We start from the raw sequence: 44654 nt of genomic DNA, 5'->3' as shown, positions 1-44654 counted from the left end.
GGCGGTGGGTTAGGCGCCACTATTGGCACCGGCACAGCAACGGTAGAGTTAGAAGATTTATCACTGTGCGATTGCATTTTTGTTATAGGCGCAAACCCATCCTCGAACCACCCGCGGTTTATTCATAAACTAAAAGCGTTAAGAGATCGTGGCGGCGAGGTAATAATAATTAACCCCGCCAAAGAACCCGGACTGGTTAAGTTTGCGGTACCTAAAAGCCCAAAATCGATGATTGCAGGCGGAACCGAAATCGCTTCGCTTTATATTCAACCCAAAATAGGCGGCGACTTGGCGCTTTTTAAAGGGATATATAAAGCTTTATTAGAAAGTGATAATCCAACAGCGGTGAATCGCACATTTATTTCTGAGTTTTGCTATGGCTTTAACGAACTAGAAGCCAATAGTCAAAACTGTAACTGGGCTGATATAGAAGCTGATAGCGGTGTAAGCACTGCCGACATTAAAAAGTTGGCCGCTGTTTATATTCAATCAAAAAATACCGTCTTTGCCTGGGGGATGGGCATGACGCATCACGCTTTTGGTGTGCAAAATGTGGAGGCCATTTCTAATTTAGCCCTATTGCGCGGCATGCTGGGGCGACCTGGCGCAGGCTTACTCCCATTACGGGGCCATAGTAATGTACAGGGCTTAGGAACCATCGGTGTAAAACCGGTATTGACTGAAGATGTTATTGCAAAAATTGAAACTGCATTTGGCATTTGCCTACCCAAACAAAAAGGACTAGATACTTTCCATGCACTAAAAGCCGCTGAATCCGGCGATATTGACTGTGCATGTATTGTCGGCGGCAACTTATACAGCGCCTCACCGGATACCCAGTGGGTAAAAACAGCACTCGAAAAAATACCCTTTAAGCTCTATTTAACCACCACACTTAATCAAGGGCATATTAACGGTATCGACCATAGCGAAGCTCTTATTTTACCGGTATTAGCCCGCGATGAAGAACCCCAGTCGACCACACAAGAATCAATGTTCAATTTTGTACGTCTTAGCGATGGCGGCATAGAGCGAATAATTAATGCGCGCTCTGAAGTGGATATTATTGCCAGCTTGGCTCAACATTTATTACCTAAATGCCCCATTCCTTTTGCTGGTTTCAAAAACCATCAACACTTGCGTGAAGCTATTGCAGAGTTAATCCCTGGCTTAGAAAAACTGGCCGACATTGGCATTGCTAAAAAAGAATTTCACGTTAACAATCGGTTAATGCACAAACCACTGTTTAATACCCCATCTGGGAAGGCTAATTTTAAAATACACGAAACACCAAAAAATGGCACAAGTAGCGATTATCCTTTCCTGTTAGCCAGTATTCGTAGCGAGGGGCAGTTTAATAGCATTATTTACGAAGAGTTAGACAGCTACAGATACAATGCCAAGCGCAATGCCATACTTATGTGCCCCGATGATATGACAAGACTGAACCTAAAAAATGGTGACGACATAACGGTAAAGTCTGCCGTTGGCGAAATGAAAAATGCCATTGTTCAAGCATTTGATATACCGCCAGGTAATGTAATGGCCTACTACCCAGAAGCCAATATGCTCATTGGCCAAACAATCGACCCACAAAGCCTAACCCCGGCCTTTAAATCTATGCCGGTTGCGCTGCTGCAGCAATAATTTAATAACGCAAAAAAATTAGTTTTAAGTACGTAAACCTACCCCAAAGCCGCCCCCACCAAGCCCTGCACCTTATCCGCTGCTTGCGCCAAAATTGCATGAATATCCTCAAGGGTAATCGCTTGTTCACTCAAGCCTGCCCCCCAATTAGCAACAATGCACACCGAACCATAGGCAACGCCAAGCTCGCGCGCTAACGCGGCTTCTGGCATGGCCGTCATACCCACCAGCGTATTACCGTCACGCTTTAAACGCGCAATTTCAGCCGTAGTTTCTAAGCGCGGGCCTTGCGTACAGGCATAACAGCCGCTGCTAACCACCGGCAGTGCAACAGACTTTGCGGCCTGCAGTAACTGCTGAATAATCGCAGGGCTATAAGGGTCGGCAAATTCGACATGATTGATCTCGTCGGTCAGCACATCCGCAAAGGTATGCTCACGACCATAACTGTAATCGATAATTTGATCGGGAATAACAATCGCGCCTGGACCACAATCGTCACCTATGCCACCGACCGCATTAATGGCAATAATGCGCTCAACGCCTAGCGACTTTAGCGCCCAGATATTCGCGCGATAATTGATTTTATGAGGTGGCACTTTATGGCCATCGCCGTGGCGCATCATAAAAACAACTGGCTTACCGGCAACATTACCACGCTGTATTCCCGCTACGTCACCATAGGGCGTCGTGATGGTTAACGCTTCAATACACTCCAAATTTTTCAGGTGGTAAAAACCAGAGCCACCAATAATGGCGGTGATGTTTTCAGGCGTGTTGCTTTCTAAGGGTTGAGCGTCTATTGCTACTTGGCTTTTAGAATTGGTCACAGGCATCTTTATGGCTAGGAAGTTAGACAAGCATTATAATCAAGCTCCAAAAAAATGCGATGCTACACTTCGCCATGCTCGGCCTATTCCTCCGCAGAGCCATCGTCGCCGATAATCATATCGCCGCCAGCATCTTTGGCGCGATGAAGGCATTTGTAGGCATTGCTAACCAGCTCGTCAAAGCCCTCTTCACCGCTAGCTTCAACGTGACTAGCGACGCCAGCACTAAAGCGCACTGCGATTTTATGACCATCCCAAACCGCAGGTTCGCTAGAGATTAATTCCCCCATACGCTTGATCAGGGCACAAGCTTTTTCGTTACTCAAACCCAGCAGTAATACATAAAACTCCTGCCCATCGGCTCGGGCCACAAGAAAGCGATCTAGCGTATTATCTAACCGCTGCGCGACCTGCTGCATTACGCTATCACCGGCTTCATTACCAAAGGTTTCGTTCACGAACCTAAAGTTGTCCAAGTCAATAACGGCCAGTGCAACTGGTGTACTTTTTTCCTGCGCGGTCAGCCAATCTTGCAGGCCTTTTTCAAAGAAATAATAACGGTTGTAGACGCCGGTATAATAATCGCGCCGGGCAGCATCACGGATCTGCTCGATCATTTCCACCTGCTCAACATTGTGAGTAATGCGACAGAAAAATTCTTCGTGATTAAAGGGTTTTTTAATAAAGTCATTAGCGCCCGCTTTAATAAAACGCGCCGTTAAATGGCCATCACCTTCTGATGATATGCCCACAATCACCAGTTCTGACTTGACGTATTTAATGCGTAAGTTTTGCACCAATTCAAAGCCGTCCATGCGCGGCATATTGTAATCGGTGATTAGCATTTTAATACTCGGGTTATCCAGCAATACTTGAATCGCCTCGACGCCATCTTTAGCTTCCAAAACTTGATAGCGGTGTAACTTCATCATACCCGTGATAATTCTTCGGCTGGTGAGTGAATCGTCCACCACCAGCACCTTCACATTCTCGTTTTTAATTAAGCGATGCACCAGGTTGCACGCATATAGATAGGAAAAGCGCCCCTCCTTGGTGACATAGTCAACAATACCCTTAGACAGCAGCGTCTCGCGGCGCTCGGTATCGAAGGAGCCGGTAAGGACAATTGTTGGGATTTTGAGGGAGAGGGTGTAATCGACGATTTCGCCATTGGGCGCATCAGGCAGGGATAGGTCCACCATGGCCGCAAAAATATCACCCTCGTGCTCCGCCATTATCGCCTTAGCTTCGGCCAGCGTTTCGGCATAAAGTGGTTGAAAAAGTGATGTTTGCTTGACCACATGCTTGATAACACGCATCACCATGGTGCTATCTTCAACGATCAATACTTTCTTCATTATCTACACCCAAAAACATTCATCTTTTGAGTGTAGACCAGCGCCAATCAGAGTACCGCATTAGCGCAAATGAAATGTCGTACTAGCGACGACCGCGGGGTTGGCTGCGACCACGGCTGTTACCGCCACGCCCGTTACCGCTGGGTGAGCGGCGCTTCTGCTGCACAGGCAGCGGGCTTTGCGGCTCGGGTAAAGAGGCTAATAAATTCTCAGGTGGGACTTCACTGGTAATCTTTTTACCTAGCAACTCTTCAATCGCCGGCAAGCGGAAGGAATCATCCTCACACGCAAAACTCACTGAGCTTCCGCTACTGCCCGCACGGCCCGTACGGCCAATGCGATGCACGTAATCTTCTGGTTCTTCTGGCAGGGTGTAGTTAACCACGTGAGTGACATCATTAATATGAATACCGCGGCCCGCTACATCGGTCGCCACCATCACATTCAATTTGCCACTTTTGAACGCATCCAGCGTTTTTACACGCTTGTTTTGGTCAATTTCACCACTGAGTAAACCTACCTTCACACCATAAGCATTCAGGTAATCGTAAAGCTTGCGGCATTCGTCCCGGCGATTAGCAAAGACCATCGTAGAGTTGAAACCCGTAGAGTTAAGCAGGTTATACAACAAGGTGAACTTTTCGTCGCCAGCGACCATGTAGACGTGTTGCTCTACGTTATCGGTTGCCACTGACTCAGGCGCAATATCGATACGCTTGGTTTCGTGCATCCACTGCTCAGACAGTCGCATAACCTCATCGGTAAAGGTAGCCGAGAACATTAAGGTCTGACGGTGTGTTTTACGCGGGGTATAGCGCACGATTTGGCGCATTTGCGGGATAAAGCCCATATCGAGCATACGATCGGCTTCGTCAATAACGAGTAATTCTACGGTATCGAGGTGAACATCTTGGCGCTCACGAAAATCGAGCATGCGCCCTGGCGTTGCCACCAAAATATCAACAAATTCACTTTGCAGGCGATCGCGCTGCTTTTGGTAATCCATACCACCGACCAAAGTGTGAATTTTTAGATCGGTGTATTTCGTTAATAATTTAGCATCGTCAGCAATTTGAATAACCAGTTCGCGGGTAGGCGCCACGATTAAGGCCCTCGCCTCGCCGGCATAGCGATCTGCTGGCGGTGGTGTTTTTAAAAGATCGTCAATAACGCGAATTAAAAAAGCCGCCGTTTTACCGGTACCGGTTTGGGCTTTACCCAACACATCGTGGCCGGCAAGGCTTAACGGCAGTGATTGCGCTTGAATCGGGGAGCAAAACTCAAAACCCAAATCATCAATAGCACGCAAAAGCTCGGGCTCTAGACCAAACTCTTGAAAGCGCCGCTTCACAGCGGGCACGGCTTCAACCTCGCCCTGCTCTGGCGTTGCAACAGGCTCAGTTATTGCGGTTTCGACCGATGTCGTTTGTGCAACAGCATCATCTTCAGTTGCCGTTTGCGTATCGTTTTGAGAAGGAGTTGAATCTGTGCTCAAAGAAAGACCTACTGGTGACGTTATAAAGCCGCTGAGTGTATCACGATTGATTTAAAAGTCCGCCACCCTTCAGCGCAAAGGCCATACACTGGCTATACCGCTAGGGGCGAGCATGCGTGTTTTACAAGCCACAAAAAAACCGTTTAGCCGCCCTGCCACTCATGAGGCTTGGCCATTAACGCCAGACTTAAAGAGCCCGGGCTAGCATAAATTCCGCCAGCCAAGCTCATTATCCCCAAGATCAACTGCACCTTACAGTCGCGTGCCGAGGCTTCTAAATCAGAGAAACCGCTCATTGCTTTTAGCTCCTCAAGAGGTCCGGCATAGTTAATGACAACGATGGGTGATAACAAACCCCGCGCCAATTGCGAACGTGCATGGGCAAACAATTGTGCCGCCGACTTCTCAAACCCTTTAACTTTCGCCGCCCGATAACTGCTGTCGTTCACAATGCATAAGATCGGATGAACGCCAATGGCGGTTGCAATAGCGGCTTGCGTCCAACCAACAGCTTTCTCACCACGCTTTTGGGCTCGCTCCAATGCCGTTAATGGCGATTTTGGCAGCATATAGGTGTGTATTTTGCTGGACAGGCTATCCATTTGACGGCGAACAATATTCGCCTCTGGCGTCTTCATTAAGCGCCGAAGAGTTTCAGCTACCATTAATGCCTGTCCCGAAAAAATAGTACGACTATCCATTACCCTTACCGTCACCTTACTCCCGGCCGGTAACTGCGCCTTTACTTTCGAAACAGCCTCGTTGGCTTTATTGTAAGTTTCACCTTGCATGCGGTTTACCGTTTGCACAAAAACCTGCTCAGCACCTTCGGCAATGGCGGCATTAATCACAGCGACAAAGGTTTCTGCGCTGGGGGGCAATGTGGTCACTTTATTTTTTCGATTGAGCTGACCAGAGCGGAAAAACTCAAGCGACAACGCTTGATCACACGGATCTGGAAACTCATCACCATTGATAAAAACCGAAATGGGAACACGTTTAATATTGTACTTTTCAAGTAACTTAGGCGGTAAGGTACACGCCGAATCAACCACAATGGCTGTTTTATTCATGTTTATTAGCCCTACGACCCAACCATTATATGTAAACCCGTTAACGATATAACAACAACCCAACTACACAGCCTTTTCCCATATCACAACACTTTGAGCTTATTGACAACTCATCGTAAACTGCCTTCTTAATCATAGACAATAAAAAGGAATCACGATGAACTGTACTAGCTGCAACCAAGGCACCCTTCAAGCCGGTTACCTCGACGCGCTCTTCCCCTGTAAAACCTGCAGCGCTTGTGGTGGCAACCTCGTTTTCCTTGCGGACTATTTACGCTGGATTAATAGCGAGCCTACAGCCCCTGTTGCGAGCGATATCGATGTTGCAGCAACGGAAACAGAAAAGGCCATGCTCTGCCCACAATCAAAAACATTGATGCTCAAATACCGCATTAGCCATAAGCTTGAGCACAAACTGGACCTGAGTCCAGCGATCAATGCTATTTGGCTCGATAAAGGCGAGTGGGAGCTACTGAAACAAGAAGGGCTAGCCTTTGAATTAAACGCAATTTTCACCGATAGCTGGCAAAAAAAGATTCGAACCGCTAAAACACAAGAAGTGCTAGAAGGGCTATACGATAAGACGTTTGGCGAACACTACCCTGCAATCAAAGCATTTAAAACGCAATTAGACTCTATCGAAAACAAAGCCGAAGTTATCGCGTATTTGTTATCTGACAACCCTTACAGCGCTTAATCGGTTAACCAAATAACACTCGCAAAGCGGCCCGTAATGGGCTGCCGGCGATAGGAATAAAAACGGGCATCGGTATAGGTGCAATCATTGCCGCCGCTCACAGAAGCAACGCCTAAGCCGGCTAACTGCAAGCGTGCAAGCGCGTACAAATCAGCAAAGTAGTGCGTTGGCCGCAAAGGGTTGGCAACAAAACACTGCCCTGCTATGCGGCCCATTGCCGACTCAAAAGCAACCTTCACTTCTGGCCCAACCTCAAAGGCGCTGGCACCAATAGCAGGCCCAAGGTAAGCCATTAGCGTGTCAGCCGCCGCAAAACGCTTGCAAGCCTTCTCTAACAACCCTGCCGCCAAACCACGCCAGCCAGCGTGCACGGCCGCCACCTGAGTGCCCTGCTGATTGCACAGCAGCACTGGCAAGCAATCGGCCGTTAACACGGCACAGGCAAGCTTAGCGTACTGTGTCGTGCACGCATCCGCTTGCGGTACCGGTTGTAGGCTTGTACCGACATCAGCTCGCAAGACCTCAACCCCGTGCACTTGCTCTAACCATTGCCAATGAGGCACATCGAGCTGGCGCGCCAACTGTGCGCGATTCGCACTCACACGCACAGGATCATCACCCACATGCTGCGCCAGATTGTAAGCGCCAAATTCCGTAGCATCTGGAGCCACCAAGGTAATCGCCGCTTGCACATTGCTAGGCGCCGGCCACTGAGGTTCAAATACGGGAACAATACGTTCCGCTGATTCGACCCTGTCGTTAGACATTGCTTTTCTTTAACACCTCAAGCAATTCGGCAAAGTCATCGGGTAAGGGAATTTCCCAATGGCATTCCTCACCGGTTGTCGGGTGAATCAGCCCGAGTGCTTTGGCATGCAATGCCTGCCGCCCAAAGCCTCTAACGCACTCAAGTACCGCATCATCGATCTCAGAGGTCTTTAACCCTCGGCCACGATAGGTAGCGTCGCCAACCAATCCCAAACCTATATGCGTCATGTGTACGCGAATTTGGTGAGTTCGACCGGTTTCTAGCTTCAACTCTACCCACGTGAAATGCTTAAAGCGTTTTACCACTTGGTAGTGGGTGATCGCCTCTTTACCCGCATCATTTTCAGAATCAACCACCTTCATACGGGTGCGGTGTTTAGAATCGCGCCCTATGTGCGCTTCTACCGTGCCACCACTCAGCAAGGTACCCGAAAGCACCGCCGCATAGCGACGCGCGACAGTGCGCGCCTGTAGCTGCTGCACAAGATGGTTTTGCGCCTGCAGCGTTTTTGCGATAACCATTAAGCCGGTTGTATCTTTATCCAAACGGTGGACAATACCGGCACGGGGAATATGCTTGGCATTGGGGTAGTGAAATAACAAACCGTTTAACAGCGTACCCGTATAGTTACCCGCTGCCGGGTGTACCACCAAACCGGCCGGTTTATTGACGACAAGAATATCGTCATCCTCAAAGACCACATCAATAGCGATGTCTTCGGGTTGCCAGTCGTTAACATCGGCTAAAGTGGCCGTTAATGACAATTGCTCGCCACCGGCTAATTTAGCATTCGGTTTTCTTACACTGGCATTCACGGTCAGTTCGCCCGACTTAATCCACGCTTGTAATTGCCCCCGTGAATAATCAGGGAACAACTGCGCCGCAATCGCGTCCAACCGCTGACCTTTGGACTCCATCGGGACTTTGGTTTGCTGGGAAATTTCTTGCATCATTGAGTTATTACCTGCTACTGGCTAAACTGCGCCCTCGCCGCCCGAGGCTGGGCGCAAAAAAACGCACATAATGATACAGAGCACGACTGAATGCGAGCACACCTTATATTTGTACTGATTGGCGCCCTAGCGCTTGGGGCAACATTAACCGGTTGCGCCTCTAACGAGGAAAAAGAGAAAAGCACCGAACAGCAGCTGTACGAGCGCGCTCAGCGTGCATTGGACGGCAAGAATTGGCAATCTGCAGTCTCTTCGCTAGAGCTTCTCGAAGAAAACTTTCCTTTTGGCACCTTTGGCGAGCAAGCGCAGCTAGAGCTGATCTATGCCCATTACCAATCGGGTGATTTTGACTTATCTATTGCCAATGCAGACCGCTTTATTCGTCTGCATCCGCAACATCGCCATGCCGATTACGCCTATTACATGCGCGGCTTAGCCAGTTTTAACAAAGAAAGCTCTCTCGTGGGCTCTATTTTTGGCATGGACAACACCAGCCGCGACCCCGGCGCCGCGGTTAACGCCTTCAATATGCTATCTGAATTTGTAACTCGATACCCTAGCTCAGATTATGCTGTGGACGCCCAGCTGCGCATGGTCTACCTGCGTAACTTACTTGCCCGCGGCGAAATACACATCGCCAACTATTACTTTAGCCGCAAAGCTTACCTCGCTGCGGCGGCACGCGGTCGTGCTGTGGTCGAGAACTACCAAGGCTCGCCTGCCGTCCCCGATGGTTTAGCCTCCTTAATTCAGGCATACCATATGCTGGGCCAAGACGAATTGGGCGTAAATGCGATAAAAGTACTCAAGGAAAACTACCCTAACTATCCAGCCCTTAAAAAGGACGGCACTTTCAACTACAACTATGCCGGCCAACTGGATCAAAAAAACTGGATCAGTTATTTAACACTCGGGTTGTTTAATAAGCATCTAGAAATTGGTTTTGATACACGTGAAATTTACAACACAATGCATCACGACAAAAGCGTGCTAGAAAAAACGGATGCGCCACGCCATAAGTCTTAAAGCGCGCAAAAAAATCCGATAGTCGGTGATATGCGTAATTTATACTGAATCTTTAAAGCCCGCTGACGCGGGTTTTTTTTGCTCCATTTTTACTCAAAAAAATATCAGCAGGAATAATTTTATGCCCAATCAATTTTATGATTTTGACGTTACCCTACTGGATGGCCAAACACTGAGCTTGGCCGATTTGAAAGGCAAAGCAGTACTTATTGTCAATACCGCCAGCAAATGCGGCTTCACGCCCCAATACGAAGGCCTAGAAAATCTTCACAAGCATTATGCCGAACAAGGCTTAGTGATTATTGGCTTCCCCTGTAATCAATTTGGCCATCAAGAGCCCGGTAACGCAGATGAAATTGGGCAATTTTGCATGGCTAATTATGGCGTTAGCTTTTCAATGAGTAAAAAAATAGACGTCAACGGCCCAGACGCAGCACCATTGTTTACATACCTAAAAGAAAAGGAGCGAGGAATTTTAGGCAGCAAAGCCATCAAGTGGAATTTCACAAAATTTTTAGTTAATACAGAAGGCGATGTTTTGAAGCGCTATGCTTCTGCAACCAAACCCGAGGCCTTAACACAAGATATAGAAAAAGCGCTAAGGGGCGTGCACTGAATAAGTTGATGGGATTTGGGTTTGTGTGTGCACGCTTGACGAGGCGAAAATATGGCGTAATAGCCGGCTATTGCAAATATTTTTAACGAAGGCAAGCGTGCACCCAGGAATTCAAAAACGGGAAGTTATTTAATGCACACCCCTAAGGGGCTAGGCAATAAAAAAGCGCTCAATGAGCGCTTTTTATTTATGTAATATGCCAAATACCGCTGGCATTACGCCACGCCCCTTTGTAATCCATCCCCATACCAAAAACATACTCATCCGGTACCGTCATGGCAGCAGAATCGACCTTGTAATTAATAGGTTTACGATCGTGTTGCTTATCCACCATCACGGCAGAATACACGCGCGCTGCACCTTGCTCTATCGCCCATACCGCTAAATACTCTAACGTTTTGCCTTCATCAAAAATATCGTCCATTAAAAGCACGGTTTTATTTTTGAGCGACAATTCCGGCCGCGAAATCCAATGTAATTCATCGCCACCTTGGGTGGTATTGCGGTAACGCGTCACACGGATGGCATCTAATGATACTGGCATCGTCAATTTAGGTAACAGCAAACCCGAGTACACCATGCCACCATGCAAGACGCATAATGCAATGAGAGGGGTATCTGTCAGTGCGCTATTAATCTGCTCGGCCTGTGCGGCCACCGCGTCCGAAACTTGTTGCTCTGTATATACCTGTTTAGACGCTGGCCACGCAATATTATGTGCCATGGTTTGAATCCTGCTTTGCGCTGCCACCAGACGTTTGTGAGTTTACCATTACACCGTTGGGAATATGCAGGGTTGATGTGGGGAATGCGCACTCTGCACCATGCCCTTCGATAATATTAATAATCTTTAGCATGACATCTTGCTTGATTTCATGAAATTCAATCCAAGCGGTAGTTTTAGTAAAGGTGTAGATAAAAAAGTCGAGGGAGCAGGCATTAAACGCATTAAAATTTACAATTAATGTTTGGTCCTGTGCAATATCTTGATGTGTGCGCAACATTTGTTTTACATCTTCTACAATCACAGCCATTTTATCGGCGTCATCATAACGAATACCAATAGTCTCTTTTATCCGCCGATGTAGCATTCGTGAAGGGTTTTCAACGGATATCTGAGTAAATGTTGCGTTAGGTACATACAGCGGACGCTTATCAAAAGTACGAATACGCGTTAAACGCCAGCCAATATCTTCGACGGTACCTTCTATATTTTGATCGGGTGAACGCACCCAATCACCAACGGCAAACGGGCGATCCAAGTAAATCATTAGGCCACCAAAAAAGTTGGCCAGTAAATCTTTCGCCGCAAAACCGACAGCAATGCCACCAATACCACCAAAGGCTAATACTCCAGAAATGCTATAGCCTAAAGACTGCAGCATAACCAATGCCGACGTAATAATTGTAGAAACACGCAACAACTTACCAATGGCCATCGCGGTTGTGGCATCCATAGGTTTACGTGAATATTCAGGATCAACTAAATTGCGTTCGGCGCGCTTAATAAAGCCCACCACAAACCATACAAGAATCAGAATAGAACCCACGGTGCGAGCAGGCCCAATCATAGATAACAAGCTCACTTCCGTTTGTGCGGCCGCAATACCTGCGGCATAGGACAAACCTAAAACCCAAACCATCCACTTTGCGGGCCTGAATAAAGAGTCAAAAAGCGCATCATCCCACAGGCTCTTTGTAGCAGCGCTTCGCCTAACTAACTGCGAGAGCGTACGGGACACAATAAAAGCAGCAATAAGCGTCACCGTCACCACAAAAAAAACTTCAACAATCCATAAATAATCATGCGACACAAATTGCTCAAGCCATGATTTCATTGCTTCGACATCCATTAATTCACTCCCCAATATAAACCTAATAACTTTTTAAATTTGATTAGGGGCGAGGCAATAATAGTTTATCCAATCAGGCGAAGAGATCGGCTTTCTTATCGAGGCGCTTAAAGGGGCGCATGCCGGGGCATGTAACCCTTTAAGCAGCGAAGGTAAGCATGTCGATATCAAGCATTAGTGGATGAAATATTGTTTCCTCGTCCCTTATTTGTAACTATGTTAGTGTCTGCAGCGCTCGGTGTGTCGCTTGCCACTCTGAGGAAGCTTGGAGAGCCTTCCAGTTAAAACCGTGTTGTGTTCTCGCCTTAACCGCACTTAAATTACTGATTAAAGACTCTTGCGAACGAATATTTTCGCGTTCAAAACCTTCTATCAATTGGATGGCATCATTTGGCTGATTACACATTAATACCATAGAACAACCCGCGGCCATGGCGGCCATGCCCCGCTCTACAGGGCCACCCGCGACCTTTGCCGCTGCCATGGATAAATCATCACTAAAAATAGCACCACTAAACTGTAAACTTTCCCGCAATACACCCTGTAGCCATTCCACCGAAAAACCAACAGGCAAGTCACTTAAACAAGGGAAAACCACATGTGCCGGCATCACACCCTGTAATTTTGATGCCAGTTGAGCAAAAGGGTATAAATCAGTTTCTTCTATATCGGCAAAATCACGTTCATCTATCGCCGTTTCTAAATGCGTATCGCCCACTACACCACCATGACCAGGAAAATGCTTTCCCACGGCGGCCATACCGGCTAAAGCAAGCCCAGATACAAACGCTTCTGCGTACTGCACAACCTCTTTAGGGCACTCAGAGAAAGCGCGATCACCAATCACTTGGCTTTCTGGGTTAAAACGATCCAGCACTGGCGCGAAGGTAAAATCGACGCCTAACGCCATTAACTCCCGCGCCATTAACGCCGCCGTTGCCGGGATTAAATCCGGTGCCATTTGCGCAAGATAATGCATTGCCGGTATGCGCGTTAAACCTTCACGAAAACGCTGAACGCGACCACCCTCATGGTCGACCGCGATCAACAACTTTTTATTACACTCACGAATTTGTCGGTTTAGATCTATAAGCTGTTGAGGGTTATCGTAATTTCGTGAAAAAAGAATCAGTCCTCCAACTTGCGGATGCGCTAAGACTTCCCTCTCCTCTGCCGTTAACGTCATGCCAGAAACATCTAACATGACGGAACCTAGAGCCTTCATAGAGCAACCTTTATAGTCAGAATATTAATCAATTAAGCGGGCGCATTATCAGCAGGCGCTTCATCAACTACCTGATCACTTTGCAGCATACCGGTCATGGCTGGCACCAAATATTTAAGCATTTCATCGATAGGAACCTCTTCAGGGTTTTTCCCCAGCATCGCCACAATCGATTCAAAGCTAGACAAAGTAAATAGTGACGCTCCCAACATAAAGTTCATGCGCCAATAAAATTGCATGAAATCCGTATTGGGCGCTGCGACTTGCAACAACTTAGTAAGGCGAGCCAAGGTACAACCGAAACGTTCAGAGCAATGTTGGCGTAAATGCTCTTGCGACTGGGTATAAGCCAGCGTCATTAATCGAGCAAAGCGCTCTGGACGCTCATTTACTTCACGTTGCGTAACAATAAAAGCATCACCCGCCGCCAACAAAACATCTCGAACGCTAGGCGATTCACGGTCCAGTTTATCCAAATTACTTTCAAGCGCTTTACAAAAAGGTTCGAGGAAACGCGTAAAAACAGCTTGGATAAGCGCCTTTTTAGAACCGAAGTGATAATTGACGGCTGCTAAATTAACATCAGCCATACTGGTTATCGTTCGCAACGAAGTTTCGGCAAAGCCGCGCTCGGCAAATAATACCGTTGCGGCATGTAAAATTTTATCGACTGTTTCGCTATTGGCCATACTTTTTCCTATACACCCGAGTACGAGGGATTGCCCTCAGCGGTGTGTGATAAACAATGAATAAATGAATTATTTCTAACTTTGAGTTAAGACTTCTAACTCTTCACTTTTCAGCATCCATTCTTCTTCACACACCTCCAGTTTTTCACTGATCTCTGCCTGACGTTTTAAGGTTTTTGCCAATACATCGCCACCCACAGCATAAAGCTCCGGATCTGACAGTTCTTGCTCTACGCTACTTAAGTTTTGCTGCAATTTATCAATTTCTTTTTCAAGCTTTTTAACCGCATTGGTCAAGGGCTTTAACTGTGCCCGTATTGCCGCGTTATTTTGCCGTTCTATTTTTTTCGTATTTTTATCTTGCGCAAGTACTGTCTCGCTAGTGGTTTGACCACCCGAGGCCGTTGCATTTCGAGAGGTTAGCCAGACTTCGTAATCGTGAAGATCGCCATCAAAGATGGTGACTTTGCCATCATCCACCAATAAGAATTCTTCCACCGAATTACGCAGCAAGTGCCTATCGTGCGATACGAGTACAACCGCACCATCAAACCCTTGCAGCGCCAAAGTTAAAGCGTGTCGAACTTCAAGATCTAAATGGTTAGTGGGCTCATCGAGTAACAAAAGGTTCGGTTTTTGCCACGCAACAATCGCCATCGCCAAGCGTGCTTTTTCACCACCCGAAAAATGTTTGATTGTTTCAAACGCTCTATCGCCCTGAAAATCAAAACTACCGAGAAAATTGCGAATTTCCTGATCAGAGGCCTTAGGGCTTAAACGTTGTAAGTGCAGCGCGCAGGATGCATTCATATCCAACGCTTCGAGTTGATGCTGATTAAAATAGCCGATACGCAAATGCGCACCCTCAACACGATCCCCCGATAACAAGGTAGAGTCTGCCCCATTGCCGCCCACCAAGGTTTTCATTAGGGTAGATTTACCCGCACCATTGGCACCTAACAAACCCAAACGGGAATTACCGTGAATACTGAGTTGCACTTTTTTAAGTAAGGCTTTATCGCCATAACCTAAATCCGCATCACTTAATGTAATCAGTTGCTGGGGAATACGCTCTGGCGTAGGGAAGCGAAAGTTAAATGGGGAATCAATATGCGCCGGCGAAAGTTGCTCCATACGCTCCAATTCTTTTAATCGACTTTGCGCCTGCTTCGCTTTGGTGGCCTTCGCTCTAAAGCGGCGAACAAAGCTTTCGATTTCGGTAATGCGTTCTTGTTGTTTATCAAAAGCCGCCTGTTGCTGCGCTAAACGCTCGGCTTTTTGGCGTTCGTAAGCACTATAATTACCGCTGTAAGTAATTAATTGATTATTTTCAAAATTAGCGATACCTGTGACTACGTTATCAAGGAAATCGCGATCGTGCGAAATAATCAGCAATGTCCCTTGGTATTGTTTTAAACGTTGCTCTAGCCAAAGCGTTGCATCTAAATCTAAGTGGTTAGTGGGCTCATCCAGCAATAATAAGTCGGAACGACACATGAGTGCTTGCGCGAGATTTAAACGGATACGCCAACCGCCCGAAAAATCGGACACGGGACGCTCACCATCAGCGGCGCAAAAGCCTAAACCGGCAATTAACTGCATAGCTCTAGCGGCAGCAGTGTAACCATCGATATGCTCGTATTGCGCATAAAGATTCGCTAACTTTTCACCGTCTTCACCGGCATTGGCAATGTCTTTCTCTACGGTTCGCAGCTCGGTGTCGCCATCTTGGACATAATCCAAAGCGGTGCGATCACCCGCACCCACCTCTTGCGCCATGTGCGCTATTTTCCAAGCACTGGGAACATGTAGATCGCCCGCATCTACAGCTAACTCGCCAATTAATAATTTAAATAAACTGGATTTACCGCTGCCGTTAGCACCAATAACACCGAGCTTTTCACCGATGTGTACCGTAAGGGATGCTTGCTCTAATAGGATTTTATGGCCGCGCTGTAGGCTCGCTTGCGTTAATTTAATCATGAGCTGTGGTGATCAATAGGTAATAATTCAACTTTGTAACCGTCGGGATCTTCAGCGAAGGCTAATACGGTAGTGCCGTGCATCATAGGCCCGGCTTCGCGCACAATTTTACCACCTGCGGCTTTAATTGCAGCGGCAGCGGCATAGACATCTTCAACGCCTAACGCGATATGCCCATAGCCATCACCTAATGCATAGCTTTGGGTGTCCCAATTGTGAGTCAATTCCAATACGGTATTGCTATCTTCATCACCGTAACCGATAAAAGCTAAGGTAAAGCGCCCGTCAGGGAAATCTTGTTTGCGCAATAAACGCATGCCCAATACATCCACGTAAAACGCGAGTGATCTATCGAGATCGCCTACTCGCAGCATGGTATGTAATAAACGCATAATAAATCCTTAATAACACTAATGATTAGAGTGATCTTGCATTGAATGATCTTGATCAGCCGCGCCGGCAGGCATGGCATCGTGGTTTTGATGCTCTGGGTTATGATTGTGATGATGCTCAGCATGATGAGAATGGTGATACCAAGCCACGACCAAGGTCCATACCCCAAAAACAATAAAGCACGACGCCAGCCCAACTTTAAACCATCGCCGTGCTAGCCACTGACGAACCCACGATGCAGCCAAACCGCCGGCAAAAACAGCGGGTAATGTGCCAGCACCAAAAGCGGCCATGGTTAAAGCGCCTTCGGCTATGCCACTTTGTGTTGCGGCCAACGCAAGCACCGAATACACCAAGCCACACGGTAACCAACCCCAAAGCGCACCCAGCAGCAGTGCCTTGGGCACGGTATAAACCGGTAATAAACGCTGACTAACCGGTTGAATATAGCGCCATACTTTTTGCCCACCGCGCTCGAGTATCGTGATGCCGGTCCATATTTCTGCCTGATAAAGACCCGTTGCAATGAGGAGTAAGCCTGCAATTGTTCGCGCTAGCGGATAACCGCTATCAAAACTCGCATTTTGCCCCGCCGCGACTAACCCGCCCAATAAAGCATAACTACTGATGCGCCCGAGATTATAGGCCAGTAATAAAGCAAAGCGCCGAGCAACCTTCTCGGCGGGTATAGCATAAGCCAACGCGGCAGCAAACCCGCCGCACATGCCTAAACAATGACCAGCACCAAGAATGCCCAGCAACAAGGCCGATAGCACCACTTCAATCACTGGCGTCACTCTTAGGCTCAATACTGGGATTAACCGCTTGGCGTGCTCGCTTAGCGGCGATGTCATCGTCATCGAATAAAATGCGATGGGCTTCCGTATCGAGATCGTCGTATTGACCGGATTTTACGGCCCAAAAAAATACCGCAACCGCGACGACGACAATCAACATAGCTATGGGAATCAACAGATAAAGACTTTCCACGCGCGCCTCGGAGAATAAAAGCGCGCATTATACGCAAACTGACCACGCGCGAGGCGCGAATAATTTTATTCTTTACGGCACCAATCGAAATAACGGCAAAACTGCTAGCGCCGCCTCAATACATGCGCCACCTTTTCTGCGTAAATTGATTCCAGTGCACGCATGCAGGAAGTTTATAGTGAATATAGTAAAGTAGGTCATCAAGATGGCGCATCGGGGCAGGAAGCCCCTTATGAGCATTGCAGGGACATAATATCTAGGAGCAGTTACCGAGACGCTTAGCAGCATTAGGGGATTAAATATTACGCCCTCTAGCTCACCCTTGCTGCATCAAACCCCTCAAACAACACTTCAGCCACCGAGGCAACCTCATAGAAGGTGTCAACGCTAGGATCGGTTTCGGCTTTAGCCAGTAAGTAGGTTAAATAACGAAACAAATTACCGCTAGTATGTACGCCCTTAGCGGCCTTTGAATAGCTACACAGCCGCTCGCATACGCGCTGCGTTTCCAGCAAAATAACCATCAGCTGCTTATCGGCACATTGGGTCACGGCTGCATTTTTGGCCAGCAACAACATTTGCACACTTTGATTAAACAACAAAGATAATGCCTTACTGTATTCAACCAGTGCCGCTTCAGCTTGTACCTTAGGGGAGATGAAACGCACATTGGGCGCACCATCGGGTGACTTAAATTCAATATTTTTTGGGTTCATGGCGAGCATCCATTGCTGGAAGTTTGGCTATACCGCTAGCGCAAGCTTCCACTCACTAAGCACATCACGTTAAATAAGCAGTGGTGGTTTTTCGTACTTCGCACATTAACGCATCCACTATCGACACCAATCACTGTAGGAGCAGAAACCCCATTACGCCAATACTGAAGGCGTATTAGTGGCGCACAACCAACGTTGCGCTGTTGCTTCGGGCAAATAAGTGACCACGCGAGCGTACATTGCTAACACTTTTTCCAGCTCACCGACCAACGCGGTATTATCACGATTATCATCAGAAAACGCCGTATCCAGCATGCGACCTAAACGCTCATCACACGCTTTGACGCCGTCCCAATCACCGGATTCAAAGGCGGTCTGCATGGCTTTACGGGTACGAATAACATCAACTAAAGACGAACAGACTAATGGCATGGTGACTCTCTCAAGTTTGTATGGCTATACCCTATTTGTCGGCCTGAACGGCGAAAACTTGAAGATTATTTAGAAGGATTTTATCGCTGCGGCATTAACCACGAGGAAAGGCCCACGACACGGCAATGTGCGTATTTTCTGGCAAACCGCAAGCCGCAGCGGCGCCGTGCTGCAACCACAAATCGCCAACCGCGACTAATGTTTCACCGCAATATATAAGAGGCACGCGGCTTCTAAGCCAAGGCTCTAGCCGGTATTCCTGCAATAATTTCTTTAGGGTTTGGGAATGCGCACGTCCAGCGGGCTGCGCACGCTCACCGCCTTGACGGTAGCGTACAACTAAGTCACCACCAAAGCCCTCTACCCGCAATGTGCTGCCATCAGCTAACAAACAATAACCCGCGAACACGACAGGCTTTAACTCAACAGGATTAATGTCTATCGAACGCAAAAGATACAAACGCTGCTGAAAACGACTAAATCCGTAACGCCCTAACACTAGCGAAGGCTGTGCATCGCTCTTAGCATGTAACAGTTTATTGAGCTCTTCTAGATGACGACTTTCTGGGGGTAGCTCACCTTGCTGTTTTAACCAGTAGCGAACCAACTGCTTTTGCCGCGCCCACGAGAGCCCTTGCAGCGCGGTGATATTAATAGACGACCCACACCGTTCGGTACGAAGCTCAACCGCTGCAAAATCTATCGCAGCATACTCATCTAATAAACTTTGGGCTTCGGCGGCGTGATCGGCTGCTGAGGCTATTTGGTTGATCGCTTGCGGCCAATGCGCTGTAAGCGTTGGAACAACTTGATGGCGCAAATAATTGCGGCTAAAGCGCGTATCCGCATTACTTTCATCTTCAACCCACTGCAAGGCATGCTTTTTAGCGTACGCAAGAATACCCGCCTTTGAGCATTGCAATAGCGGTCGCCATAAACGCCCTGCCCCTAAAGGTCGTTCGGCAAGCATCGCCGATAACCCTTGCACGCCAGTACCGCGCATTAAACGCAACAGTAAAGTCTCAGCTTGATCATTTTGATGGTGCGCAACGGCAAGAACATCGCCTAATTTAAGCTCACCCTCAAAGGCTTGGTAGCGTGCTTGCCGCGCCGCTTGCTCTACACCCTGCCCGGCAAGATGAATTTCGACTGTTTTTACAATGAGAGGAACACCCATGTTTCGGCACAAGCTTTCAACCTGTTGCTGCCATTGCTGGGCATTTGGGGATAACTGATGGTTAATATGAATAGCGTTGAGCGCAATCGAGCCATCGTGTATTTGAGCAACCAATTGCTGCTTGGTCCAATGCAACAACACCACTGAATCCACACCGCCACTTAAACCAACAACTAAGCGTTGGCAATTAGCCGGTAGATTCAGTGGCGCTAACATAACGAATGGCGTCGTTAACTTTAACGGCGCTTTTTAGGACCTGCTTTTTTAGCGTTGGCTTTGTTGGGGCCATTTTTAGGCCGGCCTCCAGGCCCTTTATTGAGCGGGCGCCCCGCCGTCGCTAATTTCCCAGCAACATTATTACGTGGCCGACTACGCTGTAAAGCCTCCGGCGGCACCAAGGAATTTTCGCCGGTGCCGATTAAATCTTCGCGCCCCATTTCTTTAAAAGAGCTACGCAACATTGGCCACGTTTTTTCATCGTGAAAACGCAGTAAAGCTTTTTGAAAACGGCGTTGTTTCAAATTGCGCGGGGTATGAACCTTGCCACTTTTATAATTAACTTTACCCAGTGGATCTTTTTCGGAATAGTACATGGCCGTAGCCAACGACATAGGCGACGGGTAAAACGTTTGCACTTGATCTAAACGGTACTTGTTTTTCTTCACCCAAAAAGCCAGATTAATCATATCCTCGTCTTCACAACCTGGGTGTGCGGCAATGAAATACGGAATTAAATACTGCTTTTTACCTGCTTCTTTCGAATACTTATCAAAAAGCTTTTTAAAGGCATGGAAAGTACCGATGCCCGGCTTCATCATTTTATTCAGCGGACCTTCTTCGGTGTGCTCTGGGGCAATTTTTAAATATCCGCCCACGTGATGCGTTACCAGCTCTTTCACGTACTCTGGATCTTCAAGGGCTAAGTCATAACGTAAACCCGAAGCAATGGCGACCTTCTTCACCCCCGGTATTGCACGCGCTTTGCGGTACAACTGGGTAGTAGACGAATGATCCGTAACCAGATTTTTACAGATAGTCGGAAATACACAACTTAAACGACGGCAATTTGCATGGATTTGAGGGTCCTTGCAATTCAACATATACATGTTGGCCGTGGGGCCACCAAGATCTGAAATTGTGCCGGTAAAACCTGGGGTTTTATCGCGAATTTCTTCAATTTCGCGCAGGATAGATTCCTCTGAACGCGATTGAATAACCCGACCTTCGTGCTCCGTAATTGAGCAAAACGAACACCCGCCAAAACAACCGCGCATAATATTCACGGATGTTTTAATCATCTCGTAGGCAGGAATAGTCGCATTGCCATAAGCCGGATGTGGAATGCGTGCAAAAGGCAACGCAAACACAGAATCCATCTCGTCGGTTTCGAGTGGAATGGGCGGCGGGTTAATCCACACCTCGCGGTTGCCGTGCTTTTGTACCAACGTACGTGCGTTTTGCGGGTTAGATTCTAAATGCAGTACTCGCGAAGCGTGTGAATACAACACCCGATCGCTACGTACCTTTTCAAAAGAAGGCAGCCGAATGGCCGTGGTAGCATCATCAAAATCATGTTTGCGATGTACCGGCATAGGAATAATGCGTACTACTTCTTCTTGTACGCTTTGCTCTGGGGCCTCGGGTTCTTGTTGCGCGGCATCGCCGTAAAGCTCGCCATCAATGCCCGGCATGGAAGGCGCACCGCCGCCGCTATTAGCATTGGTTTTACATTCGCTGGTGCCGGTATCTTCCGTTACATAAGGGTTGGGAATAACATCAATATTTTTGGCCCAATCCACCCGAGAGGAATCAATAACCGTCCAGCCCTCGGGGATGGTTTTACGCACTACGGTAGTACCAAGAATATTGGTAAGTTCGTCAATCTTTTTGCCGCCGGCAAGCTCGGTAGCCACCTCAATAATGGCGCGCTCTGCATTGCCGTAGAGTAAAATATCCGCACCAGAATCAACCAATACCGAACGCCGAACTTCATCGCTCCAATAGTCGTATTGCGCTATACGGCGCAAGCTAGCCTCGATACCGCCAATAATAATGGGCACATCTTTGTAGGCTTCGCGACAACGCTGAGCATAAACAGTCACTGCGCGATCGGGGCGCTTACCGCCTTCGTTGGCAGGCGTGTAAGCATCATCGTTACGCATTTTCAAATCGGCGGTATAGCGGTTAATCATGGAATCCATGTTGCCGGCACTAATACCAAAAAACAGATTCGGCTTACCCAGAACTTTAAAAGGGTCGCAGCTTTGCCAATCGGGCTGGGCAATCATGCCTACACGAAAGCCTTGAAACTCCAGTAAACGGCCAATAACAGCCCCGCCAAAGCTGGGGTGATCCACGTAAGCATCGCCATTCACAATAATAATATCGCAGCTATCCCAGCCTAAATCGTCCATCTCCTTACGAGACATCGGTAAGAAAGGCGCTGCACCAAAGCACTCAGCCCAATACTTGGGGAACGAGCACAAATGCGGCGCGACTTTAATGGAGGAAGGCGATATAAGCTTAGCGTTAGACATAAAATAAGACTGTGTGGGTAAATCAGGCCGCCATTCTACCAGAGTCGGTAGCATCTACGCTTAACAGCTTGACCCCAAAAAAATCAAGGTTATTACGGCTAAAAACGACCTTATCGACACCTCAAAAACGCATAAGGAGCGAGGCGATAATAGTTTGTCCAATTAGACGAGGGAGCCTACAGGGAAGTAGGTTATTAGAATAACGCATCGGGGCAGGAACATAATGTCGTGGAGCAGTTACCCTACTGACCTATGCCCTATAGGTCCCGGCATGCGCCCCTTCGAGCGCCTTATTGATAAAACAGGCGCCTTCGCCTAATTGGACAAGCTCTTATTGCCTCGCGCCTAAGCCCAGCTCAACATATTGAGCTGGGTAAACTACAAAAACAGACTAGGGCGTGGGTTGCTCGTCTGGGTACTTACTAACATCCGCAACAGCCGCAAAAAGATCCTGAATTTCGCTCAAATCGGAATCAGACAATATAGGCCCCATAATACTCCCCAAATGACCAAACTTAACCTTATGCTGGTCTTCGTAAGGCTTAGAGCGCATATGTCGCCCAACAGTATAAGATTCACCGTCGACCAATATTTGGGTGCCATCCGCACCGTGACATATGGCACAATTATCGGCATAAACCTCGTCACCAGCCATCGCACTGCCATCAACACCTAAATTTTGAAAGCTACGAGCACGATCAGGATATTGACCACTTGCCAATACGATGTCGTATAAACCCGACGTATCGAGAGCCTCTTCTTTTAAATATTTAACAATATCCCAAATCTGAGCATCAGTCAGAATACTGCCATAATTAGGCATTTGATCCCCCATTGATGCATTATTGTTAGGATCATAACTATTCAAATCCTCGTCAACTGAACGATAATCACTACCGCCTTTTATGCCATCAAATAAAGCTTGTGGGGTCGCGGTATCACTGAGTAAAGCTAAATCAATATCGGCAACATTTGGCCTAGACACCGAAGGGGCTCGATTACTATAACCACCTTCGCGCCCCAGCCGATCCCAGCCATGGCACTGTTTACAACGAAAAAAATTGGATTTATCTGTAATATTATCTAACTGATCTTGATTATCAAGATTCGAATTATTTAGACTAAATCCTGTTTCAGCCGCCCAAAATTTAGAATATAGCTGTCCACCAACAATACCATCAGCTGATTGATAAGCCTGACCGCCCGACATATCAACGGCCGCTTCACTACTAACACCAGCAGTGCTATCTATTGCCTTCTCCCCGCTACCGCATGCTGCTAAAAACATAACACCAGCCAACAAAAAAACATTTGATGCAGGCATGCGAATATTATTATTTTTTAAATTATAGATTGTTCTAACTTTTTGAATGATTTTCATATTTCCCCCATTAACCCCAATGAATTTTGACGATGAAAATGCCACCACCAAACCAAGCGCGAAAATACCAGCATTAATCAAAAATGGGGGAAATTCACTCTCACAATGAGCATTACATTCAATTAAAGAGTGTCAATAGTACATATGTACGACGAGCTTTATAAACGCTTAACTTTTCGAAAATTAATGACCCATGAAAATAAAAAAAGTAGAGTCCTGCCAAATTAATTTTCGAGAAACAGCGCACACTAAGCGAATTATTAAACTCACCTTTATCGGCAAGATTAATGATTAGGATATCGCGAAAAACAATGAAAATAGAAATAAGGCTAATAAATTAGGAATAACAGGAGACCAGCTAATAGCAAGGGAATAATAAAGGGCGTCGATCAGGTAGAGGGGGAATCAATAGCTATCGCGGATAAGCATTGGGCTGGCGCTATAGAATGCCAACCCAATCAATTTTGTAAATCCCCCCTAAGGCTACACGCCCAAATGCTGTTTAAACCAAGCGATTTGAGCTGCCGCAACTTGCTCCAAATACTCGCCCTCATAAACATCGTAATGAGTAGCATTTGCAATACTCAACAACTGTTTAGGCTCTTTAGCCGCATCGAACAAAGCGTACGACTCTGCCGGTGGATTTACACCATCTTGCTCTGCAACCGTAATATGCAATGGCGCATTGAGGTCGGCAAGGTAGCTTTCGGGCTTATGGTTCAATGTTTCAGCAGTCGTTAAAAACGGAATTTTCGTTTTTAACGCTGGAAAGTCTTCGGCATAGCGGCTGTAAAAAGCCTTAGATTGCTCATCACTTAAAACCTTAGCTATAGGTACCCACATTTCTTTACCACTATCGGCTTTACGCGCCTGCATTTTTTGAAGCGAGCCGAGTAATTTTGCTTTTTCTTCTTCACCAAGCTCACCCGTAATAACACGCTCACCATCGCCAAAGGTTACTTGCACGGCCACGCACTTTACGCGTGCATCTTCTGTAGCAGCAACAATCGCATTAGCGCCACCAAAAGATGTTCCCCATAGTGCTATTTTGCTGGCATCCACAATGGACATCAGTACTGCAAAATCGAGGGTCGCTTTGATATCTTCAATTTGCAACGCTGGCTGCAACCGCCCCTCTTCACCTTCACTTTCACCAAAACCGCGATAATCAAAAGCGATCACAGCAAAACCCGCCTTTTGGAATTGTTCGGCAAAACCGGGCAGCAATAAACCTTTAACGCCACAGAAACCGTGGCACATCACTATAAGGGGGAGTGGTTTTTCAAGGTTTGCCGGCAAATATAAATCTGCAGCAATATTACTGCCTTGAGAAAGATAATTAATCGTTGTTTTCATGAAGCCTCATCGTTTCACATGCGAATGATTGATAAAATTTCTCGAATCCTACCATGCGATGCCAACTGCTTATAGCTTCAACACTCGATGCACCCACTGTTTCAAACAAATGGGTGGCTACATCAGCCTAACGACTCATGTGAATACTGCTCCCAACAAATTAATACCACGGATATAGCCCTGACCTTCGAGAAAGCCTAGGCTTTATGAGGCATTCGCCGTAAGCAAAGACACCGAAATGACCCAAACAAAAAAACCGCTCCAGTTTCCTAGAGCGGTTTTGAGTCACGTTGTTTTGTACCGCCCCGCAAACACAATATGTGGGCGGGGCAAGCTATCGCTACTGGATCACAATGTAAAACGTGCCCATACCGCGCTGCACGTGTAATAGTGCTTGCTTGCTATTTCGCTCTAACGCCGCTTCGAGCTCTTGCATGTTATCGGTGCGAATACGGTTGGCGCCGATAATGACATCCCCTGGACGCAAACCCGAGCGCGCTAGATGACTATCGCGAGCTACTTGAGTAATGATGACACCGTCACCCTCTTTGTTTGGCTCAAGACTAATGCCTTCAAACAATTTATGGACCTTGCCATTACCGGAAATTGTTGAAGGGTCTCCGATTTTCACCTTGAAGACTTTATCATCACCCTCACGGATGACTTTAACTTTTACCGTATCACCAATACGACGAATACCGATTTGATTACGCAACTGGCTCGCACTAAGCGTATCTTTACCGTCCACGGCAATAATCACATCGCCCGGTAACAACCCTGCTTTATCAGCCTCTGAGCCCTCACTGACATTCGTCACTAACACGCCGAGCTGGCCATTTTTTAAATCGAAAGCTTTTTGTAATTCTTGAGTTACGTCTTGAATACCGACACCAATTTGGCCGCGCCGCACTTCACCGTGACTTAGAATTTGCTCTACGCTAACATTGGCCATATTAACAGGAATCGCAAAACCAATCCCCACATTACCGCCACCGGGGGCAATAATGGCAGTATTAATACCGATGAGCTCGCCTCTTAAATTCACCAAGGCCCCTCCTGAATTCCCCGGATTAATAGAGGCATCGGTTTGAATAAAATCTTCGTAACCCTCAATACCCAAGCCTGTTCGACCTAGCGCACTGACAATACCCGTGGTGACTGTTTGCCCCAAGCCAAAAGGGTTTCCAATTGCCACAACAAAATCACCCACACGCATTTTGGCTGAATCTGCTCGCTTCACTTCCACCAACTTTTCAGCATCGATTTTTAACACAGCAATATCAACTTCAGGGTCTGAGCCAATGAGTTCAGCCTTAAAGGAACGCCCGTCGATTAAAGATACATGAATTTCATCCGCGCCCTTAATCACATGATGATTAGTAATCACGGTACCGTTTGCCGCGTCGATAATGACCCCAGAGCCTGCACTGCGCTCGCGACGCTCGGGTTGATTAGGGATGTTAAAAAAACGGCGAAAGGCAGGATCGTTTAATAAAGGGTTATCATTCTCGCGAGAAGTATAGGTTGCGATATTGACGACAGCAGGATTGATTTTTTCGAGCATCGGCGCCAATGTGGGCAAGTTATTACCGTCACTATCGGCCGAAGGCCACAACGCAAATGCACTATTTGATAGGCCACCTAGCGACAAACCAACCGCCAAAATAGCAGACGCAAAGACAAGTTTCATAAATAAGGCTCTCCGTTAATCAGTGGATTCACTCCCGTAAACCCAAGTATCATTACTGAAGTAAAAAGAGCCTTATCTTAAAAAAAAGTTCCTGCAAAAAATTCCATATTTTTAGACTTTATTTAAAAATGGCTTGCAGGCATCCCCATAACATCACTGCTGTTAGAACGAATTTTTTCTGCCAAAAAATCGAACCGAGGAAGCTCGCGATTAAAGAAGTATTGGCACAAGTGGTTTTTGGCCTCCAAAAATTCAGGACTAAAAGCATCACCTGAACCACCACTATCACTTAAAACTTCATCGCCAGCATTCACCATTTGAAGCCATAAGTAAGCATAAGAGACCAGCCCCAAAGCATGTAAAAAATCGACTGCGCTAGCGCCAATTACATCTGCACCTTTTATTGATCGTTGCTCCAGCTCTTCAGCTATAGCCAAAATCACTTCAGTGCAGGCCACCAAGGTTTCACCTTCGCCTCGCCACTTTTCAGACAATTCATTTTGAATAAACACTGTTATTTCATGGCAATAGTCTTTAAGCGCTACCGATTTATTCGCAATGACTTTGCGGCCAAGTAAGTCGAGCGCTTGAATACCGTTAGTGCCCTCGTATATTTGAGTAATTCGAATGTCACGAACATATTGCTCCTGTCCCCACTCACGAATATAACCATGACCACCGAACACTTGCTGCCCCTCGATTGCCGCCGATAAGGCCATGTCGCTCATAAAGGCTTTCGCAACAGGCGTAAGTAAAGCAATGCGACCTTCGGCATTCGATTTAACTTGGGTATCTTGGCTGAATTTTGCAATATCCAAATATTTAGCAACATACAAATAAAAAGCTCGACTAGCCTCATTAAAACTACGCATATGCAATAGCATACGCCGCACGTCGGGATGAACAATAATGGGGTCTGCAGCTTCGTCGGGAAATTTAGCGCCGCTCAAGCTTCGGCTCTGTAAGCGATCTCGTGCGTAGTCGCGCGCGCTTTGATAGCTCGCCTCTGCCGCAGCTACCGCCTGTATACCAACAGTTAGCCGCTCGTAATTCATCATAGTGAACATGGCGGCCAACCCTTTGTGGGGTTCGCCCACCAACCAGCCTTTTGCTCCCTCAAAGTTCATCACACAAGTGGCGGATGCGTTAATACCCATTTTCTTTTCCAAAGCGCCGCAGCTAACCGCGTTGCGCTCACCCAAAGAACCATCATCATTCGGTAAGAATTTCGGCACCAACAACATCGATATTCCCTTTGAACCTGCTGGCGCATCCGGCAGTTTTGCCAACACGAGATGCACGATATTTTCCGCCATATCGTGTTCGCCCCAGGTAATAAATATCTTGGTACCCGTTACCACATAAGCCGGCGCGCCCAATAGCTCCTCCTCTAGCGGTACCGCTTTAGTGCGAATAAGCCCTAGATCGGTACCCGCATGGGGCTCGGTGAGATCCATCGCACCAGCCCATTCACCCGAATACATTTTGGGTAAAAAGCGTTCTTTTAAGTGAGTGCTGCCATGTGCATTAAGAGCCAAGCAGGCGCCAGCCGTTAACATCGGTGCTAAACCAAATGCCATACAGGCGCCTTGTAACATTTCTTCAACACATGCCACCAAGGTTTTGGGCATCCCCATTCCGCCGTATTCAGGGTCTCCACCCAGCGCACCCCAACCACCATCGCAATAAGCGGTATAAGCCTCATTAAAGCCTTTGGGTACAACGACTTTTCCAGCCTCGAGATGCGTCCCTTCCTCATCAGCCTCGCGGTTCATCGGCGCAATAACGTGCTCGCACAGCTTGGCCGCCTCATCCAAGATGGCCTTAGCGGTTTCTGGATCAGCATCATCAATGCCCAGCTGTGGCCATAGCTGGTCAGCTTTAACGATATGCTTTAGTAAGAAAGATAAATCTGTAATCGGTGCCTGGTAATCAGCCATGGTATGCCCTCGCCTCTTGCAGCTATTCAATACAGTCGTTAATAAAGTAACAGTTTAAGTTTACGACACGAATAGCGAATTGGGGCAAAGACTGTGCTGAAGACTGTCCCGGTGCAAAGATGAGAGCAAAATATAAGAGGATTATAGTGTGTAGGTGACAGCGCCAGATTGCGTATGGAAATCGATGTGTACTGGGGGCAGTTGCCTATAGTGATAAGAGAAACGGCATTGTTGACCACGAGGCGCGCTAGACCAAGAGCGAGGGCTATCACCTAACGGCTTTGGCAGTGAGACCAGCTCGCTCCATAGATGCTCGCAATCTGCCTGACTCGCTTCGGGGTTCAAGTCTATTCCCATGGGAATTCCTTGCGACGAGAACACTAGGCCAGATTTCAAATTGCGACCCTGATTAACCGCCCATTTAGCTTGCTGCAAAACAACCGCACCGTGTATTGCCGAAGCTGTAACTTGTGCGTGAGATTGCAGTGCAAGCTGCTCAGCTTCCTCGTTGTGGTTAAGAGCTACGGCAGTCACGGTGCCCAACACACTCACGCCCGCCAACACTTCAACTAACGCAGCGCCAGCTTGAGCGCGCCTACATTGGAACCTCAAAGACGCTGTGTCGCCTACCGATGCCCGGCGCAGTAAGGCCCTTGCGCAAAAGCGAAGTAGGACGTTGTGGTAAAAGCGTTGTAACAAACTAAGGCGCATAGTGTTTTGACATTTAATGATTGGCGGCTCCATTGCCGGCGTACTTTTCATTCAACAACCCAACAAACCGCTATGGTTAGCACAGCTTGAATAGCTGAACTGCTGAGCGGTTCAGATTGTATTAAGGACTAAAAGCAGATTCTGTGCGTCAATTATCAGTGATTCAAAATGTTATAAGTCACCTGTCGGATATATAAGTCAGTTAATTGACTAGCCATAATTCAAGACTACAAGACCGCTGAGGCATGCAATCCTTGCTCAAGTCGATATAATGAGCGATATTTACATGTAATTGGTGCTCGTTGAATTTCGCGCCACCTTCGACTCTCGATAAAACAGCTAAGCCCTATGCCTACAAAAAAAGCACTCGACACCCAGCCAAACGCTAAGGCTAGCAAGGCGCCCAAATCGTCAGCTCATTATCAGCGTGAGTTTCGCAAGCGTTTGCGCGAGCAAGGTTTAGTTAAAAAAGAAGCTTGGATTATTCCAGAAAACGGAAAGCTGTTATCGCTGGTCGAAAAAGAGCTTCGCCTGCACATCGAGCCCCCTACGCTCGGCAGTGCCTGCCAACTGGTGGGCGACGCTATGCTATCGCACAACCCACCAAGCTGGACCATTGATAAGCTCTACGAAGCACTACTCACCACCGATTTAGCCACCGATGAGTCAGCCACTTTTACGGTTCTAAACGAAGGTAATACGCTGGAAATCATCCTGCATGAGCTGGGTGACCTCCCACTATTACTGACCATTGCAGGCCAGCAGATGCTAGTCGAGGCCGTACTGTGGGATGTTAACGATGTTAACGACGCCGCCGCTTTTGATGCCGCCATATTGCGCACACACAAATATTTTCCCTTATCGACTGTCGGCGTAGAAACCTTCTCGGACGGCAACGACTACTACACCGTGTTTGGCGCCCTTTCGACGAGTTCGCTACTGGCGAATATTGTCCTTGAAATTGAAACTTTAGGTGTCAATGTGATCCAAGCTGCTAATGCTTATAGCCATTTTTTAAACGACAACGTTAAGAAAGATGGCTTTTTAACTGAAGATGCCGAGTCCACACTATGAATACTTGGAGTACCGTAATTGCCCAGCTAGCCAGCACCCCTGGCGGCGCAGAAGCACAAGCTAACGCACAAGCCAAAGCGCAAGACTTGGTTCGCAGTGAATACTGCACGGTTAAACAGCAGTTTGATCAAAGTGAAAAACAGCTTAAAACACTGGAAAACGACTACGTTACAGCCAAAGCCGCACTGAACGAGCTAGAGCAACAAACGCAACAAATTGAATCGCATGCTCAAACAGCGCTTGTTCAAGAAGAAGCGCAAAAAGCACTAACGTTAGCCACCGAAATTGCCAAGCTTAACCTCAATGTGTTCAATAACCGCCAACAAGTATTCCTTATTGAAAGCTCGTTAAACGCCTTAAAAGGCACGCTGAGCCATGATCGTTACAACCTCTTTCGACTAGAGCAGCAGTTGGACACGCTCAATGCAACAAGTCAGCTGCAGCAAGCACAGTCTCAACTCGCACAAAATAAAGGCATTCGAACCGCCCTACACTCCATTGCCACGCTAAATGCTCGCGTTAGTCAGCCCACAAAAACAACGACGCGCCCCCCAACCCAAAAGACTGACAATACCGAACAACCCGAGTCCGCCGAGCAAGTCATTCAACGTTTACGCGCTATAAAATAAACCGTTCTGGATCGACAGATACAGCAACGCCGCGTAGATACTGTGATCTAGCACTGCGGCTATTGTTCCCCTAGCCTCCCCCCCGTATACTCCAGCGTTTACTTAAAATGATCTGGAGTTGGGCTATGCGTGCTTTACGGCCAACGGTTAGCGCATGCATTAAAGGCGCGCTATGCGCTACATTACAACTAAGCTATAACACACCACGTATCGGCTATACCGCGCTTGGCTTCGTGCTAGCTTTATCGCTTTACGGTTGCGGCCACAAAGGGCCTCTTATTGCTCCCGAGCGCACTGAAGTGAATTCGCTCAAAACCGAAGACACCCAAGCTCAGCCCAATACGCTACAACTCCCAGAGACTCACTCTCATTAGGTTTTTATATGCCATTATCACTACAAAATAACAGCTTGTATTTAGAACAAGCGAGCCTTGAAGCCATTGCCAATCAATTTGGTACGCCCGCCTATGTTTATAGCCGCGCCGCTTTAACGCAGGCCTATCAAGACTACGCCAACGCCTTAGGTGACTGGCCAGGCACTATTTGTTATGCCGTAAAAGCCAACTCGAACATTGGTGTTTTAAACGTACTGGCACGCTTAGGTGCCGGCTTTGATATTGTTTCTGTCGGCGAGCTTGAGCGCGTACTGCGTGCTGGCGGAGAACCTTCGAAAATGGTTTTTTCCGGCGTTGGAAAAACAGCCAGCGAAATGGCGCGCGCACTTGAAGTCGGCGTTGGCTGCTTTAATGTCGAATCTGCCAATGAACTAGAGACCCTCTCACAAGTTGCGGGCTCACAAAATAAAGTCGCCTCTATTTCGATTCGCGTGAATCCAGACGTAGACGCCAAGACCCACCCTTACATATCCACAGGCCTCAAAGAAAATAAATTTGGTATCGACATTAATGATGCCGTGGAAGTTTACCAACGCGCATCCAGCCTACCGGGCTTACGCATTATGGGGGTCGACTGCCATATTGGATCCCAACTCACTGAGACCCAGCCATTCCTAGATGCTTTAGACCGCGTATTGCAATTAGTCGATAAGCTCGCCGACAACGGCATTACAATCCATCACCTCGATTTAGGTGGCGGCCTTGGCGTAACCTACGACCAAGAAGTACCGCCAGCCGTTAGTGATTACATTGGCGCAATTAAAGCCAAGTTGGGCGACCGCAAAATAACATTAATGTTTGAACCCGGCCGTTCAATTGCCGCTAACGCTGGCGTATTACTGACCCGAGTTGAATACCTTAAGCCTACAGAACACAAAAATTTTGCGATTGTCGATGCCGCAATGAACGACTTAATACGCCCTGCACTGTATCAAGCATGGCAGGGAATCGTGCCGGTCAATCCACGTGATACTGCTGGCCAATTATGGGATATCGTGGGCCCCGTGTGCGAAACCGGTGACTTCCTAGGCAAAGACCGAGAGCTAGCGTTAGAGCAAGGTGATTTACTCGCCATTAAATCATCCGGAGCATATGGCTTCACCATGAGCTCCAACTACAATTCACGCCCGCGCGCCTGCGAACTCATGGTTGATGGCGATAAAATTCACGTCATTCGTAAGCGTGAAAGTATTGATGATCTCATCGCCCTTGAAGCCATACTCCCTGCAGCAGAATAAGAGGCACTATGAAAATTCGCTTCACCAAAATGCACGGCTTGGGCAATGACTTTGTCATGATCGATGCGATTAGCCAACAAGTTAACATTACGCCAGATCGAGCGTGCAAAATCGCCGATCGCAATTTTGGTGTGGGCTGCGATCAAATACTCATTATCGAAGCGCCGACTCGGCCCGACGCCGACTTCAAATATCGCATATTTAATGCCGATGGCTCAGAAGTTGAAAACTGTGGCAATGGCGCTCGCTGTTTTGCCGTGTTTGTTCGGCTACGCAAGCTAACCGGCAAACACATTATTCGCGCCGAAACAGCAACCGGCATACTCATATTAAACGTTATCGATAAATACAACGTCGCCGTGGATATGGGCATACCGGAACTAGCCCCAGCCAATATTCCCTTTGTGGCTAACACAGAGTCCAGTACCTACGCTCTTCCTCTAGACGATAATGCAACCGGGCTCACAAGCCTTAGCATTGGCGCCGTATCAATGGGGAATCCTCACGCCGTTACCGTTGTTGATGATACCAGGACATTCCCGGTAGATATTATAGGGCCGCTTGTGGAGTCGCATACGCAGTTTCCTAATCGGGTGAATGCCGGTTTTATGAGTATTGTTAGCCGCAGCGAAATAAATTTACGTGTTTACGAGCGCGGCTCAGGTGAAACACTCGCTTGCGGAACAGGCGCTTGTGCCGCCGTGGTTGCAGGAAGGCTGCAATCCCTTCTGGAAGAAACGGTATCAGTCAATCTTCCCGGCGGACAACTCAGCATCACTTGGCCTGGACCCGGTCACTCTGTGATGATGACAGGACCAACAGCTACTGTATTTCATGGACAAGTGCGTATTTAATAAAGGGGATAACCGTGAGCGACAAAGATAATAACAATTTAACAGCTCCAGAAACCACACCCGAACTTAGCGACGACAGTGTTGCCTCTTATTTAGCGGCACACCCTGAATTCTTTGAAAGAAACATCGAACTTTTGCTGAGCCTGAGACTGTCGCACCCCTCAGGCAACGCCATCTCACTCATTGAGAAACAAGTACATACCTACCGAGAACGCAATAGCAACATTCGCGAGAAGCTCAATGTTCTGCTTGCCAATGCCCGTGAGAATGATCGCTTATTTGAACTCAGCCAACGCCTCACGCTTTCACTTATCGAGTGCTCGGAACTCGGTGATATTTTTGATGCACTGAGCTATAGCCTCGACCAAGAATTCAAAGTGAAGCACGCCGCTATCTGGGTATTGGACAAACGCTTAAATTCAGCAACAACTCACTTCTGGGCCGAAAACAGCTTTCACCCCACGCTGAATGATCGACTAAAGAGCAGTAAAACCGCGTTTAGCGGCATTAGCCAAGCCGAAATTAATGCCCTCTTTGAGCATCAACAAGATGTGGGTTCAGCTGCCATGAGCATTGTTCGCCATGGTAGTCGACCGATTGCCATTATTGCCGTCGGCCACGAAGATGCCGAACGCTATCAATCCAATGGCGGCACGTTATTCTTACGACATTTAAGTGAATTATTAAGTCGAGTCTTAGGCCGTTTTTTATAAGACGCAAACATACCTAGAAAAATGCCCTAAAGTCTTCAGCAATAAAAAAGGCGAGCTTATTAAGCTCGCCTTTTTTATTGCTGGGTATTTCAGAAGCTCTAACCCTGCATATCTTCCAACTCTACGCCTTTGGTTTCGTGCACATACTTCAAAATAAACGCAATCGAAATGAACGCACAAAGCGCATAAAAACCATACGCCCCCGCAAGCCCAACACCCGCCAATAAGACTGGGAAAGTCATCGTTATTGCAAAATTTGACCCCCACTGAAATAGACCGGCAACCGCTAAGCCAGAACCACGAATTTGATTAGGGAACATTTCCCCTAACATCACCCACATCACAGGCCCCCAAGACAAGTTAAAGAAGATCACATACAGGTTGGCACTGATTAAGGCTAAGGTACCCATTGAATCACTCAAAGCCAACTGACCACCATCATCAAAGGATGCCGTAGCGAACGCAATAGTACATAAAGTTAGAGTCACAGCCATGCCGGCAGAACCAATCCACAAAAGTGGTTTTCGGCCGATTTTATCAACTAATAAAAGAGCTGCCACACACGCCCCTATGCTTAATGCGCCAGAAACCACATTAATTAAGAGTGCATCATTCTCTGAAAAACCAACCGACTGCCAAAGTACCGCGCCATAATAGAAAACGACATTAATACCAACCAACTGCTGAAAAGTCGCCAAACCAATACCAATCCAAACCAAACGACGTAGGCGCCCTGTTTTAGCATCGATCAAATCTTTAAATGATGGACGGTGATGATCCCCCGCTAAAGACTGGTCAATTTCGGCATACTTAATTTCACCCTCACGATCACCGTATAATTTTTTAAGGACTTTCATCGCCTTATCTTTTTGCTGGCGACTCACCAAAAAGCGTGGACTTTCAGGAATCAACATTAAAGCACCTAAAAATACAGCCGCAGGAAAAAGCTCAATCCAGAACATCCAACGCCAAGTATCAAACCCGAACCACAAAGGACTTAACGCTGAGCCAGAGATATCCGCTAATAAATAATTACTTAAAAAGGCAGCAGTTAAACCCGAGATAATGGCAACCTGCTGAATCGTTGCTAGGCGACCTCTGTAAGCCGCTGGAGCCACCTCACTAATATAGGCTGGCGCCATAACACTAGCGGCCCCAACAGCCAAGCCACCCAGCACCCGGTAAACAATAAATTCAACGGAGCCGCCTGCAACACCAGACCCCCAAGCCGAGACCATGAAGAATATAGCGGCCAATATCAACATCGTGCGGCGACCATAAAAATCGGCCAATCGGCCAGCTAAAGCAGCCCCCACGGCACAACCCAGCAGCATAGATGCCACATTAAAACCCGTACCCATAGAGTCTGAATTAAACGCAGTCCTTAATCCATCGACAGTGCCATTAATTACACCACTATCAAAACCAAATAGAAAACCCCCGATTGTGGCAATACAACTGATTAATATAATAAAAGGAAAGTTGGCATCGCTTTTAGAATTGTTATTATCCATACAATTTTTTTGCTCTGTTTTGTCGTTATTATTAAGGAGCATTGCTCACTATTGCAGTATGTCATCGTCAAAGCAGACATCCATAGGCACATGTTGTTATGACTATAAATGCTGTGATTCAACCGTACAAATATTACGCAAGTGTGCTTCTCTCCACCGAAATGTGCCTATCATGACAGACAAATTATTCACCTGCCGTATATTCCACAATGGAATAATGATTAGGCCGTCTCAAAAGCGGCGCTAACACAGCCTATTTATAGGTAAATGGCCCGATAGATAATACAGACCATTACATTTAAGACCTACCAGCTTAAACAGGCAGTCATTTTTTTCGCAACCACTGCCCGGTATCCAGCGCCCTCATCTCTTCACTCTTCACTCGATAAAAATAGTACTTACCATCACTCTCAAAAAACTGGCAAATACTAAAATATCAACTATAGGCTAGCCTGAATGGCCCTTCGGCAGACGCAAAGCCCAAGACACATCATCCCCCCCAAAGGCATATTACTTTCTACATTATGCAAAGGAAAAATATTCTAAGCCCCGTGATTGATTCAAAACAGCTTTCCGACCGTTTTACCGGGTAATTTTTGCGCTTAATTCAGAGAGCGCCCAGCCGCAAAAAAATAACAAATGAAAGCAATTTCACCTTTGGCATCTCGATTAAAATGCGTCAAATGACAGAATTCAAAGGTAACTGCCATTACAAGAGACGCAAGCTACCTATTTTTAAATATGAGCGATAATATTTATTTAACACTCAACCAACCCTTTTTTATCCGCAAGGAGTGCAATATGCAAAGACCCTCTAAAAGATAAGAATTAGTCAGTTTTACTATTAGCGATGAGTTAACATTTAAGCTATGCAAAGTGATAAGTCGCTTGAACATGGGACGCTATTTGAGCATATAATAAATACTATTAATTAGACTAAACTGAATAAAATTATGGGAAAACCATCGTTCGAAAATGTTGTACTAAACGAGCAAGAATCAATTAGGGTTCTCCAATTTTCATGCCCTGCGTTTCAGTCCAACCACACATGGCACTTTCATCCGCAATACGAACTTTCACTCATATTAAAGGGTCGAGGAAAACAGTTTGTTGGCGACCACATTGAAAGCTTTTACCCCGGTAACTTAGTGCTTGTGGGGCCCAACATTCCACATTGCTGGATCAGTGATGATGAGGCTGTAAACAACGAAATGCTTGTGGTTCAGTTCGACCCTTTGTTTTTAGGTGAGAGCTTTTACAACATCCCTGAAGCACAAGCGATTCATTCACTGTTTAAGTCCTCGAGTAAAGCCGTTAAATTCACGAATTACACCCAAGATATTCGCGACCAACTCGAAGCAGTATGTGCTAGCCAAGGCATGACACGTATAGCCCAGCTATTAATTCTGTGTGAAAAGCTAACGCAATGCGAGCAACGGCTACTAATCAGTAGCGATTACCAAGTCGATAAATCTGTTAAGGGTGTCGACAGGCTGACCAACGCGATAAATCACGTTAAGAATCATTTTCACGAAGAAATTCGGCAACCCGATGTCGCCAAGCTCGTCAACATGGCACCACAAAGTTTCTCTCGCTTTTTTCGCACACAAACTGGGCGCACATTCGTTTCATTTGTTAACGAAGTTCGCATTGCTGAAGCTTGCCACCTACTCAGCTCATCCGATAAAGATATTCTTGATATAGCACTAACATGCGGCTACGGAAACATTTCACACTTTAACCGAAAATTTCTAGAGAAAAAGCAACTGACGCCAAGCCAGTACCGTGAAAATCAGCGCCTAAAATCGTCACCGACACAGCATTTTTAACAAAAAAATGCCCAAATAGTGTCAATAACTACCCACAATAGAGCGCTACATGGGCATACAAAAATATTTAAAAATTTATCACTGTAAAAAGGCAATAACATTCGCACAAGTCATTGATAGTTAATAGCTTCCTGACTATAAGAAACCTGAAAGGGGCGGTTAAAAAAGCATGGCATTCCGGCGAAAAAGGTTGTAACCACAGAGTGGTCGTTTCCACTAACCTCTCTGGCTAGCATCAACCCTTTGCTGTCAGTTTATTTTTTGGATGTTTTATTAAGCCGATCGGGTATTCAACTCCGCTTTTTGAATTTCGCCAGTTTTACTCGACGCTCTCGGTTATCAATATCAAAAACAACAAAGGCTTGCTGTATAAATGTATTTTCTCGGTATCGATATAGGTAGTTCCTCCGCTAAAGTCTCCGTTTTTAATGGCGACTCCGGCCGCACGGTTGCGGCAACACACTTCCCTAAACTAGAAATGGAAATCAGTAGCCCCAAGGCGGGCTGGGCCGAGCAGTCCCCTGAGCTTTGGTGGCAGCACACACAAAGTGCATGTCAGGAGCTATTCTCAAGAGACGACATAGACCCTAGCCAAATTAGTGCAATTGGTATCACCTATCAAATGCACGGTTTAGTTTGTGTTGATAAAAATCAAAACATTTTACGCCCAGCCATCATCTGGTGTGATAGCCGCGCAATTACTTTAGGGCAAGAAGGCTTAGAGCAACTCGGTGAAGATTACTGTTTCGAGCAGTTGTTAAACTCGCCAGGAAACTTCACCGCTGCCAAGCTTCGCTGGGTTCAACTCAATCAACCTGAAATCTTTGAAAACATTCATAAGATAATGCTTCCCGGCGACTATATTGCCATGAAGCTAAGCGGCGAGATCACCACAACCGCCACGGGGCTTTCCGAAGGTATGCTTTGGAATCACACTGAACAGCAACCCGAAAAAAATCTATTGCAAAAATGGGGGATGGACAGCGCATTAATCCCCGAGGTTGTTCCTGCGATAGGCCTGCAAGCTACGGTTTCGGCTAGCGCGGCAGAAGAACTCGGGATACCAGTAAACACCCCTATTTGCTACAGGTGTGGCGACCAACCGAATAATGCTTTTAGTCTTAACGTACTCAATCCTGGAGAGGTAGCAGCTACCGCAGGTACATCAGGTGTCATCTATAGCGTAACAGACCAAGCTATTGGCGATCGCCAACACCGCGTTAACACCTTTCAACATGTGACCCACACAGCCGCCTCTCCACGCAATGGTATCCTAGCCTGTGTCAATGGTGCTGGGCGCTCACTTAGCTGGCTGCGAGAATTATTGAGTGCTTCAGGTGAAAGCCTTAGCTATGAAAAGCTAAACCATATCGCTTCTCCCATTGCCATAGGAAGCGAAGGCGTCAACTTCATGCCTTTTGGTAATGGTGCAGAGCGTATTTTCAACAATAAAATTCTTGGTGGAGGCCTTGTTAATCTCGACTTCAACCGGCACTCACTCGGCCACGTAGTTCGAGCCACTCAAGAAGGCATCGCTTTTGCGTTAAAAGCGGGCTTTGAAGTTATTGAAGGTTTAGGCGGAGCCAGCAAAGTGATTCGTGCACCTTCGAGTAGCCTTTTCTTAAGTCCTATTTTTCAGCATGCATTTTGTAACACTACGCAATGCAGCCTAGAGTTATTAACAACCGATAGCGCCGAAGGGGCAGCACGAGGCGCCGCACTAGGACATGGATTTTTCCGCAATGAAGCAGAAACATTCCGAACTATCGAACGGGCGAAAATTTTAGAACCAGAAAAAGATGCGATGGAACAATACTCGGAAGCTTATACCCGTTGGCAGAGTCAGTTAAACCCAACGCATTAACCCTATTACACACCCATTATTCATAACACAGTGAAAGCTGTTTTTTTACAAGGTAAACACTATGAGCGTACTCATCGGAGATACTGAATACTTCAAAGGAATTAACAAAATTCAATTTGAAGGTCCCGATTCAGACAACCCATTAGCCTTTAAATACTACGATGAAAACCGCATCGTAGGCGGCAAAAGCATGAAAGAGTTTTTGCGTTTTTCCAGCTGTTACTGGCACACATTTTGTGGCACCGGTGGCGATCCCTTTGGCCCAGGAACCCAACAACGCGCTTGGCTTCAAGGCCCTGACGCCAATACTCGTGCACGCCTTAAAATGGATGCTGCTTTCGAGTTTTTCACTAAAATTGGTACACCCTATTACTGCTTTCACGATATTGATCTCGTGGAAGAAGGCAGCAGCCGAGCTGAAACCCGCGAGCGCGTAGTGACTATCACTGAATACGCCAAAGAAAAAATGGCGGCTTCAGGCATGAAATTGCTTTGGGGCACGGCTAACTTATTTTCAAACCCACGCTACATGAATGGCGCATCAACCAACCCTGCGTTTGATGTTTTGGCTTACGCGGGCTCGCAACTAAAAGATGCGATCGACGCGACCATTGCACTCGATGGCGAAAACTATGTATTTTGGGGTGGCCGTGAAGGCTACATGAGCCTGCTAAATACAGACATGAAACGCGAACAAGATCACATGGCTCGCTTCTTAACAATGGCTCGTGATTACGCGCGCTCACAAGGCTTCAAAGGAACTTTCTTCATTGAGCCTAAGCCAATGGAGCCTTCAAAGCATCAGTATGATTTCGACTCAGCTACTGTTATTGGCTTCTTGCGCCAGCACGGCCTTGATAATGATTTCAAACTGAACATTGAAACTAACCACGCCACACTGGCTCAGCACAGCATGGACCATGAACTCCAAGTTGCCGCCGACGCAGGTATGCTAGGCAGCATAGATGCTAACCGTGGTGACTACCAAAATGCATGGGATACCGACCAATTCCCTTACAACATCAATGAAACCGTTGAATTGATGTTAGTCATTTTACGTGCAGGAGGCCTTCAAGGCGGCGGCATTAATTTTGATGCTAAAGCACGACGTAACTCAACAGATTCTGCTGATTTATTCTACGGTCACATCGGTGGCATGGATATTATGGCTAGAGCACTCCTTATTGCTGACAAGTTATTACAAGAGTCGCCTCTTGAGTCACTTCGCAGCGAGCGTTATGCCACTTTCGATAAAGGTGACGGCGCGGCTTTCGAGCGCGGTGATTTAAACTTAGAAGCATTGGCTAAACTAGGTGATACATTCGGCGAGCCCAAGCAAGCAAGCGGACAGCAAGAACTTTACGAAAACACAATTAATCGCTATATCCGATAATCGCGATTAAAAGCAAGATACAAAAAAAGGGGGGCTGTTATAGCCCCCCTTTTTTTGTATCTCAATATAATGAACTACAAGCTTTCAGCTAGCGCCAATAACGCTGAGCTACCAATACTTGCGGTTAAGTCCTTAGGAAGCTCAGATAATTCCCAACCCACCACCCAAGAGACCGTTTCACCGGGAGCAATTTCACCGTATCGACCTTGCTGTTCTATTTCAATATAAGGGTTTTTAGGGTCTCCGTGTGCATACACCTCGACTTCAGCTTCTTGAGACGCAATATCACCCTCAACAATCCGGGGAAAGGTCTTCTTTAGCAACAAGCCATTATTAACATTCGCTAGCCAACCATCGCTGTTATTCGCAAACAGTTTTAAATTGTTATCAAACCCAGCTGGCTTATATTCGTACCAAAAGCTATTCCCCAGCGCGACCGCAGGTAAAGAAGAAATCACCAATGGTGCCGTAGTGGCCTTGTAAAAAGTGAGGCCGCCATCCACCCGGGTAATTTCCCAGGGCGCGAATTCAAGGCTTTTAGTACCGGGGTTATGCATCCGATACTCAACACTAAAACCCTTATCGGCATGGCGAATAACTTTACTCAAAACCAAACCTGTCGCTGGGCAAACTTGGCTTGTTAGCACCCAACCATTTTCGACGGCGCTCGCTTCATAAGGCTGACTATCGAGTACAGGAGGTGGCGGCCAGCCCCAAGAATGCTGTGGACTCGGCCAAAAAGTAGAACCTATTTGAGGACCCTTGATCGTCAACGCATTTTTCCCCTTAAAGGAAAATTCGATAATACGTGCACCATTATCGGCATCAACCACCATTAAATAAGGCCCATGCTCTAAGGTAATTAAAGGACCCACACTAACCTCTCCCGCGTATGCGACCTGCGCACAACAAAATACATAAACACACAATATATACCGTATTAATAATAACTTAGACACTACAATTTCAATCGCATTACAGAATTAAAGCAACCTATCTTTATAGGACAAATAAGCATCTTCCAATGCACCTAAATTAGGGATAATCATTTCTTCATCTTCAAACTTTACACAAAGTACTTCAAAAGCACCCAGGCTAACATTACCTTGGCTATCCTCCATATCTTCAGGCAAGACCATGACTTCCCTTGGAATCCCTTGTGTCGGAATCGCAAGAAATCCAACTTCAGAATTTTCTCCAGTATTATTAAATAACGCAATTCGACCGTTCGGGTTAATACCGCCACCCTGCTCCCGCGTTAACTTCTCAAAGCTGATTAACGGAACTCGCCGATTACGCCAACTATAATGCCCCAAAAACCAATCTGGACCACTGTTGTCAGGAAAAATTGGGGCCACAGGGGCAATTTCCGCAATACTGATACTGGGTACTAATAACGCCCCCCCCTGTATCGGCAGAACAAAACACGCCATACCTTCTTCGGGCGTCGTAGCATCTTGTGTACTGTCTTGATCTTGCATTTGAATTACCTTTTATGTGTTTTCACAAAATACACCTCAGTCAAGCTCTCCTTAGTCATTAAATAACGTCGGAATCACAGAGCCCTTTGTTTGCAGCGCTTTAAAATGCGCAACGAGCTTTTGCGCCAATTGTGCCGGCGCGCCATCCACTGAAACATCCACTAAAGCCTGCACGCTCACTGGCATAGAGTCTACCGCGCATGAATTGGCACTTTGAACCCAAACTTTACCACCACGATAATGCAATAATTTACTACTGCGAGCGCCGTCGTCTCCCATACCGGTAAAGATAATAGCGCCGCCACGTTGCGCAAAAACACGTGCAACTTTTGCGATCACTTGGTCGATTGAAGGCGAATAGTCTCCCTTCCAAGGCTGGTCCAATGGAGTAATGACACCACTATCCAATAAATCGATTTGCGTATTAGGCGGAATTAAATAGACTGTTTTTTCACGGATTACACAAGGCGCGTCCAAAGCTCGAACGCAAAATGCCGAGTGCTTTTCAACAACTTGCTTAAGCGTTTCCATAGTACCGCTATCAATGTGCTGAACATAAAGGAAGGCAACCTCCGCCAACGACGCGGGTATCTCATCTAAAAATTCAGCAATCGCTTTTGGGCCACCCGTGGATGCCGCTAAAACCCAAACATACTTGGCTCGGGATCGGGTTTCAGATGAGATATCGCGGATATGACCATGCGCTAGCAGTTGTAATTTATTGGCTAAACGCTTTGCTCTTTTTACACGTAACTCTGCCGGCGTCAGTGCAGCTAACTCATCATCACCTTCAATCAGAAGACCTTCGTCTTCGTAAATAATCGGGGTATCTGTCGAGTCCAAAGACTCTAATAACAGGCGAGCGGTATCGCATTGGTTAGACGTCGCCAACCAAACATCTGCCTCAGGCAAACTATTTGGTAGTAATTGCGATGCGTCCAATGAAACGCTGGCACGGTGTCCAGCGGTTTGAATCAAGCGAACAAACTCACCGACCTGTGCCGATGAGTTTGCCAATACGCCAACCTTCAGGCATGGGCCTCCCATTTAATTTAGGCCTCTAACAACTCGTTGATGCTCTCCAATAGCAATTCTTCTTGGTAAGGCTTACCAAGATAATGATTTACCCCAATACTCAGTGCATGCTCACGATGCTTATCACCAGTACGGGAGGTGATCATTACAATCGGTATATGTGCCCACTCTTCAGATGTACGCATATTTTTAGCTACTTCAAAGCCATCCATACGCGGCATTTCAATGTCTAGCAGCATCACATCGGGCGTACGCGTTTGTAGTACTTGCAGGGCGTCTAGACCATCTTTCGCGGTAATAACATTAAAGCCTTCACGCTCAAGGAACCGAGTCGTAACCTTACGAACGGTAACCGAATCATCGACTACCATAACTGTTTTAGTCACTCGCTCGGCCTCTAGCGCCGGTACATTTGTTGGGGCAGCCAGGCCGATAGTCGCAACAGCGCGACGTACCAAAGCATGGGGATCGAGAATAACGACAACGCTACCATCACCCATAACGGTAGCCCCAGATAGGCCCTGTACTGCCGCAAATTGCGTACCTAAACTTTTCACAACGATCTCGCGGCTGCCCATTAGGCCATCAACCTGAAGCGCCATCGTATGTTGCGCAGAGCGTACCAAGATAACAGGTAAAGGCATAACCTGCCCTTCTAAGCGAGGCTGCATTTCTTCATACAACATACCGCCTAGGTATCGCACCTCATAGCTCTCGCCGGCGTATTCAAATCGTGCATCCTCTTGACTATAGTAATGTTCCAACTCAAAAGGACTAACCCGCACAATACCTTCAATGGTGTTCAACGGGATTGCATAGGTTTCTTTACCCAAGTTCACCATCAACGCACGGTTAACCGACACTGTAAATGGTAGGCGTACCGTGAACTGCGTTCCGACTCCAGGCTTAGACTCAATGGTCATAGAGCCGCCGAGCTGCTTGATTTCTGCAGCAACAACATCCATACCCACACCGCGACCAGAAATCTGAGTTACATTATCGGCGGTACTAAAACCAGCCTGCAAAATGAATTGCATGATGTCATGGTCGCTTAATTCAGCATCCGGAGCCATCAGACCTCTTTCTATCGCTTTTTGC

At 46.9% G+C, this 44654-nt stretch carries 41 protein-coding genes; 13 read left to right on the top strand and 28 right to left on the bottom strand.

What is annotated here, in order from left to right; genetic code table 11:
• The coding region (locus tag AC3A8L_RS03385) for a molybdopterin dinucleotide binding domain-containing protein (protein WP_487960818.1) at positions 1 to 1647 on the top strand (1647 nt) is incomplete at its 5' end.
• Positions 1648 to 1685: 38 nt separating this feature from the next.
• On the opposite strand, the gene AC3A8L_RS03380 is transcribed toward AC3A8L_RS03385, so the two are convergent.
• The 4 genes from AC3A8L_RS03380 to AC3A8L_RS03365 form a co-directional block, all read right to left on the bottom strand.
• Positions 1686 to 2477 (bottom strand): S-methyl-5'-thioinosine phosphorylase, encoded by a 792-nt coding sequence (locus AC3A8L_RS03380; RefSeq protein WP_487960817.1) that lies wholly within the window; start codon positions 2475 to 2477, stop codon positions 1686 to 1688.
• Between the two features lie 83 nt (positions 2478 to 2560).
• Positions 2561 to 3835: a response regulator gene (locus AC3A8L_RS03375; protein WP_487960816.1), complete on the bottom strand. Its 1275-nt coding sequence runs from the start codon at positions 3833 to 3835 to the stop codon at positions 2561 to 2563.
• Between the two features lie 82 nt (positions 3836 to 3917).
• On the bottom strand, positions 3918 to 5330 hold the full coding sequence (gene rhlB / locus AC3A8L_RS03370) for an ATP-dependent RNA helicase RhlB (protein ID WP_487960815.1): 1413 nt from the start codon (positions 5328 to 5330) through the stop codon (positions 3918 to 3920).
• A gap of 143 nt (positions 5331 to 5473) precedes the next feature.
• A complete protein-coding gene (locus AC3A8L_RS03365) occupies positions 5474 to 6403 on the bottom strand; it encodes a DegV family protein (protein ID WP_487960814.1) in 930 nt (309 codons plus the stop codon).
• A 157-nt stretch (positions 6404 to 6560) separates the two neighbouring features.
• On the opposite strand from AC3A8L_RS03365, the gene AC3A8L_RS03360 reads away from it, so the two are divergent.
• Positions 6561 to 7100 carry a TFIIB-type zinc ribbon-containing protein gene (locus tag AC3A8L_RS03360; protein WP_487960813.1) on the top strand — a complete coding sequence of 180 codons (540 nt, stop codon included), beginning with the start codon at positions 6561 to 6563 and terminating at the stop codon, positions 7098 to 7100.
• On the opposite strand, the gene pgeF is transcribed toward AC3A8L_RS03360, so the two are convergent.
• Both pgeF and rluD read right to left on the bottom strand, forming a co-directional pair.
• Positions 7097 to 7867 (bottom strand): peptidoglycan editing factor PgeF, encoded by a 771-nt coding sequence (gene pgeF / locus AC3A8L_RS03355; RefSeq protein ID WP_487960812.1) that lies wholly within the window; start codon positions 7865 to 7867, stop codon positions 7097 to 7099. The two genes, AC3A8L_RS03360 and pgeF, sit on opposite strands and share 4 nt — an antisense overlap.
• Positions 7860 to 8822, bottom strand: coding sequence for a 23S rRNA pseudouridine(1911/1915/1917) synthase RluD (rluD, locus tag AC3A8L_RS03350; RefSeq protein WP_487960811.1), 963 nt, complete (start codon positions 8820 to 8822; stop codon positions 7860 to 7862). The genes pgeF and rluD overlap by 8 nt, the downstream gene beginning before the upstream one ends.
• Positions 8823 to 8912: 90 nt before the next feature.
• On the opposite strand from rluD, the gene AC3A8L_RS03345 reads away from it, so the two are divergent.
• Both AC3A8L_RS03345 and AC3A8L_RS03340 read left to right on the top strand, forming a co-directional pair.
• Positions 8913 to 9848 carry an outer membrane protein assembly factor BamD gene (locus AC3A8L_RS03345; protein WP_487960810.1) on the top strand — a complete coding sequence of 312 codons (936 nt, stop codon included), beginning with the start codon at positions 8913 to 8915 and terminating at the stop codon, positions 9846 to 9848.
• 121 nt (positions 9849 to 9969) lie between these two features.
• On the top strand, positions 9970 to 10464 hold the full coding sequence (locus AC3A8L_RS03340; protein WP_487960809.1) for a glutathione peroxidase: 495 nt from the start codon (positions 9970 to 9972) through the stop codon (positions 10462 to 10464).
• A gap of 187 nt (positions 10465 to 10651) precedes the next feature.
• Here the strand turns inward: AC3A8L_RS03340 and AC3A8L_RS03335 are convergent, their stop codons facing one another.
• The 17 genes from AC3A8L_RS03335 to AC3A8L_RS03255 all read right to left on the bottom strand — a co-directional run bounded on the left by AC3A8L_RS03335 (position 10652) and on the right by AC3A8L_RS03255 (position 29588).
• Positions 10652 to 11188, bottom strand: a complete 537-nt coding sequence (locus AC3A8L_RS03335) for a hypoxanthine-guanine phosphoribosyltransferase (RefSeq protein WP_487960808.1) — start codon at positions 11186 to 11188, stop codon at positions 10652 to 10654.
• Positions 11178 to 12317, bottom strand: coding sequence for a mechanosensitive ion channel family protein (locus tag AC3A8L_RS03330; RefSeq protein ID WP_487960807.1), 1140 nt, complete (start codon positions 12315 to 12317; stop codon positions 11178 to 11180). Before AC3A8L_RS03330 ends, AC3A8L_RS03335 begins: the two co-directional genes overlap by 11 nt.
• Before the next feature lie 214 nt (positions 12318 to 12531).
• Entirely contained in the window at positions 12532 to 13542 is a 1011-nt protein-coding gene (gene nagZ, locus AC3A8L_RS03325; RefSeq protein WP_487960806.1) for a beta-N-acetylhexosaminidase, read from the bottom strand.
• Between the two features lie 32 nt (positions 13543 to 13574).
• On the bottom strand, positions 13575 to 14231 hold the full coding sequence (locus AC3A8L_RS03320) for a TetR/AcrR family transcriptional regulator (RefSeq protein ID WP_487960805.1): 657 nt from the start codon (positions 14229 to 14231) through the stop codon (positions 13575 to 13577).
• A 75-nt stretch (positions 14232 to 14306) separates the two neighbouring features.
• Positions 14307 to 16214, bottom strand: a complete 1908-nt coding sequence (locus AC3A8L_RS03315) for an ABC-F family ATP-binding cassette domain-containing protein (protein ID WP_487960804.1) — start codon at positions 16212 to 16214, stop codon at positions 14307 to 14309.
• Positions 16211 to 16606, bottom strand: coding sequence for a lactoylglutathione lyase (gene gloA, locus AC3A8L_RS03310; RefSeq protein WP_487960803.1), 396 nt, complete (start codon positions 16604 to 16606; stop codon positions 16211 to 16213). Before gloA ends, AC3A8L_RS03315 begins: the two co-directional genes overlap by 4 nt.
• Before the next feature lie 18 nt (positions 16607 to 16624).
• A complete protein-coding gene (locus AC3A8L_RS03305; RefSeq protein WP_487960802.1) occupies positions 16625 to 17404 on the bottom strand; it encodes a sulfite exporter TauE/SafE family protein in 780 nt (259 codons plus the stop codon).
• Positions 17388 to 17597 (bottom strand): cbb3-type cytochrome oxidase assembly protein CcoS, encoded by a 210-nt coding sequence (ccoS, locus tag AC3A8L_RS03300; RefSeq protein WP_487960801.1) that lies wholly within the window; start codon positions 17595 to 17597, stop codon positions 17388 to 17390. Before ccoS ends, AC3A8L_RS03305 begins: the two co-directional genes overlap by 17 nt.
• A 311-nt stretch (positions 17598 to 17908) precedes the next feature.
• Complete coding sequence (locus AC3A8L_RS03295; RefSeq protein WP_487960800.1) at positions 17909 to 18313, bottom strand: hypothetical protein; 405 nt, start codon at positions 18311 to 18313, stop codon at positions 17909 to 17911.
• A gap of 153 nt (positions 18314 to 18466) precedes the next feature.
• A complete protein-coding gene (locus AC3A8L_RS03290; protein WP_487960799.1) occupies positions 18467 to 18745 on the bottom strand; it encodes a hypothetical protein in 279 nt (92 codons plus the stop codon).
• Between the two features lie 94 nt (positions 18746 to 18839).
• Positions 18840 to 20138: a tRNA lysidine(34) synthetase TilS gene (gene tilS, locus AC3A8L_RS03285; RefSeq protein WP_487960798.1), complete on the bottom strand. Its 1299-nt coding sequence runs from the start codon at positions 20136 to 20138 to the stop codon at positions 18840 to 18842.
• Between the two features lie 20 nt (positions 20139 to 20158).
• Entirely contained in the window at positions 20159 to 22459 is a 2301-nt protein-coding gene (locus AC3A8L_RS03280; protein ID WP_487960819.1) for a YgiQ family radical SAM protein, read from the bottom strand.
• Positions 22460 to 22850: 391 nt separating this feature from the next.
• Entirely contained in the window at positions 22851 to 23840 is a 990-nt protein-coding gene (locus AC3A8L_RS03275; RefSeq protein ID WP_487960797.1) for a c-type cytochrome, read from the bottom strand.
• Positions 23841 to 24323: 483 nt separating this feature from the next.
• Positions 24324 to 25196, bottom strand: coding sequence for an alpha/beta hydrolase (locus tag AC3A8L_RS03270; protein ID WP_487960796.1), 873 nt, complete (start codon positions 25194 to 25196; stop codon positions 24324 to 24326).
• 340 nt (positions 25197 to 25536) lie between these two features.
• Positions 25537 to 26886 carry a Do family serine endopeptidase gene (locus tag AC3A8L_RS03265; protein ID WP_487960795.1) on the bottom strand — a complete coding sequence of 450 codons (1350 nt, stop codon included), beginning with the start codon at positions 26884 to 26886 and terminating at the stop codon, positions 25537 to 25539.
• A gap of 122 nt (positions 26887 to 27008) precedes the next feature.
• Positions 27009 to 28826 (bottom strand): acyl-CoA dehydrogenase family protein, encoded by a 1818-nt coding sequence (locus AC3A8L_RS03260; protein WP_487960794.1) that lies wholly within the window; start codon positions 28824 to 28826, stop codon positions 27009 to 27011.
• Positions 28827 to 28967: 141 nt separating this feature from the next.
• Complete coding sequence (locus AC3A8L_RS03255; protein WP_487960793.1) at positions 28968 to 29588, bottom strand: hypothetical protein; 621 nt, start codon at positions 29586 to 29588, stop codon at positions 28968 to 28970.
• 297 nt (positions 29589 to 29885) lie between these two features.
• On the opposite strand from AC3A8L_RS03255, the gene AC3A8L_RS03250 reads away from it, so the two are divergent.
• From AC3A8L_RS03250 to AC3A8L_RS03225, 6 genes are all read left to right on the top strand, one after another.
• On the top strand, positions 29886 to 30611 hold the full coding sequence (locus AC3A8L_RS03250; RefSeq protein ID WP_487960792.1) for a YjfI family protein: 726 nt from the start codon (positions 29886 to 29888) through the stop codon (positions 30609 to 30611).
• Positions 30608 to 31240 (top strand): hypothetical protein, encoded by a 633-nt coding sequence (locus AC3A8L_RS03245; RefSeq protein WP_487960791.1) that lies wholly within the window; start codon positions 30608 to 30610, stop codon positions 31238 to 31240. The genes AC3A8L_RS03250 and AC3A8L_RS03245 overlap by 4 nt, the downstream gene beginning before the upstream one ends.
• 125 nt (positions 31241 to 31365) lie before the next feature.
• Positions 31366 to 31614, top strand: a complete 249-nt coding sequence (locus tag AC3A8L_RS03240; RefSeq protein ID WP_487960790.1) for a hypothetical protein — start codon at positions 31366 to 31368, stop codon at positions 31612 to 31614.
• An 8-nt stretch (positions 31615 to 31622) separates the two neighbouring features.
• Positions 31623 to 32873: a diaminopimelate decarboxylase gene (gene lysA / locus AC3A8L_RS03235; RefSeq protein ID WP_487960789.1), complete on the top strand. Its 1251-nt coding sequence runs from the start codon at positions 31623 to 31625 to the stop codon at positions 32871 to 32873.
• Positions 32874 to 32881: 8 nt separating this feature from the next.
• Positions 32882 to 33727 (top strand): diaminopimelate epimerase, encoded by an 846-nt coding sequence (gene dapF, locus AC3A8L_RS03230; RefSeq protein WP_487960788.1) that lies wholly within the window; start codon positions 32882 to 32884, stop codon positions 33725 to 33727.
• 14 nt (positions 33728 to 33741) lie between these two features.
• A complete protein-coding gene (locus tag AC3A8L_RS03225; RefSeq protein ID WP_487960787.1) occupies positions 33742 to 34440 on the top strand; it encodes a DUF484 family protein in 699 nt (232 codons plus the stop codon).
• A 98-nt stretch (positions 34441 to 34538) separates the two neighbouring features.
• Here AC3A8L_RS03225 and AC3A8L_RS03220 read toward each other — a convergent pair whose 3' ends face one another.
• A complete protein-coding gene (locus AC3A8L_RS03220; protein ID WP_487960786.1) occupies positions 34539 to 35954 on the bottom strand; it encodes a sugar porter family MFS transporter in 1416 nt (471 codons plus the stop codon).
• Positions 35955 to 36907: 953 nt separating this feature from the next.
• Between AC3A8L_RS03220 and AC3A8L_RS03215 the strand changes: the two genes are divergently transcribed.
• From AC3A8L_RS03215 to xylA, 3 genes are all read left to right on the top strand, one after another.
• Entirely contained in the window at positions 36908 to 37783 is an 876-nt protein-coding gene (locus AC3A8L_RS03215) for a cupin domain-containing protein (RefSeq protein WP_487960785.1), read from the top strand.
• Positions 37784 to 38156: 373 nt separating this feature from the next.
• Entirely contained in the window at positions 38157 to 39647 is a 1491-nt protein-coding gene (locus AC3A8L_RS03210) for a xylulokinase (RefSeq protein ID WP_487960784.1), read from the top strand.
• Between the two features lie 61 nt (positions 39648 to 39708).
• Complete coding sequence (xylA, locus tag AC3A8L_RS03205; protein WP_487960783.1) at positions 39709 to 41040, top strand: xylose isomerase; 1332 nt, start codon at positions 39709 to 39711, stop codon at positions 41038 to 41040.
• A gap of 74 nt (positions 41041 to 41114) precedes the next feature.
• Here xylA and AC3A8L_RS03200 read toward each other — a convergent pair whose 3' ends face one another.
• The 4 genes from AC3A8L_RS03200 to AC3A8L_RS03185 form a co-directional block, all read right to left on the bottom strand.
• Positions 41115 to 41915, bottom strand: a complete 801-nt coding sequence (locus tag AC3A8L_RS03200; protein WP_487960782.1) for a DUF4380 domain-containing protein — start codon at positions 41913 to 41915, stop codon at positions 41115 to 41117.
• Positions 41916 to 42023: 108 nt separating this feature from the next.
• Positions 42024 to 42521 (bottom strand): chemotaxis protein CheW, encoded by a 498-nt coding sequence (locus AC3A8L_RS03195; RefSeq protein ID WP_487960781.1) that lies wholly within the window; start codon positions 42519 to 42521, stop codon positions 42024 to 42026.
• Between the two features lie 51 nt (positions 42522 to 42572).
• Positions 42573 to 43538, bottom strand: a complete 966-nt coding sequence (locus tag AC3A8L_RS03190) for a chemotaxis protein CheB (RefSeq protein WP_487960780.1) — start codon at positions 43536 to 43538, stop codon at positions 42573 to 42575.
• Positions 43539 to 43573: 35 nt separating this feature from the next.
• Positions 43574 to 44654, bottom strand: a 1081-nt coding sequence (locus AC3A8L_RS03185) for a hybrid sensor histidine kinase/response regulator (protein WP_487960779.1), incomplete at its 5' end; no start/stop codon positions are given.

This window comes from Marinagarivorans sp., assembly GCF_982758155.1.
This window is presented reverse-complemented; position numbering and strand designations above follow the sequence as displayed.

Bases quoted from the DNA above. Each gene is read 5' to 3' on its own strand.
- AC3A8L_RS03210 (WP_487960784.1), top strand. From the start codon at position 38,157: ATGTATTTTCTCGGTATCGATATAGGTAGTTCCTCCGCTAAAGTCTCC.
- dapF (WP_487960788.1), top strand. From the start codon at position 32,882: ATGAAAATTCGCTTCACCAAAATGCACGGCTTGGGCAATGACTTTGTC.
- AC3A8L_RS03270 (WP_487960796.1), bottom strand. From the start codon at position 25,196: ATGAAAACAACGATTAATTATCTTTCTCAAGGCAGTAATATTGCTGCA.
- AC3A8L_RS03375 (WP_487960816.1), bottom strand. From the start codon at position 3,835: ATGAAGAAAGTATTGATCGTTGAAGATAGCACCATGGTGATGCGTGTT.
- rluD (WP_487960811.1), bottom strand. From the start codon at position 8,822: ATGATGCAAGAAATTTCCCAGCAAACCAAAGTCCCGATGGAGTCCAAA.
- AC3A8L_RS03280 (WP_487960819.1), bottom strand. From the start codon at position 22,459: ATGTCTAACGCTAAGCTTATATCGCCTTCCTCCATTAAAGTCGCGCCG.
- AC3A8L_RS03360 (WP_487960813.1), top strand. From the start codon at position 6,561: ATGAACTGTACTAGCTGCAACCAAGGCACCCTTCAAGCCGGTTACCTC.
- AC3A8L_RS03215 (WP_487960785.1), top strand. From the start codon at position 36,908: ATGGGAAAACCATCGTTCGAAAATGTTGTACTAAACGAGCAAGAATCA.
- AC3A8L_RS03240 (WP_487960790.1), top strand. From the start codon at position 31,366: ATGCGTGCTTTACGGCCAACGGTTAGCGCATGCATTAAAGGCGCGCTA.
- tilS (WP_487960798.1), bottom strand. From the start codon at position 20,138: ATGTTAGCGCCACTGAATCTACCGGCTAATTGCCAACGCTTAGTTGTT.
- AC3A8L_RS03250 (WP_487960792.1), top strand. From the start codon at position 29,886: ATGCCTACAAAAAAAGCACTCGACACCCAGCCAAACGCTAAGGCTAGC.
- AC3A8L_RS03320 (WP_487960805.1), bottom strand. From the start codon at position 14,231: ATGGCCAATAGCGAAACAGTCGATAAAATTTTACATGCCGCAACGGTA.
- AC3A8L_RS03220 (WP_487960786.1), bottom strand. From the start codon at position 35,954: ATGGATAATAACAATTCTAAAAGCGATGCCAACTTTCCTTTTATTATA.
- pgeF (WP_487960812.1), bottom strand. From the start codon at position 7,867: ATGTCTAACGACAGGGTCGAATCAGCGGAACGTATTGTTCCCGTATTT.
- AC3A8L_RS03195 (WP_487960781.1), bottom strand. From the start codon at position 42,521: ATGCAAGATCAAGACAGTACACAAGATGCTACGACGCCCGAAGAAGGT.
- AC3A8L_RS03290 (WP_487960799.1), bottom strand. From the start codon at position 18,745: ATGCCATTAGTCTGTTCGTCTTTAGTTGATGTTATTCGTACCCGTAAA.
- AC3A8L_RS03245 (WP_487960791.1), top strand. From the start codon at position 30,608: ATGAATACTTGGAGTACCGTAATTGCCCAGCTAGCCAGCACCCCTGGC.
- lysA (WP_487960789.1), top strand. From the start codon at position 31,623: ATGCCATTATCACTACAAAATAACAGCTTGTATTTAGAACAAGCGAGC.
- gloA (WP_487960803.1), bottom strand. From the start codon at position 16,606: ATGCGTTTATTACATACCATGCTGCGAGTAGGCGATCTCGATAGATCA.
- AC3A8L_RS03340 (WP_487960809.1), top strand. From the start codon at position 9,970: ATGCCCAATCAATTTTATGATTTTGACGTTACCCTACTGGATGGCCAA.
- nagZ (WP_487960806.1), bottom strand. From the start codon at position 13,542: ATGAAGGCTCTAGGTTCCGTCATGTTAGATGTTTCTGGCATGACGTTA.
- AC3A8L_RS03265 (WP_487960795.1), bottom strand. From the start codon at position 26,886: ATGAAACTTGTCTTTGCGTCTGCTATTTTGGCGGTTGGTTTGTCGCTA.
- AC3A8L_RS03260 (WP_487960794.1), bottom strand. From the start codon at position 28,826: ATGGCTGATTACCAGGCACCGATTACAGATTTATCTTTCTTACTAAAG.
- AC3A8L_RS03345 (WP_487960810.1), top strand. From the start codon at position 8,913: ATGCGAGCACACCTTATATTTGTACTGATTGGCGCCCTAGCGCTTGGG.
- AC3A8L_RS03365 (WP_487960814.1), bottom strand. From the start codon at position 6,403: ATGAATAAAACAGCCATTGTGGTTGATTCGGCGTGTACCTTACCGCCT.
- AC3A8L_RS03315 (WP_487960804.1), bottom strand. From the start codon at position 16,214: ATGATTAAATTAACGCAAGCGAGCCTACAGCGCGGCCATAAAATCCTA.
- AC3A8L_RS03255 (WP_487960793.1), bottom strand. From the start codon at position 29,588: ATGAAAAGTACGCCGGCAATGGAGCCGCCAATCATTAAATGTCAAAAC.
- AC3A8L_RS03335 (WP_487960808.1), bottom strand. From the start codon at position 11,188: ATGGCACATAATATTGCGTGGCCAGCGTCTAAACAGGTATATACAGAG.
- AC3A8L_RS03275 (WP_487960797.1), bottom strand. From the start codon at position 23,840: ATGAAAATCATTCAAAAAGTTAGAACAATCTATAATTTAAAAAATAAT.
- AC3A8L_RS03330 (WP_487960807.1), bottom strand. From the start codon at position 12,317: ATGGATGTCGAAGCAATGAAATCATGGCTTGAGCAATTTGTGTCGCAT.
- AC3A8L_RS03295 (WP_487960800.1), bottom strand. From the start codon at position 18,313: ATGAACCCAAAAAATATTGAATTTAAGTCACCCGATGGTGCGCCCAAT.
- xylA (WP_487960783.1), top strand. From the start codon at position 39,709: ATGAGCGTACTCATCGGAGATACTGAATACTTCAAAGGAATTAACAAA.